The organism is Chryseolinea soli, assembly GCF_003589925.1.
Lineage (GTDB): Bacteria > Bacteroidota > Bacteroidia > Cytophagales > Cyclobacteriaceae > Chryseolinea > Chryseolinea soli.
On the sequence record NZ_CP032382.1, the window covers coordinates 2016735 to 2073673 of the forward strand.

A 56939-nucleotide genomic window follows, 5' to 3' on the forward strand; every position below is an offset into this window, starting at 1 on the left:
CCCTGGTGAACGGGAAATGGCGTGTGAAAAATCACGTCCATTTGCAGCAAGAGAGCATCCGCGCTCCCTTTCGCGAAGCCATGAAAAACCTTTCTTTTTAGTTCAACACCGTACTTTTTCATCCTGGCGCGCGATACGGTAAATGCGACGGTTGGTTTTCCCGGAAGTCTTCCCGGCACACCCGCATATTGTTATATTTGCCACCCACACGAAACGACGGAGAATGCTTTTTGACGATGCGTTTGATCAACCCAAACCAGCGGTGCGCCCGGCGCTCCCCGCGGGCACGGTGATCGACTACGAGATTGGTTTTTTATTCAACTTTGCTTCCGGAAAATCCACGCGCTTTGATCTGGAGCCGGTGCTCCTTTTTAAAAGGGGACCCTACACCGAATACAAAAGAATTTCCCTGCAATCGGAACGCGCGCTTGCCTACTTGCAACCGCTGGAGGACACGCTATACAAAGACTTCCTGGCTTTTTCGGATGACCGCCTCCTGGATTGGATGACCAACACAGGCAACCGTTTCATCCGGAATCATTCAGGCACGTGGGCCCATGTTTCGGCCAAAGAGCTGGTGAACCTGCGCAAACACTACCGCGATTTGCTGGAAAAACTTTGGCCGGCGCTAAATGCCTGGCCGAATCTATTTGTTCTGAAAGCCGGACGCTTCAACAACAATCAGCAACAGTTTGTCAAGCTTGGCAACGATGTGGCTATACGGTTCACGGCCGATCGCAAAGGCGACACCATCGTCTTGAACCTCGTGTTGGCTTTGGATGGTCGCGTATCGCCTCTCAACCTGTTGGGTGGCTTTTTGTTGGAAAAGGAAGGCTTGCTCTACCTGCCTCCCGATGCGCAAACGCTGGCGTGGATCGACACGTTCAAGAAAGGAGCGCTTTCATTCCCGTTGTCTATTAAAAAGGAAGTGGTCTCCAAATACATTATCCCGTGGCTGGATAAATATCCCGTGGCCATCGACGATAAATTGAACATCGCGATCACCACCCCGGAACAGCAACCGGGTGTTTTTCTCAGCGAATTGAACGAGAGCAACCTGATGATCCGCCCGCAATTCCTCTATGCCGAAACGCCTATTGACTATAGCGAAGAACGTTTCGTGGTGACCGAAGAGGGCGAGGCCATCAAGATCATTCGCCGCAACAAGGAACAGGAGAAGACGCTCTATGAATATTTGCGCACGCTTCACAACTCTTTCAAGAACCAGCGCAACAACCTTTACTACTATCTTCCTTTTGATGAAGTGATGAAACGCGGGTGGTTCATCACCATGATGCGCAAAGTGCAGGACCAAGGCTATGGCGTCCATGGCTTGCATGAGCTGCAGAAATTCAGATACACCACGCATATTCCGAAGTTTACCATTTCGGCATCTTCACAGCCCGACGGTTTCGATTTGAAAGTGACCATCCAGTGGGGAGAGCATATGGTGAGCCTGAAAGAGATCCGTCACGCCATCCTAAACCGGCAGGACACGATCATGCTGGAAGACGGAACGTTGGGGCATATTCCGGAAGAATGGATCAGTCAATACAGCCTGCTGTTGCGCACGGGAACAGAAGAAAACGGCACGCTGAAGGTGAGCAAGCTCCACTACACGCTGCTGGAAGACATCCTGGATAAAATAGACGACAACACCGTTCAACAGGACATCGAAGCCCGCAAGGAGAAACTCCTGAAATACGACGACATTCAAAAAGTGGCGTTGTCCACAGAAATAAAAGCGTCGTTGCGACCCTACCAGCAATCGGGCTTTCACTGGTTGCAGGCGCTCGACGAGTTGGGTTGGGGCGGCTGTCTGGCCGACGACATGGGGTTGGGGAAAACGCTGCAGACCATTTCCTTTTTGCAGTTTGTAAAAGAAAAATATCCCGGCAGCACCCAACTGGTCGTGTGTCCCACATCGTTGATCTTTAACTGGGAAAATGAATTGCAAAAATTTTGTCCCAGCATAAAATTTCACACGCACTACGGTTTGCAGCGGAGTTTCACCGAAACACATTTTGCCGACTACGACGTGGTGCTGACCACCTACGGTGTCGTGCGCAACGACCTCGAGGATCTGACCGGGTTCTTATGGCAATACATCATCCTGGACGAAAGCCAGGCCATAAAAAATCCGGATGCCCGCGTCACAAAAGCCGTGATCCAGTTGCAGGCCGTGAACCGCGTTATTTTGAGTGGAACGCCCATTCAAAACAACACGTCGGATCTCTTTGCTCAATTCAATTTTCTAAACCCTGGCCTGTTGGGCACACGCGAATTCTTTAACCGTGAGTTTGCCATTCCCATCGACAAACTGGGCAGCAAAGAAAAAACAGCTTACTTAAGAAAACTCATCAACCCGTTCACCCTCCGTCGCACCAAAGAACAAGTGGCGAAGGACTTGCCCGACAAAACCGTGATGGTGCTCTGGTGCACCATGGAAGCCGAGCAACGCCGCACCTACAACGACTATCGCGATCGCTACAAGAGCACCCTCATGAAGCGAATTGATGAGGATGGATTGGGTAAATCGGGCGTATATGTTTTGGAAGGTTTGCTGAGACTCCGGCAGATCTGCGATCACCCCGCATTGGTTGAAAAATCGGAAGAGCCGGTGAAGCCCTCCGTGAAGATCGAAGAACTGACGCGCGAAATGCGAGAGAACGCCGGAGATCATAAATTCCTGGTCTTCTCGCAGTTCACCGAAATGCTCCACCTGATCCGCGACGAATTTGAAGCGGCGGGCATTTCTTATTGCTACCTGGATGGAAGCACCTCGCTAAACAACCGCAGAGAACAAGTGGAGAAATTTCAGTCCGACAGCACGATCAAAGCGTTCCTCATCTCGCTTAAGGCCGGTGGTGTTGGTCTTAACCTCACCGTGGCCGACTACGTCTATCTCGTTGATCCCTGGTGGAATCCCGCGTCTGAACAACAAGCCATCGACCGCGCACACCGCATTGGGCAAACACGGAAAGTGTTTGCTTACAAAATGATCTGCAAGGACACCGTGGAGGAAAAAATTCTTCAGCTCCAGGAACGCAAGAAAATGTTGGCCGACGATCTGATCCAGGAAGATTCCGGCTTTGTAAAAAATCTCTCCCGCGAGGATGTGGAATTCTTGTTCGGCTAAGGCAGGATAAAAAAAAGAGATGAGACATCGAATCTCATCTCTTTCTTATGATGTAAAGGCGGATTTACTTCGCCTTCAAATTCTTCTCGAACAATTTCAAAATACGCTTGTACTCATCGGTCCAACTGCTGGCTTCCACAAACCCATGATCTTCCATGGGATAAACGGCGAGTTCCCAATTGTCTTTCCCTAGTTCGATAAGACGCTGCGACAAACGCACGGCATCCTGGAAATGAACGTTCACATCGACCATGCCGTGGCAGATCAGCAACGCGCCCTTCAGCCCCTGCGCATGATACAGCGGCGAACTTTTTGCATAGGCGATGCTATCGCTTTGCGGGATGTTGAGAATGCTGCCGGTGTAGGGATGATTGTAGTGCGCCCAGTCGGTGACGGGCCGCAATGCCGCGCCGGCGGCAAACACATCGGGCGTGGTGAACATGGCCATGAGCGTGATGAAGCCACCATAGGAGCCTCCATAGATACCTATTCGCTTGGGATCGATCTGGTGTTGATCAACCAGGTACCTCGCGCCATCGAGGTTGTCGGTCAGATCTTTTCCACCCATGTGGCGATAGATGCCGGTCCGCCAGTCGCGTCCATAACCGGCACTGGCGCGGTAGTCCATATCCAACACCGTGTAGCCCAGATCGGCCAGTAAATTGTGGAACATGTATTCACGGTAATAGCTGCTCCACCACCTGTGGGCATTTTGAAGATAGCCCGCGCCGTGCACAAAGATGACGGCCGCGCCGTTGGGGGTTTTTGGCTTATACAGGCGCGCATAAATGTCTTTGGAGTCGCGCGCTTTGACGGTGATCAACTCAGGCTCGCGCCACGGATAAGATTTAAATTCGCTCGAAAGGGACTGGGTGATCTGTCGCTGTTTTGCACCCGGCTTGTTCTCCATGATGAAAAGCTCCCACGGTTTGTTGCTGTAGGAATAGCGGAAGGCAATGTTCTTCTCGTCGGGTGAAAGAAAAATTTCATGTGAGCCGGTGAGGGTTGTCAGTCGCTCGGTTTTTCCACCAGTCACGGGCAAGCGATAGAGTTGTTTTTCACCGGGATGTACTTCATTCGTTACGACGTAAAACAATTTCTTACTGGCCGAGAGCCACACTTGTTGCACTTCGAAGGCACCACTGGTGAGTGCCTTTTTGGTGCCCGTGGCAACGTCGATCGTGTAGAGGTGTAGAAAGCCGGTCTCTTCAGAGGTGTACCACAGTTGCTTGTTGTCGGCCAGCCAGCCCATGCCGAGGTTGCCAAAGCCGTTGCCACTGATCCAGGCTTCGTCGTGTTGATGACTCAAGGTGGTCAGCTTTTGGGTGGCAGGATCAAGCAAAGTGATCCAACGATCTTTGAAGTCGAGGGAGTTTATGGTCACCACACAATATTTTCCATCCTCCGACCACAGGGCGTTGCCCACAGTGACCGGCCGTGGCATAGCCTTGGCTTTTTTGTCAGCGTCGGATGTCTTTTTGGAAGGATAATCTTTTGTGTACTCCAGCGTGTCCGCTATCCCCGGCAGCGCATCCATTTTCACAAGTTGCGTGGTATCATGGGCGATGTCGTATATATAAAACTCACTGCTGCTCACCGGCGCACCCACTTTGGGGCGCGAGAAAATTTCTTCCGTAAAGCCGGACACCGTCACGTAGTTCGGTACGATCGTGCTTTTGGGACCGGATGTTTTTGACACGCGATAGGTGATAAATTTTTCATCCGGGCTCAACATCAATAGATCCGCAGACTTGTCGTCGAGGTAGATCTTCTTGGGTCGCTTCGGCTGTGTGGCCTTTTGATTTTTTTGAGTGAGCTGTTGCTTGCGGTCGCGTTCCCTCAGCACATCGAAGTAGGCGAGTTGATCTTGATGCAACCACTTATCTTGGTCGGTATAGGATGGGGTGCTTTTCTTGCCTTCCTTGAAGTCAGTGAGCTGGGCAAATTCACCAGTGGCGATCGTCCAGCTAAAGAGGTTGGGGCCTGCATTGAACAGGATCTTTTTTTCATCGCCCGAAAAAGCAGGAGACGATTCCCGCTGCACGGTATTGGAGATCTGCGCGATCTTGGCGGTGGCGACAGTATAGAGAAAAACATCGCCGTTCTTTTCATAGACATAAACGGTGTAGGCCTTGTTGAAGATCCCATTGCGCGAGGGCAGGGTCATCTGCGCCTTGGCAGGAACCATCACCGGTGTAGGGTTTTGGAGGGTTACTGAATACAGGGAGTCGGCGATCGCGTTTTCCGGGTTCCAGTTAAAGTAAACGGTCTTGCTGTCGGGCGACCAGGAAACGTTACTGGGCGACACCCCGATCCACTTGGGATCACGCATTATTTTTTCAACGGTTAGTTTGTCCAGCACGGATTGGGCATGCGTGCAGAGTGCACTCCAGAGGAGCAAGGTCAGGCAGGTTAGGCGGTACATGAAGAAAAATATTTTTGACAAGATACTGTAAAGGAATATTTTCAAGTCTAATTTTTACAGGAATGTCACACGTCATCATCCGCCCCATTACCCCGAAAGACAACCAAGCCATGGCTTCTGTTATACGAACGGTCATGCCCGAGTTTGGCGCGGGCGGCGCAGGCTTTGCCATCCACGACAACGAGGTGGACAACATGGCCGCCGCCTATTCGCAGCTGCGAACGGCTTACTTTGTTTGTGAAGTGGATGGGGTCGTTGTTGGCGGGGGAGGCATCGCGCCCCTGGCCGGTGGCGAGGAAGATACCTGCGAATTAAAGAAGATGTATTTCCTTTCTTCAGGCCGCGGACTTGGGTTGGGCCAGCGGGTGTTGGAAGCGTGTTTGCTGGCGGCGGGACGATCGGATTTCCGATACTGTTATCTGGAGACCTTCAACACCATGAAGAGCGCCATGAAACTCTATGAAAGGAATGGGTTTGTTAAAATTCCGGGGCCCTTGGGGAATACGGGACACTTTGCTTGCGATACGTTTTATCAACTGGATTTGAAGGCCAGGCAGATCGCTTGACGGGTAACAAATAAAAAAGTCGGACGCAAGGAATGTACTGCGTCCGACTTTTTATGTTATGGTTTAATTATTTTTTAGACGACACGCTGGCGGGCATGTACATATAATCCAACGTAACATCCAGCATGGCTTTCAACCCGGTGAGCATGCCGCGTTCGTCGATCATGAAATCGGGTGTGTGGTGAGCAGGCACTTTGCTGGGATCCTGATCCGGAGGCATAGCCCCGACGAAGAAAAAGAATCCGGGCACTTTCTTTTGATAGAATGCAAAATCTTCCGCTCCGGTCACGGCATTGATACGCGCCACATTTTCGGCACCGGCCGCCTTTTGCAAGCTGGCCACCATGCGCTCGGTGAGCGGAATGTCATTGTAGGTAACCGGCGTTTTGTTTTCGATCGTCACCTCGGCTGTAGCGCCTGCGCTCTCGGCAATTTTGGTGGCGGTCAGTCTGATTTTTTCGTGGATCTTTTTCTGCATGTCTTCATCCAAGGTGCGGATGGTGCCGGCCAGTTGGGCTTCTTCGGGAATGATATTTTCGCGAACACCCGCTTGAAATTTTCCCACCGTGATCACCGCGGCTTCTTTCGTCAATTCGGTTTGACGGCTGACGATGGTTTGCAGCCCTAAAATAATCTGCGATCCCACCACGATGGGATCGATACCCATCCAGGGTGCTGCACCGTGTGATTGTCTGCCTTTAATATTGATATAAAACCAATCCGACGCTGCCATCATCCCGGCGGGGCGATATGTGATTCTTCCCAGGGGAGAGATCGATTGAATGTGCATCCCGAACACCACATCCACTTTCGGATTTTCGAGCACACCTTCCTGGACCATCAGGTTGGCACCGCCCGTGAGACCCGGCAGCGAACCTTCTTCGGCAGGCTGGAAAATAAATTTGACGGTACCTTTCAGATCATTTTTGTTTTTGGCAAGGATCTCGGCCACGGCCATGAGTATGGCCACATGCGTATCGTGTCCGCAAGCATGCATCACGCCGACTTCGGTGCCGTTGAGCATGGCTTTTTCTTTGGAGGCAAAGGGAAGGCTATTGCGTTCAATGACCGGCAATGCGTCCATGTCCGCCCGCAAGGCAATGACCGGCCCAGGTTTACCGCCCTTCAACAGGCCCACTACGCCGGTCTTGGCCACACCGGTTTGTACTTCGATGCCCAGCTTTTTCAGGTGCTCGGCTACATAAGCGGCGGTCTTCACTTCCTGGTCCGACAGCTCCGGGTATTGGTGAAAGTGGCGGCGCCACTCAATAACTTTGGGCTCAAGTTGTTTGGCTTGTTCATCTATTTTAGCTTGCAGCTTAGGGTTTACCTGCGCAATCGATGCAAACACGATGAGGCTGCCCATGAGGCAGAAAAAAACTTTCTTCATAGGTTTTTGTATGATTAACGAAGGAAACAATATAGAGATTAAAGCCAACCAGACAAACCGATAATGTATGGAGTGGATCAAAATATTTGCTGGAGAAGACATCGCCCGGGAGCAGTTAAAAGAAGATAAGCCGCGCCTGCTGGTGGTGAATGGTCGCCGCATTTGCCTGGCGCGACACGGCGGAAAATTCTTTGCCGTTCAGGACGCCTGCACCCACAACGGCGAATCGCTCAGCAAAGGACAAGTGAACTACCTGGGTGAGATCGTCTGCCCCTGGCACAACTACCGTTTTGCCCTCGACAACGGCAAAGCCTGTGACTCGTCTTGCCGCGATCTGGCCACCTATCCGTTGAAATGGGATGAGGGTGGTTTTTTTATCGGTATGTGAAAATAGATTAATCCGTATTTTCGTTTCCAAATACATTGACTGGCCAACCGAACATGCATCGACCCACAAGGATACTTTTTTTTAGCCTCATCACTTTCCTGCTTTCCGCGCCCGCTATTGCCCAACGCGTGGTGACGCCAAAAGAATGGATCGAGCAAATGAACCTGAAAGCGGGTTTGCCCGCAAAACTGTTGAGCACCCGGAGCGTTGTTTTCTATGATTACTCCCTGACGGAAAAAAATCTCCTCGATGTACAGCAAATGCTGCAGCGTACCGGTGTTGACGGCGTTGCCTATTTTGAGCTGGACATGCTCATGGCCAGCAAAGACATCACAAAGGCTTTCGCCGATTATTTCACGAAACGCGAAATGACCAACATCGTGTTTGTGGAACGCGACGAAACCAACTACCGCGTCACCGTGACGGCCTTCAACGAGAAAGAAACCGTCGTCGACCCTGGTCAAGCCGCATGGTCGGAATCCAACAGTGTCTTGCTGGAAGCTTTGAAAGCCCTCTATCGGACGGCGGCCACTCAACAGAAAAAACAAAACCTGCTCATCAACGACACGCCCGAAACGGGCCTCGCCATCAATCCCATCCTGGGCAAGCGAAATGAATTCTATGCCCCCGATCTCAAGGTCGACCCCCTCTCCGTACAAAAAACGGGCGATGCAGCCATCGATGCAGAACTGGAGGCCATCTTCACGGCTAACTACCCGTTAAAATTTAAAATGACCGAGCCCAATCTCACGGAAAAAGAGATGCGCAAACAGGGACTGCTCTATGTGCTCTGCGTGGTGCACGCCCGCGGCTCCGTGGCCAAAGAGCTTCTGGGCTATGACATGAGCAAATCCGAAAGCGCCCTGGTTTCCGTGACGTACCCCGAAACAACGCAACAGCTAAAGAATATCCCCTCCAACACCACCATCTTCAAATTCTACTTCAAACACATCGACTCTGGAAACGCCTTCTTTGGCACCAAATGGGACGCGGACATCACCTGGCAACAAGCCCTCCTCAACCAGATCCGCGGCATGAAAGCCGAGCTCCGCATCAACAATTGATCGTCGCGTTTTCCGGGGACTTTACGAAACCGAAAATTTTCTTTTTCCTCCTGACATAGGGCTGACACGGGTGGATCGTTACTTCACACCAAAGCAACGCATCACCCTAACCCAAAAGGAAAATGTACACCCCCGAATTCTTTGACCGCCTCTGCCGTGTGCTCCACGAAGTGATCCCCCAGTTCAACGAGCGCCGCTTCATCTTCCGCATCTTCAACACCGAGTGGCCGGACCTCGCCCTAAAGCAACGCACGCACCAGGTGACCATGGCCTTGCACGAGGCTCTCCCCAAAGAATTTCCCGCCGCCGCAAAAATGATCGATGCCATTGCCCTGCGCTTGCGCCAACAAAAAGAAAATGAACGCTACTATCCCTTCATGTTTCTGGTGGAATACCTGGAACGCTATGGCCAACACCATCTCGAAGAGGTGTCGCGGAAGGCAATATCTTTCAAAACAAAAGAGGCTGCCCCACAAAGAGCAGCCTCGGCTTAGTTTAGGATAATTGTTTTTTAGTTAAGATGAAAAGCCGCACCCACAGCATACACCCCACCGATCTGATCGGTGCCATAATATTCCCGCGCATGGCTATTCAGAATGTTGCGTCCATTCACAAACACGTTGAACTTCTGCGTGATGTTATAGGCTGCCTTCAAGTTCACCAACACCTTACCGGAAATGTTCCCCACCGCACTGTTGTCTAAAGGACTGTCGCCGCCATACTGGCGTTGCGAAGAGAAGCAATAACCATTCAAATTGAAATTGAATTTATTGTTCGGCCTGAAGTTCACGAAATATCCACCGTATACCGCAGGCGTGCTCTTGTGGTCGCTGTCGCTATACGTAGTGGTCGCTGTGTAGCTGGCCGGCAAGTCTTCTGTTGTTGTCTTTTGATAGGTGACAAAGGGTTTGATTTGCCATTTTGCAGTCGGAACAACATTGAGCGACAGCGTGGCACCGGTTTGCTTTGCCACCGTGGGCACATTCGCGAAGCCCGATGTGATGGCGCTCGTAGTGATGATGGCCGAAAAGTTCTCTGCTTTTTGCTGGAACACATCAATGTCGAGTTGCAGGGTCTTCGAGAATTGCGTGCGATAGCCCAACTCGATCATGCTGATGCGGAAAAGATTAAGATCCTGGTTACCCACGCGCGAAGCATTAACCGTTACGCCGGGAGCAACCTGTACAGGTATCTGTATGTTCAAATAGTTGTTACCAATAAAAGAGCCGCTGTTGGACCGGGTCACGGCCGCACGGATCAGGTTGTTTGCGTTCAGACTATACGTGGCGGCAAATTCATAGGCCAAATAAGCGTCGTTGGGCACGGAGAATTTGTCGACGCGAACAGCGGCGATCACGCGAAGGTCCTTCACAGGCTTGATATCGGTGCGCAAGTAACCCGACGTGGTGTTGATGATCACCGTCTCGCCGTTCAGGTAAGCGCCGGTTTGTGCGTTGAAGTAATCCTTGTCGTTGTAGTTTGCATTCTGGTAGTTGATACCGGGAACGATCGTGGCCACGCTGCCAATCTTGAATTCATACTCCGCTTCTGCGTTGGTGGTAACATAGTCGTATTTGCCGGGTGACGTGCCATAATTCAGGTCATCGGTACCTTTGATGACCGACGTGCGCACATGCAAGCCGTAAAGATGAGCTGCAAGATTGGCGTACTGGCTTTGTGACGTATTGAAAGTGAACGGCGTGTTGTTACCACCGATAAAGTTCTTTTGAACGTCGGATTCCTGCAAGCCAAGCGTGAGGTCGAACGAAACTTTCTCGCTGGTCTTGTAGTTCAGGAAAGCGTTTGCTCCCCATTTGTTCAGGGCGCGATCGGGGTGAGGATATTGTTTTTCAGAATTGCTGGTGAGCGTTTGAATGGGAACGAACTCCTGCGTGTTGTCATTGTAATACAGGTCATCGAAGCGCTTGCGATTTTGATAATTCGTCGAAAGCGTATAATTGAACTTTTCGCTTACCTTTTTTCCAAACGAACCATTGGCAATGAATGTAGAGGGCGTTGCTGCCTGAACAGAGGCGTTAGCATACGTCTTGGCATCCTTGTTCGCTCTTTTGGTAATGATGTTGATCACACCTGTTACGGCATTGGGACCAAACAACGGCGAAGAAGGACCACGAACGACTTCGATGCGATCGACGTCGTTGATGTCTACCGGCAGCGCTTCCCAGGACGTTCCTCCCAGGTTGTTGTTGAACACCGGGCGGTTGTCGATCATGACCAGCGTGGCCAGGTTTGATTTTTGGTATTCGGTATTGTGACGAAGAACGTTGTCAAATCCACGGATGTGAATGTCATAGACACCGTTGGTTTCTTCGCGCACGATCACACCAGGAGCCAGACGCAGCGCCTCCATGATGCTGGTGGAACCCGCCTTGTCGATATCGGCGCGGGTGATGGTATAGCTGGAGAGGGGAGCATCAAACAACGTTTCGTTTTTCTTGGAGGCTGAGTTGATCGGAACATTCATCAGGTCCTCCAACGACATTTCATAAAGGTCTTCTTCTGTGGGTTCCTGCTCCTGGGCATAGGACGGAACGTACACACCAAGCAGGAGCATGCCTGCGAGTGGCAAGGTAAACTTAAGGGACATAAAAGAGTTTTTTGTTTAATTAAGGGCGGACAAAAGTAGGGCGGCGCGCGGCGGCAGTTTGTCAAAAAGGTCAGCCAACCTTACACTCACTTGATTATCAGCAGGGTTGTACAAACAACCCAATAAAATTTGGTGATCCCAAGCGACTAAAAAGTAGGTTAAAAGGCCCTCGCAAACGAGATAATTAAGCGAACGCGAAAAATCCATCCGGGGATCGTCTGGGATGAACGGTGCGTTATAAAGCGGATTTTATTTAGATTTTTTATTGAAAATAGGTTGTGCAGCGACATTTTCGGGGGTCAATGTCATCTAACAGAAAAATTCACGATAGCATGAAAAAGATAAAGACCATCCCCTTCGACTTTGTTTTAGACGAGCTCTTTCCGGTCGACCCCGTCACGCGGCCCATGTTTGGCGGTTACGCGATCTACGTGAAAGATAAGATCGTGATGATGCTGCGCAAAAAAGACACGCTGGTCCACGACAACGGTGTTTGGCTGGCCACCACGTTCGAACATCACGAGAGCCTCAGAAAAGAACTTCCTTCTATGCGCACGATCCGTTTGTTTGGTGGCAAAGAAAGCGGCTGGCAAAATTTGCCGGAAGACGCGCCTGATTTTGAGGAAGAGGTCAGTCATGCCTGTCGTCTTATTTTGAAGGGCGATGTTCGCCTGGGGAAAGTGCCCGCATCAAAAAAGAAGGCAACTCCTGCAAAAAAGAGTGCGTTGAAAAAGAAGAAGGTTCCGAAAAAGGCCACACCCGAAAAGAAACGACCCATCGGAGCGAAAAAGACCCTGAAAAAGAAGAAGTCGTGATTATTTTACGACGGTGCTGAAAACGACGTTCACCCGCGTGTAGTACACCGTAGTGACGCCCTCAAACCCTGAGTCCGTTCCCACAAACAACCAAATCTCGCCATCGCCATTGCTGCGCGCGATAAACGGGGCGGCATTGGCAGATGCATTGGTGCGGGTGATCAGTGCATATTCTGTAGACTGCTCTGGGGTGGCAATGTTGCCCAGCACGGTGGCCATCAGGCCGGAGTTGCTTTGATTGCCCTTGTCGAGGTTGAAAGTATATTGATTGCTTTCGATCACTTTTTTGGGTTCCATACCCGATGCGCCGGCCTTCAGAAACACGCCTTCACCCGGCGAGCCGCCCACGCCAGAGTATCCGCTGGGGGCATTCGAGGCCAGCTCCACCTCAAACACTACCGTGTAGTCCGTGTTGGGGGAGAGACCGGTGAGTTTCTTCTTCATGAACATGAACAGGTCATCGCTATGATTGAAGCCCGACAGCATGACAGATTTCCCGGTGCCCGTACTCGCGGGGCGGTCGGTGTAGGCAAATTTTAATTCATAAAAGGTGGAATCGCCTTCGCCGGCAGGGAAGTCCGAAAAATCGACTTGCCAATCATCTTGAGAGACGGCGAAGTCGTTGCTATAGGACGACACCAAAATGCTGCCTTCGTCTTTCGACAGGCTGCACGACGCCAATACAATCGATAACATGACACCAAAAAGCTTACCGCACGTTTTCATATTCTGTTTTTCATACCCATAGACACGGCCCCTTGTGCAAAGGTTGGAACCCGCGATACCGCAAATAAGGTACCATCCCAAACTAAAAATATAAAACTTACGTCACTCATAAGAGAACTCAGATTTCAAAAGTATCGTTCTACCGACTATATTATATTGTTTTTAGCGCCTATGCAACATTCTACACTCCACGGTCAATTTCCCTTTCACTCCAAGCTCAGTCTGAAGCTGCTCATCGAGTATTGGGAGCGCACCATCGCGCAAGGCAACGTACCCGATTTTGCAAAGAACATGATGGCCTACCTGGATGATGCGCCAGAGTTGCGTCAACCCATCGAAGATTTTGCCGTTGTCGAAAAACACCGAACATTCATCAACTTCCTGATGTCGGCAGTATTGCCCCCGGCAAACCAGGACACCGAGCGTGCCGCCGCCATTCTTCCGTTCCAATTCAAATCCATCTATAGCACCCGTGCCTTCGACAAAACGCTCGACATGAAGCGCATCGAAGAAATGGTGGTCACCAATTTCCCGGACAACCACATGACCCTCGGCAAAACCGTGAAAGCCTGTCTGCTGATCCTGGAAAAATTCTACGGCTACAAACTCGACCTGGACAAACCCATTCTGTTCACGATCCCCGACCCGAAGACCAGTCTTGAAAAAGTATATAAGATAGAGATCAGCCACCAGTTCTGCGAGATCATTTGCAAGACCACACCCAAGCCCATCGAAAAACATGTGCTGAAGTTTTTGATGGAAAAGATCTACGACGTTGACCTGTGGTTGCAATACATCCGCCCGGAAGATTACGAATTCTGGGGTTTCATTGAAATGAGACTGATCGATGTGACGGAGCAGGAAATGCTGTCGTCTATAAAATACGATTTGCTGAAAAAGAACGCTGTGGTACGCGAAGAAAGCTTCTCGGCCATTCAGCAGAAATTGCGCTCGCTTTTTGGTATCCCCGAAATGAAGCTGGGCATTGCCTACATGGACCCCAGCAACAACATCATCCTCAACAACGGCTCGTCGCAATGCTGGAAGAGTTTGGCCGATCGCCCCACCGACGATCGCCCCTGCGACGACTATACGGGCTCGGTCTATGAAAGAAGCTGGATCGAGAAACGCTATGTGACCGTAGAGAATTTGAGGGAATATCCGTTCCCGTCCAAGGTAGAGGAATCGTTGCTGGCGAATGGCATCAACAACATTTTGCTTGCGCCGCTCATCGACGAAGGCGAAACCATTGGCATGTTGGAGTTGGCCACGTCTACACCCGGACAGCTCAACCCGATCAGCGCCCACAAAGTGGAGAACGTGTTGCCGATGTTTACCGCCGCCGTGAAGCGGGTCAAAGAAGAAATGTCGACCGAAGTGCGGGCCCTGATCCAGGAAGAGTGCACGGCGATCCACCCCAGCGTGCAATGGCGCTTCTTCGACGCCGGCGTGAAGCTGATGAACCAGCGCCGCCACGACGACAAAGCGATCATGGAGGAAATTGTTTTCAAGGATGTGTATCCGTTGTTCGGTCTGTCGGATGTGCGCAACTCATCGATCGAGCGCAACAACGCGATCCAAAAAGATTTCCAGCAAAACCTGAAGCTGGCCAAAGACCTGCTGCAAAAAATCTACGAACAGAAAAAACTGCCCTTGGTGGAGGAAGTGATCTTCAAAACCGAAGAGCAGCAACAAAAAATAAATCGCGGCCTCGCCTCCGGCGACGAAAGCAACGTGATCGAATTTCTGAAAACGGAGATCCATCCCCTGATCCAGCATTTTGAAGAAGACGGAGAATTAAAGAAGCACATCGTTCGCTACCGCGCACACCTCGATCCTGTGTTTGGTGTGGTTTATAAACGACGCAAGGCGTTTGAAGAAGACCTGGCCCTCATCAACCGCACCATCGGTAACCACCTGGATGAAGCGGAAGTGAGCGCGCAGGAAATGTTTCCGCATTACTTCGAAAAGTATAAGACCGATGGCGTGGAATTCACCCTGTACGTTGGCAGTTCGCTGGTGAAAGGAAAAACATTCGACACGTTCTATCTGAAGAATTTTCACCTGTGGCAGTTGGTCACCATGGTAGAGATCCATCGCAAAATGGAAGCGCTGAAGCCCCGCTTGAAAAATAACCTGGACATCACCCAGTTGATGTTGGTATATGACCAACCGATCTCCATCCGTTTCCGCGCCGACGAAAAACAATTCGACGTCGATGGCGCCTACGATATCCGCTATGAGATCGTGAAAAAGCGTATCGACAAGGCCCATATCAAAAACACAGGCGAACGTCTCACGCAACCCGGCAAGATTGCCGTGGTGTATAACCAGGCAAAAGTGGAGGATGAATATCGCCGCTATTTCCACTACCTGGCCGGTAAAAAGTTGATCACGGGCGAGGTGGAGGAATTGGAGTTGGAAGAGCTTCCTGGCGCCACCGGCCTGCGGGCGTTGCGCATTCACCTGGCCGACCCTGAAAAAGAGCCCGCTACGCATCAAAAAGACGATTTGCTGAAGGATATAGAAGATGCGTTGAGGCTTCATTAAGTGAGCCCTGTTTGCTACCTTCGGAGAGTCTATGAAAAGGCTCCCACTTCTTTGCGGCTTGTTGCTAGCGATCTTTTCCTGTAAGGAGATCTCGTACAAAGAGCCTCAGCCACGGGGCAAAGCTATCCTCACCACCGTGCCGGCAGAGCTTCACGGCATGTATGTGCTGTCGGACGACAAGGAAACATCAAAAGACACCCTCATCATTACTTCCAGCGGTTACCGCGTGGTGAGCGACCGCAAGGAAAGTCCATTGGGGGATAGCCTGGTTTTGAAATACTACAAAGGCTATTATTTCTTGAGCATTAATGAAAATCCCGAATGGCTTTTGCGTGTGGTGAAACGGCAACCCAATGGTGACCTGGCGTATTTTTCGATGGATACCGACGAAAAAAATTTCAACCAGTTGTTGAGGAATCTCACCAAGGAAACAACCGTCGATTCCGTTGTCATAAAAGGCGAGAAGCTTTATCAGATCAATCCCTCTGCGAGCAAACTCATGAAGCTGATCAAGAAAGGTTATTTCAAGCAGGCCCTCATCATGAAAAAGATGAATCCGTAGCGCATCGACGCACCATCTTCATTTTCAGGATAAAAAAAAGACGACCCGCCATCGGGTCGTCAGTATCAGTAAACCTATTAAAAAGTCTTATTCCAGAACAGCTTCCACGTCATCCATTTTTGCCGTTGTAAATTTTCCGGAGGTTGCGTGAATAATTTTTCCGTCGGCATCCAGCACGAAGAAATAGGGGATGTCCTTCTTTTCAAAGTCGAGCGCTTCCTTGTAAGGTTTTAGCTCGCCGCGATAGAAAAGAATGTAGGGGAGGAGTTGCGGATCGACATTTTTTATGGCTTTGCGTTTGGCGGTGCCCGTGGCGGCGGCGTTCACACCGGTGAACATGGGAACGAAATAAACATTCACATCATAGGCAAAGCTGGACATAAGCCCTTTGTTCTTTTGGATGAATTTTTCAAATACGGGTTGGAACCAGGAGTTCAGTTCATCTTCCGATTTTTTTGAATACGCCAATCCCAACAAGGTGTATTTGCCTTTTACATCTTGCGGGAGTTTAACTTTTTTATCTTCAACGGTTTCAGCTTCCATGTCGGGGAACAGTTTACCTGTTACCTGCGAAAAGGAAGAAAGGGACAAAAGAAGCCCCATAAACAACAAGCCTAATTTTTTCATAACGTAGTTTTGGTTTGAAGTTGAAGGTACGAAAACCGCGCCAGAAGAACGGTTGTCTTCCTTTGGTCAACGCTTTTTGCGAGACGTAAAGCAAAAGACGCAGTTGGATGGCGTTGCGAAGCTTTCGTGTTTTTCACCGCAAAGACGCAGACGCGCAAAGTTTGGCGCAAAGACGTTGCATTTACTTTGCGTCTTAGCGCCATTGCGGTGAAATCTATTTTAGTGCACCCATTTTATTTTCTCCGCAACGGGTTTTCGCTTTCCTTCGGGGAGAGGTCCTTTGGGGACACCCACGTGAAAAAATCCGATCAGCTTATCGGCGTCGCTCCAGCCGAAGAATGTTTTTGCTTCTTCAAAATACGTAACCCCTCCCGTACTAAGATATCCACCCACGCCATAGGCGGTGGCGGTGAGATACATGTTTTCGATGGCGCAAAAGACGGCGCCGATTTCCTCGATCTCGGGCACGGCTCTCTTTTCATCGCGCTTCATGCCGATGGCAATGATGTGCGATGAAAGCAAAGGCTTGCTGAGCAGGCCTTGGTATTTATCTTCATTAAAAGTACCGTTGGCGGTGGTTACCTTTTTGTAGAGCTCGGCTTGAAACACCGCAAGTTGCAGAATGCCTTGGCCGGTGAAAACCACAAAGCGCCAAGGCTCCGTGAACTTGTGTGTGGGCGCCCAGTTGGCGTTGTAAAGCATTTGCTCAACGATGGCGTCGTTCACGCGAGCGCCGCTATATTGGGCCTGGAACACGGAACGGCGTTTTTTGATCAGCGCGTTGACAATATCGGGATCAATATTCATTTGTTTTCTTTTTCATAAATTTACAAGAATCAAAACGTTTTATAGCATGAAAAAATGTCTACTCTTCATCACGATAACGATCGCCATAAGCGCCTGTGCTCCGACCTACGTGCCCAACATGCGCAACTCTCCCTTGTTTCGAAAGGCGGGAGAGTTCCAAGGCTCGGTGCAATTTGGTAACGGCCTCGATGCGCAAGCCGCCATTGCGGTGACCAACCACATCGGCGTAATCGGCAATTACTCCTATGCGGACCACACTTCGTATACAAGCAACGACGACGACTATCATCGCCACAAGCTTCTCGAAGCAGGCCTGGGCTATTATGAAAACGAAGGCAACTGGTGCTACGAAGTATATGCCGGCTATGGAAAGGGAGAAGGCTCCAGCTATGACAACTACGAATTCTGGGGAACACAATCGGCACGGTCCACCGGAAAATTTGAACGCTATTTTATTCAGCCCGGCTTCGGATATAACAAGAAGGTTTTTCACTTTTCCATTATCCCGCGGATCTCGGTGGTCAACTTCACGGAATTTACGACGGACGCCACCATCACACAGCCCATTCACCTGGGCAACAATTACAAAGTTTTTGTCGAACCCGCCTTCATGGGCCGCGTGAACCTGATGGACAATCACATGTTCTTTTGCTTTCAAGCCGGAGTTTCGATGGCTACCACCTCGGTATATTACGACTACCGATGGTTTCAGATGTCGACGGGAATCGGTTTTCGCATCGGCGGATGGAAGAAAGATTCCGCTACGGACGCGACGAAATAAAAAAAATCGCCGCCTCGAAAGGGGCGGCGATTTTTTTTAACACAAATTTCTTAACACCCACTATTTCGGGAACAAGCTGGCGTCGATGTTGGGAACGACTTTTATGGCGTTCTTGTAGTAGATCTTTTTCAACACATCATCGGGAAGATCAAGGCCATACATTCGCCAGAAGGCGTGGTAGCGCTTGTGATATGGAAAATAATCGTCGGCGGTTTCGAGCACGCGGAAATAGGTGGAGTATTCTTCGGGTACCCACGAATCTTTGCCAAACATGACACGATCCTGGTATTTGATGAGGAACGCGCGGCCTGCACGCGGTTGACGGCCCAACTCGGCGATCACGGCACCGAGCTCGCAATACATGTTGGGCATCTGATCCAACAACTCGCCAAGCTTTTTCAGATCGTTGGCATACCATCCCATATGGGCATTGATGAATTTTGTCTTCGGATGTTTTTTAAACATGCGGTGCTGTTCGGCGATCACGGTTTCCCACGATGTGGTGTCGGCGTCGTGTCTTCTGCCCGGATGAAGTTTCAGCTCCAGCCAGCGTTCGTTATTCTTATCGATCGGTTGCCAGAATTGTTTGGGGTCGGCGCTGTGGATGAACACGGGGATACCCAGTTGACCGCATTTGTCCCAGATGGGATCGATGCGCGGGTCGTCGATGTGGATGCGGCGGCCTTTGCTGTCCACGGCAAATAGCCCGAGCGTTTTATAGATCTTCAAGCCGTTGGCGCCTTTTTTCACATCGTCTTCCAGTTGTTTGAGCATGCGGCCCTGCCACTCGGGATCATCGATCGCGGCAAAATCCATGTTGGTGAAAACGATAAGGCGCTTGGGGTTGGTCTTCTTCACGTTCTCCAACGACTTATCCAGGTGCTCGGTGCTGCCCCGGCCGCGGCCGCTCAGGTTCACCATCACGGCCATGTTGAGTTGGTCCATTTCTTTGAGCAGGGCGTTGAGGTCCTGCGTGGGCATGTTGAACTGATGGTTGTGCACATCGACGAAGGGATATTTGGCGCGGGTGAGCACATGTTCCGGAACCACCAGCGTCGACGGCGGATCGTAGTCTTCAAAATCCATTTTCATGTCTAACGGTCTTTCCTGCGCACAGGCCTGGATCACGCTCAGGAAGGCCAGGGTGCCGATGTAGATTCTTTTCATGTTCATGCTAAAAAAGTTGCCCTGAAGATAACGGGAATCGCGAAAGCGTGGATAAAAATTTTTCAGACGGACCAAACCGTATTTAAGGTATAGGGCCACCGATTTCGCCGTGTGATGCGGGAGGGGCCGGATTTTATTTTTACCTTGGGGGTTGATTCATCCTAATCCAGCGACATGAAAAAGTTCGCCTTCATTTTTTTAGCACTCCTTATTTTTTGTGCCGCTCCCGCGCAAGATCCGCAGCTCGACCCGGCCAAAAAGAAGCTCCAGGCAAACGACTTTGCCGGCGCCAAAACGGAGCTCACCAAGATCATCGACGCCAACCCAAAGAACAAGGCAGCCTTCAACCTGCGGGGCCAGGCCAAGGCAGGGCTCGACGACTTTTATGGAGCCATCGGTGACTACAATTTTGCCCTGGAAACGGATTCCACCTATGCCGAAGCGCTCAACAACCGCGGCGAAGCCAAAATGGCCCTGGGTGACGACGAAGGCGCTATTCTGGATTTTGGAAAAGCTTTAAAATTCAACCCCAAGTTCGCGGAAGCCTATACCAACCGTGGCCTGGCAAAATATAATGTGGAAGACCTGCAAGGTGCTTACTTCGATTTCTCGAAGGCCCTGGAACTGGGACCCGTGGACGCCGACAAATATTTTAACCGCGGCGTGGCGAAGGCCGAACTCGGCGAATTTGTAAGCGCCATCGACGACTACACCAAAGCCATCGAATTGGATAAAACGGACCCGGCCCTTTACAACTTCCGGGGTGTGGCACATTACAATGTGGGCAATCTCGACCAGGCCATTGCCGACTATGACGAGGCCATAAAACTGGAGAGTAAGGACCCCCAGATGTACGAAAACCGGGCCCTGGCCAAAGGAGCGAAGCAGGACTTTAAGGGCGCCGTGGAGGACTATACCAAAGCGATCCAGCTAGACCCCGACGAACCCGAGACATATAACCTGCGGGGTGTAACAAAATATAGCCTCGAAGACCAGGACGGCGCCATTGCCGACTACACCAAAGCCATCTCCCTGGATGCCACAAACCCCGTTTACTTCGACAACCGGGCCCTGAGCAAGACCGAAAAAGAAGACTATGCCGGCGCCGTGGAGGACTACTCGGCGTCCATCGAATTATATCCCAACGACCCCGAAACTTTCTACCAACGCGGATTAGTGAAATTGAGCATGAACAACAAATATGATGCATGCCTCGATTTTAAACGGGCCGAAGATCTCGGCTCGGCCGATGCCAAAACCGCGATCAAGAAAAATTGCAAGTGAAAGTCGCAGTTGTGCTCAACGGAATCTCATTGGAGAAAGATAATTTCTACAGAAATTATTTTCCGGCCATTTCTATTGTCTGCCCGCCGCAGATTTTTGAAACCCGTTCGGCCAACGACGCCGTAGCCCTTGCCTCAAAGGCGGTGGATAAACGCTTCGACATTATTTTTGCTGCCGGTGGCGACGGCACCCTGAACCAGGTTGTAAACGGGGTACTGCAGGGAAGAGAAGATGCTTCGAATTTGCCAGCCATCGGGGTCATTCCCATCGGGATCGGGAACGATTTTGCGCGCGGCATGGAAATAAAAAACGAACCCGCCGAGCTGACACAGCTTATAAAAAATTTCAAACCCACCTTCATCGACGCCGGCATCGTGCGGTTCACCACCAAGGAAGGAAAAGAGGAGCAACAGTATTTTGTGAACATTGCCGAGCTGGGCATGGGGCCGGAGGTGGTCCGGAAGGTGCTGGCGAGCGACCGGATCTTTGGCTTGGCCATGTCCTATTTCCAGGCCATCGTGGCCACCTTTTTTACGCACAGTGCTGTGGAGGTGAAACTGGTTGCCGACCAATGGCAATGGCAAGGCAAGCTGCGCACGTTGGCCATTGCCAACAGTAAGTATCTTGGACACGGCCTTTGCATAGCGCCGCATGCCATACCCGACGATGGCATTTTTGAGGCGGTGGTCTATGGCAAGGTTTCCTTGTTCGATTTTCTCCGCCATTCCAGCACGCTGAAACAGGGAAAGAAAGTAGAACACCCCGAGGTGACCTACCGGCAGGTGCGGCGTATAGCCATGACGTCGACAACGGAATGTCCTATTGAGGCGGACGGCGAACTTTTGGGGTGGCTGCCCGCCAGCGTGGAAATGCTGCCGCGGAAATTGAAATTCCTGATATAAAAAAAGCCGGAACATTCGCCCCGGCTTTCGCTTCAAGCAGATTAAAGTCTATTTTCTTACAACCAGCGTGCTGGCGATCATGTCGTGAAGGGCCTGCTTTTTTTCCGTGAAAGCGGCCATGATATACCCGATGAACGCTATATAGTGCGATACGATCTTGCTAAGATTTCTGACCAAGGCTTTTCCAAATTCCAGTTTGTTGCCGTCCACGTCAGTGACTTTTATGCTCAACGCCAACTTGCCAACGGATCCTTGAAATTTGGAAGATTCCATGAACGAATGATAAAGCGTTTGAAGAACAAAGAAAACGATTTGATAGAGCACGATAAAGGCCATGAAGGTGGCAACGAAACTCATCGCCGCCGCTTCATCGGCAGATTCGAGTTCTTGGGCCTTGGCGGCGATGCCAATGCCAAAGATGGCGAGTACAGGCATAACGAGTATGAATTGGACACAGCTCAAAATGATTCCATCAATAACGTAAGCCACGAACCGCAGCCAGAAGCCAGCATAATTTGTATTCATAGGTAAAAGGGATTGGTTTATTAAAGCTAATGATAAAAATCATGCCCACAAATGCCTGACGTTACCTGATCTCTGTTAATTTTAAGGACTCACCGAAAGCGGTCATGAATAAAAAACTTCAAAAACGATTTGACCGGCTTGAACTGGACCAGCAAAAGCTTCTACAAAAGCTGTCGACCCTTTCCGAGAAACAATTGAACGCAAGCCCGCCCGGCAAATGGCCGATAAGTTACATCGCAGCACACCTCATCACGTCCGAGCGTTTGTCGCTGTTGTACATGAAAAAAAAGTCGCAGGGAATATCCGGCCTGCGGAATTCGGGGATGGTGGAGGAAATCAAAATAGCGCTTTTAAAGCTGTCGCAACGGTTCCCCTTTAAATTCAAAGCCCCCAGCTACCTGGTGGAGCATACACCCACCAGCGAGCCATTGACCGACCTATCTCAACGTTGGAATGCCGAGCGCGGCAAGCTCCGGAAATTCCTGGAGGAGGTAAAAGACGAAGATTTATATAAACTGGTCTACAAACATCCCGTTGCCGGCCGCCTGAACGTGCTGCAAGCGCTGGATTTTATGATCGAACATTTTCACCACCATTTACCACAGATCAATCGCCTCCTGTAAGAATTCGCGCGGGGCCATCGATCGCTTTGAACATCTTTCCACGTCAAATGCATTTCTATGAAGAAAATTTACTTGCTCTTTTTTCTGCTGATCACCGGGTCGTTCCTCCACGCCCAAAAACTGCTGAGTCCAAAAGAATTTTTAGGATACGAATTGGGCGACCGGTTCACCCGTCACTATAAAGTGATGGAATATTTCAAACACGTGGCCGATGTCATGCCCAACGTGGAGTTGATCACCTATGGCGAAACCTACGAACACCGCCCCCTGGTTTATGCCGTTGTGGCCTCGGCCGAAAACTTTGCCAACCGCGAGCAGATCCGTCAGGACAATCTGAAACGGGCCGGCCTGCTGGACGGCTCGCCCAGCGCCGACAAGAAAGCCATCGTGTGGATGAGCTACAACGTGCACGGCAACGAGGCCAGCTCCCTGGAAGCTTCTATGTGGACGCTCTACGACCTGGCCAACCCGGCCAACGCAAAATCACAAGAATGGCTGAAGAACACCGTAGTGGTACTCGACCCTTGTATCAACCCCGACGGCCGCGATCGCTATGCCAACTTCTACAATCAATATTTCAATTCACCCGCCAACAGCAGCGGCGACGCCAAAGAGCACCGCGAGCCCTGGCCCGGCGGCCGGGCCAACCATTATCTCTTCGACTTGAACCGCGACTGGGCGTGGGAAACGCAAATCGAATCGCAACAACGCCTCAAAGTATATCAACAATGGATGCCCCACGTGCACATCGACTTTCACGAGCAGGGGTACAATGAGCCTTATTATTTTGCGCCGGCCGCAGAGCCTTTTCACGAAGTGATCACCCCCTGGCAGCGCGAGTTTCAGACGACGATCGGCAAGAACAACGCTAAGCATTTCGATGAACACGGATGGCTGTACTTTACAAAAGAGCGTTTCGATTTATACTATCCCAGCTATGGCGACACGTACCCGACGTACAACGGCGCGATCGGCATGACCTACGAACAAGGCGGTGGCGGCTATGGCGGCCTCAGCATCATCGGCGAGGAAGGCGACCCGCTGACGTTGAAAGACCGCATCGCACACCATTACACCTCCGGACTGTCGACGGTGGAGATCACGTCGTTGAATGCGACGCGTGTGGTGGATGAGTTTGAGAAATATTTTCGCGAAAACAACACCGCACCCACGGCACCCTACAAGACCTATGTCATCAAAGGCGACAACAACATCGACAAGCTGAACAAGATCACGCGGTGGATGGATACCCACGCCATCAAATACGGTCACCCTTCCGCCGGAAAGGCCAGCCGCGGATACGACTACCAAACGCAAACCACCGCAGCCTTCAACCTCACCACCGACGATATCGTGGTGAATGTTTATCAACCCAAATCAAGATTCATCACCACCGTGTTCGAGCCGCAGTCAAAACTTTCGGATTCGGTCACCTACGACATCACGGCGTGGAACCTCATGTACGCCTATAACCTGAAAGCCTACGCCCTAAACGAACGCATCAATCCCGGCAAAGCCTATCAGCCAAAGACGGCCGACAATGCCACGGTGGCGGCAGCGCCGTACTCCTACATTTTTAAATATCAAAGCCTGAACGATGTGGAGTTGCTTGCAGGGTTGTTGAAAGCCGGTGTCCGCGTGCGTTTTGCGGAAAAGTCGTTTACCGTCGGCGGGCAACTGTTCGACCCGGGCACGCTGATCATCACGCGACGCAACAACGAGAGCACGAGCGACTTTGATAACACGGTCGTGAACCTGGCCAAGTCGCTGGACCGTAAGATCTATACCTCCACCACGGGTTTTGTGGACAAAGGCTATGATGCCGGTTCGCCCGAAATAAAATTCATGAAAGCACCGAAAATCGCGGTGTTGTTTGGCGAACAAACCTATTCGCTGTCGTCGGGTGAGATCTGGCATTTCTTCGAACAGCAAATCCATTATCCCATCACCCAACTCGGCACGGAATATTTCAAGAATGTGGACTTGAGAAAATACGACGTGCTCATCGTGCCCGAAGGAAACTACCGGCTCTTCGATGAAATGGTGTTGGAGCAGGTGTCTACCTGGGTCTCCGGCGGCGGCAGGCTCATTGTCATTGCCAACGCCCTGAATGCGTTCAGCGAAAAGAAAGGATTCTCCCTGAAGCCCTACACGTCCGACAATGAAAAGACCGACGTGGAGAAAAAGGAGAAAGACTGGAAAGAAAAAGAAGCTCTCATCCGCTACGAAAACAACGAGCGCAACCAACTCTCCGATGCCATCTCAGGCGCTATTTATAAAGTGACGCTGGATAGCTCACACCCGCTGGCGTTTGGCTTAAAGGATACCTATTACACACTGAAAACCAATGAGCTTCGCTTTGGCTATCTAGAACACGGAGGCAATGTAGGCATCATCAAAGGCAAAGCGAAGCCGGTGCAAGGCTTTGCCGGAACGCGCATCAACAAAAAACTGGACAACAGCCTGGTGTTTGGGGTGGAACAGAAAGGACAGGGCTCGGTGGTGTATCTTGCAGACAACCCGCTGTTCCGTTGCTTCTGGGAGAACGGAAAATTGTTGTTCTCCAACGCCGTATTTATGGTAGGAAACCGCTAAGAGAACGCTTTATAAAAAGAGAAATGCGTTGCCGTGCAGAATCCATGCAAGGCAACGCATTTTGTTTTTATGTTATTGGATAGCCTTTAATGCCCCATTGTAATCGGGCTCCTGGCCAATGGTCGGCACGAGTTCGGTATACTTCACCAATCCATTTTTGTCGATCACCACAATCGCCCGCGCCAGCAGACCGACCATGGCACCGTCCACCATCTCCACGCCATAGGCCGTGGCAAAACCAAGGTGACGGAAATCCGACAAGGTTATCACATTACTGATGCCCTCCGCCGCGCAAAAGCGTTTGAACGCAAACGGCAAGTCCTTCGCGATGCAAAGCACAACGGTGTTGGTGAGCCCCGCCGCACGTTTGTTGAATTCACGCACAGACATGGCACAGACACCCGTGTCGATGCTGGGGAAAATGTTCATCACGATGTTCTTGCCTGCAAAATCTCTGAGGGTCACTTCTTTCAGGTCGTTTCCAACGAGGGTAAAGTCGGGTGCAACGGTGCCCGTGGCGGGCAGCATGCTGATGGTGTTCACGGCGGTCGCGCCAAGTTTTGTTTGTGCCATGCGGTATATAAAATTTAAAAGGTTCGGGAGAAGAGATTAACAGTGACGAAATTTAATTGTTTTTAAAATGGATGATCCAGGTCAGGACTTTTCCTTCACCAGCAGCTTCACAAATCGCCACACCAACTCCGGTTCGTATCCCTTCTGAATAACATATTGCGCCACTTTGTCACGCTTTACAAAAGCATTTTCCTCATGCAGGCCAGCCGATTTTTTCTCCACCAGCGATCGCAAGGTAGTTTCATAATCGGAATCGTTGATCTCCTTTAATCCTGACCGGATACAGTTTTGCGTGAGCCCCTTGGCTTCCAGCTCGTGCACGATCTTGACCTTGCCCCATTGTTTCATCCGGAACTTGCCTCCGGCAAAGGCTTTTGCAAAACGCTCTTCGTTCAAATAACCTTCGGTGATGAGGTGTGAGAGCAGTTCGTCCACTTCGCTTCCATACAGCCCGTAGCCATACAGTTTGTCCTTTACTTCCTGGTGGGACCGCTCCTGGTAAGCACAGTAGTGATAGATTTTTTGCCGGGCCTCGGCAACGGAAAGTCTTTTAACGGGCTTCTGCACAACCTAAAATTAAAGTACGCCGGGCCCTAAAGCAAAAAGGCCCGAGGGCCTTTTTTAAACTTGAAAGCGACAGCGCGCTGGTCGTCTTCTTTATGCTTTCGATTTCTCTTTTTCTACGGGTTTATCTTTCTCGATCTCCTTCACCAGTCCTTTGCTTCTCAAAACGCTGCCCACAAACTTGCGCTCGTTGTCGCTGTTAAAGATCTTGAAAGGCCAATAGATCAACTGCGCCTTGTTCACAAAAAGGACATAATGATCAGGGCCTACTTGCGCGCTCTGGATCTGGTCCCATTTCAGCGGCATGCCCTCGCGCGGATTGAGCTTCATCAAGATCTGCTGGCTGCTGATCTCATACGAGAATTTTTCAAACAACATCTTGCCCTGTTCTAATTGGGTGACGCCATAGAATTGGATCCACCAGAAAAGCAAATAGAGGCCCACGCCTACAAACGCGCCGATAAACCACCAGATGGATTGCGCCCCCGGTATGGCATAGCCCAGGCAAATGACCAGCGCACCCACGGCGGCCATCCAGCCTTGTTTCTTCAACACTCTTTTCAGGGCCAGGCTGATGTACAACTTCTTTTCCAGTTTGTAATTCTTCGTTTTAACTATCATAACATTAATTCACAAAAAATTTATTTCTCAATACTCCTGTTCGACCCTCGCATCAATAGGCCTTCAGACTCAGGTCCAGGCTTTGGATGGAGTGTGTTAGCGCACCCACCGAAATAAAATCCACGCCGCATTCGGCGATGCTGCGAATCGTTTTTTCGGTGACGCCTCCGCTGGCCTCAACCTTGCAGCGGCCGCCAATAAGCTGCACGGCCTCACGCATCTGCTCTACGGTCATGTTGTCGAGCATGATGACGTCGACGCCCCCGATCTGGAGCACTTTTTCAACCTCCTGCAGATTGCGGGTCTCGACCTCGATCCTCAGGTTTTTATGCGAGGCGCGAAGATAGTCTTTTGTTCGAAGGATTGCCGCTTCTATGCCGCCGGCCATGTCAATATGATTGTCTTTGAGCATGATCATATCGAAAAGCCCGATCCGGAGGTTCAAACCGCCCCCGATCAGCACCGCCCATTTCTCCAAAAGCCGGAAGTTGGGTGTCGTTTTGCGGGTATCCAGCACCCTGGCGCCCGTGCCCGCCACCAGCGACGTGAGGAAACGGGTTTTTGTGGCAATGCCGCTCATGCGTTGCATGCAGTTGAGCACCAGCCGCTCGGTGGTGAGAATAGAGCGTGCCGAACCCTCTACGGTAAACGCTACGTCGCCTTTTTTAATGGAAGCGCCGTCGGTGAGGTTTATCTGGAGGGAAAGCGAGGGGTCAAAAGCGCGGAAGATCTCCTGGGCAATCTCTACGCCGGCCAAAATGCCGTCGTCTTTCACCAGCAGGCGGGCTCTTTTGGTGGCTCCTTCGGCGATGGCCGCCAGGGTGGAATGGTCGCCGTCGCCCACGTCTTCCGCCATGGCAGAGGAAATGAAGTGGTCAATAAATGCAGGGGTGATGTAAGGTGGTCGCATCGTGCAAAAATAGAAGAGAGATATTTAGGAACACCCCCCGGAGACGAATTTTTGATGCGACGGTGTGGATCCGACTTTTATTCCTTGGCAAACGAGATCTCGTGTACCAGTTGCTGGTTGTTCACCGGCTTGATCTTCATAAAAACACGGTAGGTCTCCGCACCGCTCTTATACTGGCCGATGGCAAACGGCTGTCCACCCCGGGAAGATCCCTGGTGGATGATGTTGAATTCCTCGGGCGGATGTTGCTTGAAAAAATCGCGGAACACAAACTCGGCCTGGGCCTTGCTATAGGACTGAACGGTGCCTTCCAGGGTCACATCAACCGTTTGATTGAGGTATTTGGATAGCTCTTTGGCACTGCCGGCCTGGATGGTTTCTTTCACCTGGTTGATCACATCCGCCTGGGCCATTACGGAAACGGCCTGGAAACTCAAAACAACGAAAACTATGGATGAAAAAAATCTGTTCAATTTCATAGTGATGGGATGAGGCTAAAATTATGCCATTGTCGAAAGATAAGGAATTCTGTTTAATCGCATGGTGAAGGCGAAATCGTCCGGGAGAACCTAACAACTGTAATCTTGCAATCCTGATTATATTTACGCCCTGATTTTAAGTCACCCGGCACACAAAAAATAATTCCCATGAGTAAGAAAGTTTTATTGATGATCCTGGACGGATGGGGCATCGCGACCAACAAAAAAGTATCGGCCATCGACAACGCCAAAACGCCATTTATCTCTTCTTTATACGGCAAGTACCCTCATAGTAAGCTCGAAGCCTCTGGCCTGGCCGTGGGGCTGCCAGCCGGTCAAATGGGCAATTCGGAAGTGGGTCACATGAATATCGGTGCCGGCCGGGTGGTTTACCAGGATCTGGTGCGCGTAAACAAGGCGATCGAAGAGAAAGAACTGGACAAGAACCCCGTTTTGCTCGACGCATTTGCCTACGCAAAAAAGAATAACAAAAACATACATTTCATGGGCCTCGTGTCCGATGGCGGCGTGCACTCCCACATCGACCACTTGAAAGGCCTGGTCACCATTGCTCAAAATAACGGCATCAAAAACCTCTTTGTCCACGCCTTTACCGATGGCCGCGACACCGACCCGAAAGGCGGCCTGGATTATCTCAAAAACCTGACGGACCATCTCGCCAAAACTACCGGCAAACTTGCCAGTATCGTAGGGCGCTACTATGCCATGGACCGCGACAAACGCTGGGAACGCGTGAAGCTGGCCTATGATGTGATGGTCAATGGCGTTGGCGAAAAAACTACGGACCCCCTGAAGGCCGTACAGCAGTCGTACGACAACAACGTGACCGACGAATTCATCAAACCCATCGTGGTGGTGGATCAGCAGCAAAAACCCGTGGCCACTATTCAGCAGGGCGATGTGGTGCTTTGCTTCAACTTCCGCACCGACCGCGGTCGCGAGATCACCGAAGTGCTCACACAACAGGATTTCCCCGACCACGGCATGAAAAAATTGCCGCTCTACTACATCACGCTCACCAACTACGACGAATCTTTTAAAGATGTGAAGGTGATCTTCCACAAAGACAACCTGGAAAAAACCCTGGGTGAAGTGGTGGCCGACGCCGGCAAAAAACAGATCCGCATCGCGGAGACCGAAAAATATCCCCACGTAACGTTCTTCTTCTCCGGTGGCCGTGAAGTAGCCTTTGCCGGAGAGTCGCGCATTCTTTGCCCGTCGCCTAAAGTGGCCACCTACGACCTGGCGCCCGAAATGAGCGCCAACGACATCAAGGACAAGATCATCCCCGAACTGGAAAAGAAAGCCCCCGATTTCATTTGCCTCAACTTTGCCAACCCCGACATGGTGGGACACACGGGCGTATTTTCCGCTGCCGTGAAAGCCGTGGAAACCGTTGACGCCTGTGCTCAAAAAGTGACGGAAGCCGCCCTGAAGAACGGCTACTCCACCATCATCATCGCCGACCACGGAAACGCCGACATGATGATCAACGAAGACGGCACGCCAAACACCGCTCACACCACCAACCTGGTGCCCTGCATTTTGGTAGACGACACCTACAAGGGAAAACTGAAGGACGGCAAACTCGGCGACCTGGCCCCGACCATTCTCGCGCTGATGGGCATTCCCATTCCGCCACAGATGACCGGCACCGTACTTGTCGACAAATAAACCTTTCGGCGGAACGGTTCGTACTACAGCACGTCCACCATCGCGATGTATAGGAAAATAGATTTGAGACCGATCGTTTGTGTTTTGCTTGTGACCACGCTCTTTTCTTGCCAGACCGGCAAAAACAAGACCGTTGCGCTCTACAATGCCGACAGCCTCATCACCACCCAGGTGGCCTATCTCAGCCAGCACAAAGCAAGGCTCCACAAGATCACAAAGCTGGGCGACATAGAAAGCGAGGCCGCCACAATCCCCAATAGCGTGAAGGACTGGGAAAACGAACTGGACATTTTCAGACAACTGGAAAGCGTCAATAAACCCGTGAACCGCCGCTTGTATGCCGTGGAAAGATCGTCGGATGTCAAAAGCAACCTCGAGGTGAAATCGTTTATCGGACAACCGGAACTGGGCAAAAAAGAGGTGGAGATGCCCGTCAAATATTTGAAAGTATTTTATCAAAACACACCGGATAACATCCGGAAAATTGAAGCACAGTACGATGAATCGAACACGCTGTATACCGGCAGCCGTTTTTTAAAGATGGAATTTCAGCAGGTATACAATAAAACGGTGCTCACATCCTACTCTATAACCGGGGGACAGAAAATGTTCATGGGCGATTCCGTGAGCTATAACATCAGTGCCTTCGTGACAATACCAAATTAAAATTTTATCATGGCGAAACGAGAAAGAGGAGGAGTGCCGCTGAGCGCAGAGGAGAAGAGGCCGATCAATAAAAAAAGCATTCGCCAGTTGGCGGGTGTCTTCAAGTACGTCTTGCCCTACAAAGGCGTGTTCATGGTGGGCCTTTTGTGTCTGGCGTTGTCCAGCGGCACGATGCTCGCCTTTCCCTATATGGCGGGGCAATTGCTCGACGTGGCCAGCGGAAAATCGAACCCGTATTTTTCTTCCATCAACGAAGTAGCCCTGGCGCTGATCGGCATCTTATTTTTTCAAGGCATATTTTCCTTCACCAGGGTGTATACATTTTCGCTGGTGAGCGAAAAATCGCTGGCCGACTTGCGCAAATCGGTATACCAGAAAATCATCTGGTTGCCCACAACGTTTTTTGATTCGCGGAGAGTGGGAGAACTGATGAGCCGTATCACATCCGATGTGGGTACGCTGGCCGAGATGCTTTCGTTCACCCTGGCCGAGATGATGCGCCAGGTGCTGACACTCGTTTTGGGCACGCTGGTGATCTTCTACCTCACGCCCAAGCTCACGGGTTTTATGTTGCTCACGTTTCCTTTCCTGGTGATACTGGCCCTGTTTTTTGGAAAATACATCCGCGGACTCTCCAAAAAAACACAAGACAAATTGGCCGACGCCAACGTGGTGGTGGAGGAATCGCTTCAATCCATCTCTGTCGTGAAGTCGTTTACGAACGAAGCGTTCGAGATCAACCGCTATACGCGGGCGTTGAATGAAGTGGTGAGTGTTGCCATTCGCACAGCGCGTTTTCGCGGCTTGTTCATTTCCTTTGTCATCTTTGCTTTGTTCGGGGGCATTGTGGCCGTAGGATGGTATGGCGCTTCGCTGGTGCAGAACAATGCCATTTCGGTGGGAGAATTATTTTCTTTTGTATTGTACACCTCCTTCATCGGTGCCTCCATCGCCGGTTTGGGGGATATCTATACCCAGCTCCAGCGTTGCATTGGAGCGTCGGAAAGACTGTTGGAGATCCTCGACGAAAAGGATGAGGCAGAGGCCGGTCTCCCCGCACAGCCCCTTAAACTTCACGGCGAGATCGAATTTGAAAACGTTTCTTTCTCATACCCCACCCGCCAGGATTTCCGCGTGCTGAAAAACCTCGATTTCAAAATCGAGCCCGGCGAAAAGATCGCGCTCATCGGCCAGAGCGGTTCAGGGAAATCAACCATCATAAATCTGCTCATGCGATTTTATGGTGTGAAGGAAGGCTCCATCAAAGTGGACGGAAACGACATCGATCAATTCCACCTCACCGCCTATCGCAAAAATATCGGCATCGTGCCGCAGGAGGTCATCCTCTTTGGGGGGACCATTCAGGAGAATATCGCCTATGGCAAACCCGGCGCCACGTTCGACGAGATCCGGGAAGCCGCGCGCAAGGCCAATGCCCTGGAATTCGTTGAAAGCTTCCCCGAAAAATTTGAGACCGTCGTCGGCGAACGGGGTGTAAAGCTCTCCGGCGGCCAACGCCAACGCATCGCCATTGCCCGGGCCATCCTGAAAGACCCGGCCATCCTCATCCTGGACGAGGCCACGAGCTCGCTCGATGCCCATGCCGAGGTGCTGGTACAGGAAGCCCTGGAGAAATTGATGGAAGGGCGAACCTCCATAATTATCGCCCACCGGTTAAGCACCATTAAGAAAGTAGACCGTATCTTTGTGATCAAGGAAGGGACGTTGGCCGAAGTAGGCTCGCACGCCGAGCTGACCCGCATCAATAACGGGAACGGCATCTACAGTAACTTGCTGAAACTACAGCTTCAATAAACGGCGGGGCACGCTATGAACAGTGCGATATCCGATACCTTGCTGAAGGACTTTAACCTTCGCTCCACCCCGAACCGGCAGGAGATCCTCCACCTGTTCCTGCAAAAAAACTATGCCCTCTCCCACGGGGACATTGAAAAGGAAATCGACAATTCCCTCGACCGCGTAACGGTCTATCGCACCCTAAAAACATTCCTCGACAAAGGCCTCATCCATAAAGTGCTCGACGACGAGGGAAGCCTAAAATATGCCCTTTGTAACGAGGCCTGCACCACGGCCGGCCACCACCACGACCACGTGCATTTCAAATGCACCAAATGCGGACAGACCAACTGCCTGAACATTGAGGTTCCGGTCGTCAAATTGCCAAAGGGGTACCGTGCCAGCGAGGTCAATTTGTTGATCCAGGGTGTGTGCGAACGTTGTATGTGAAAAAGGGTGTCCGGGTCCCGGTTCCTTTTCTAAATCCTTCCGGATAAATCAGCCGTGTATGTTTTCCGAGATGAAAATATATTTGTAGTTTTGACGTCCATGGTTTCTACCGACCATGATTTTTTTATGTTTTTTGGCTTGAATAACCGGAATAACTCTCTTTGCTGTCATTGGTGAACATACTTCTATTTTCCCTCTTTAGAAACCAAAGTGAAAGGGAGACGATCCTATTTGGCCTTTTTGCGCTGATCATCCTGGTTTTCCTGGTGTTGGATCTGGGGTTATTTCATAAAAAGGCGCATAAGGTTTCGACAAAATCGGCCCTCTACCAATCCATTTTTTGGGTAATTATCTCCACACTTTTTGGATTTTTCATTTATAAATACGACGAAAGCGGGGCCGATGGCGCCGTGGAATACTTCTCCGCCTACCTCACCGAATACGCACTTTCCGTAGATAACATCTTCGTGATCCTCCTTATCCTGAAATATTTCCAGGTAAAGGAAGAATACTATCACAAAACACTTTTCTGGGGTATCCTCGGAGCCCTGGTTTTCCGCGGCGTGTTCATTTTCGTGGGCGCCATGCTCATCCATAAATTCCACTGGCTGCTGTATGGCTTTGGCGTGTTCCTGATCTACTCGGGTATCCGGATCTATTTTGAGGACGGCGACGAAAAGATCGAGCCCGAAAAGAATCCCATCATGCGCATCTGCCGCCGCTACCTGCCCATGACCCAAGGCGACTACGGGGGGAGCTTTGTGGTGAGAGAAGCCGGGCGGCTCATGTTCACCCCGTTGTTCCTGGTTATTGTACTCATCGAAACCACTGACCTCATCTTCGCTGTCGATTCCATTCCCGCAGCTTTTGCCATCACCCAAAACGAATTCCTGGTCTACACGTCAAACATCTTTGCCGTGATGGGTCTGCGGGCGATGTTCTTCCTGCTGGCAGGCGTGATCGATAAATTCTACCTGCTCCAAAAAGGATTGTCCATTATCCTCTTCTTCATCGGTGCAAAAATGTTGCTGGAGATATTCGAATTCAACGTCGGGGTATACACCTCGTTCTCGGTCATCATCGCCACGCTCACCCTTTCCATCATCTTCTCCATCATCGTTCCACGCAAGGACGGTGACGCCGAAGAGGAAAAAAACTAATCCGGAACGCCGTCAGCAAAAAGATTTTTCGGAAGGATCTTCAATAAGATCGGCAGCGTGAGAAAACGCTGCGGCAACGACACGATCACAAACGTGGGAATGGTTTTCAGAATATGGATCAACTGCAGGCGTACCTCTTCCTTTTCTTCTAACGTAAGCTCATTAGAGCGCGCCTTGCGCATGAGGTTGAGCACGTTGTCGTTCTCTTTGATCTCTTTAAAAATGCGGCTCTTATTCTTTTCCGCCACCCGCGCTACACGCCGGACGAACTGTTCGCTCACCTGTTGATAGTCTTGTTTGTCTTGCAGGTGTTCCAACTGTTCCCAGTGCTCCAGGACAAAACCTTCAATGGCAATCATGCTGTTCTCCAGATCTTCGTCGGACACGCCCAGGTAGTGCGTGAAGCGTTTCAGAAAATCAAGCTCGGCCTGTTCTACTTTCTTGTCGGCCCAGATGGTGAGGATGGCAATTTCTAGGAAGAACTTTTTCAGCAGCCACGAATTTTCTGTGGGCAGGTTGATGTCCTCCATGGCAAAACCGTCTTCAAATATTTTCAGCGCTTCCCTGCGGCGCTCCGACGACAGGTCGGTGCTTTGAAGAAAGTGCTCATACAATTTGCGCTCTTCATACACCACTTCCTTGTTGGCGTGCGCGGCGGCGGCGATGACTTTTGTGACGGAGAACCGCAGCTCCTCGCGTTCATATCGAAAGAAGTCCACGACAATACGGTCGGCATTGGTGTGCATCCATTGCCCGTAGATAAATACATCCAGAAAGAGCAGGCTGTTGTGAAAAAAGAAAGACCAGAAATTGCCTTCGAACCGCGCCGTATGTTCAATGCGCTTGTCAAGAATTTTCTCCGCCAATTCCAACGGCGATTTCTTCCGGCCCAACAATGTTTTAGTGGGCGTGGATAGTTCCGGGAAGATGTTGTTGTAGAAATTGCCGATGCTCTCTAAGGTCTTCAGGATAACGACAGACAAATCCTCGGGGGTTTTCACAGGCTTGTCGTAGTTGAGGAGCGAACTGCTGATGAGACTTTCGGCCAGCAGCACTTTCATGCGCTCCTTCTCATCCCACTCATCGTAATTCGGCAACGGCACTTCACCCACCGACTGGCCATACATCAGGCCTGTAGGTTGAAGGATGCGATAAAGCGAATGTTCGGGATGGGACGACTTTCGGCTGTTTTCAGACGAAATGTTTTTCAGCAGTTCTTTACGGAACTCAAGATAGTCCTTAAGCCATCCTTTGTTGTGAGGGTTCATGCCGGGTTTTCTGCAATTTCAAGTTACAGATTTTCGGCAAAACCAACGAATAGGGTTTACACGCTCGCTTTCCAGCCCTTTTTCTCCAGATTTTTGGCAGCAGCCTCCACCTTGGTTTTTAGCGATTTTTTGAAGGCATCCAGGCGTTTTCCGACCGCTCTATCGGATGCACCCAGGATTTGGGCGGCCAAAATGCCCGCGTTTCGGGCTCCGTCCAGGGCCACGGTGGCCACGGGTACGCCGGCGGGCATCTGCAAAATGGAAAGCACGGAATCCCAGCCGTCGATGGAGTTGGAAGATTTCACGGGTACGCCAATCACCGGCAGGGAGGTGACGGAGGCGACCATGCCGGGCAAATGGGCGGCACCGCCTGCACCGGCGATGATCACTTTCAGACCCTTGCTGCGCGCCTGGGTGGCGTATTCGATCATGCGCAGCGGCGTGCGGTGGGCCGAGACAACGGTAAGCTCATACGCAATGCCCAGCTCTTCCAACACTTCGGCAGCGTCTTTCATGATCCGCAGATCCGATTGACTGCCCATGATAATACCGACAAATGGTTTGCTCATATCAGGCGACGACTTTTAAGGTTTGCTTTACAAAAGATACTTTCTTTTTCAGACGCTCCACATCGCCATCCATGATGGTGACGTGGCCCATTTTACGAAAAGGCTTTGTGAAACGTTTTCCATATAAATGAACATGCACACCCGGCAGCTTCAGTACGTCTTCCAGGCCCGCATATTTTGCCAGGCCGGTGTGCCCGGCTTCTCCCAGCAGGTTCACCATGGCACTCGGCTGAATGAGCGTGGTGTCGCCCAGCGGCAGGTTCAGGATCGCCCGGAGATGTTGCTCATATTGTGAGGTGATGTTCGCTTCAATGGTCTGGTGCCCGCTGTTGTGCGGACGCGGGGCCACTTCGTTCACCAACACCTTTCCTTTTTTGGTCACGAACATTTCGACGGCGAGCAAGCCCACCATCTTCAATTCGTGCACGATTTTCCGCGCAATGGTCTCTGCTTCGTGCACAATGGTTTTGTTCAATTGGGCAGGAGCAAAGAGATATTCCACGAGGTTGTGCACGGGGTGAAAAACCATCTCCACCACGGGAAATGTGGTGATCTCGCCACGCTCATTGCGGGCAACGATGACCGAGATCTCTTTTTCAAAATCGACAAGTTCCTCCAGGAGCCCCGGAGCGTCGAAGGCTTTGTCGAGGTCATCCAACGTGCGGAGTATCTGCACGCCCCGGCCGTCGTAGCCTTCGCGGCCCAATTTGTTTACCGCAGGGAGAAAGTTTTTATTCTTTTTGACATCGGCGGCGTTCTCCACGAGAATGAACGGCGCCGTGGGAATGTCGTAGTCGCGGTAGAATATTTTTTGGGTGCGCTTGTCCTGGATCAGCTCGATCACATCGGGCTGGGGAAACACTTTTTTGCCGGCCCGGGCCAGGGCTTTCAACGCCGCGGTGTTCACGTTCTCGATCTCGATGGTGATCACATCACAGGCCGAGCCGAACTTCATCACCGTGTCGTAGTCGGTGAGCTTGCCGTGGTGAAATTCCGCGAGCGAAGCGCACGGTGCATGTTCGTCGGGGTCGAGCGTGGCAAAGGGAATGTTGAAATCGATGCCCGACTGGATGAGCATGCGCCCCAACTGGCCGCCGCCGAGAATGCCTAGTTTAAAATTTTGCTCGAAAGAAAGGCTCAAGGGTTTGTGAATTTGGCGAGAAAGTTAAGAAGGATCACGGGATAAACAGAACGGCGAAATGAATTTGTGGATCGGGCCGGTAGTGTAAATCCTTTTCAAAGGGTAGGAAGACCGCCTGTTTTTCGCGAGCTTAATTCGCACATATCCAGAGAACGTAAACCCCACAGCCATGAACCGCAGACTAAGCCTGAAAAAATTATTTGCCGGCGCCACCGCGGGCAGTCTCTTGTCCCTGTCGCCACAGCTGGCCGCCGCGCACGAAAAACCAAAATCCCCGGCGGGATTGCCACCCCTCAAGATCACCGACGTCAAGACCATACTCACCGCCCCCAACGGCATCCGCCTCGTCGTGGTAAAGATCATGACCAGCGAGCCAGGCTTGTATGGCCTGGGTTGTGCCACCTTCACCCAACGCGCCTACGTGGTGCAAACCGCCATCGAAAAATATCTGAAGCCCTTCCTTCTCGGCCGCAACGTAGACGAGATCGAAGACATCTGGCAATCCTCTTATGTAAGCTCCTACTGGCGCAACGGCCCCGTGCTGTTCAATGCCATGAGCGGCGTGGACATCGCCCTGTGGGACATCAAAGGCAAGCGCGCCAATATGCCGGTGTATCAACTGTTGGGCGGCAAGGTGCGCAAGGGAGTGGATCTATATTATCATGCCCAAGGCACCGAACTTTCCGAGTTAGAGAACGCCGTGCAGGCTGCCACAGAAAAAGGCTACCGCTACGTGCGCATACAACTGGGCCAAAAAGGCAACGCCAACTATGGCGCCAAGGGCCCTTCGGGCACACCCGCCAGTTCCCTGAACGTACCCCCACAGCAGGCCGGGCCAACCGATCCAAAAGTTATTTTTGATCCCGCCCTGTACGCCCGCTCGGTGCCGAAGATGTTTGAAGCGATCCGGGCAAAATTCGGAGAAGAGTTGGAATTGCTGCACGACGTGCACGAGCGCATCTCGTTGCCGCAGGCCATCACCCTCTGTAAAGCACTGGAAGAGTATCGTCCGTTCTTTATCGAAGACCCCTTTGCACCCGAAGACAACGAGCACTTCCGCCTGCTGCGGCAGCAAACCAGCGTGCCCCTCGCCATGGGAGAACTGTTCAACACGCAGCACGAATACGTGCCGCTCATCAAAGACCGCCTCATCGACTTCATCAGAATACACATTTCGCAGATCGGTGGATTGAGCCCCGCTCGAAAAGTGCAAGCGCTAAGCGAGTTCTTTGGCGTGCGCACCGCCTGGCACGGCCCGGGCGATGCTTCACCCGTGGCCCACGCCGCCCAGTTGGCACTGGAACTAACAAGCTACAATTGTGGCATCCACGAAGGCTACGTCTTCCCACCCGAAACCCGCGAAGTATTCTCCGGCTGCCCGGACGTAAAAGACGGCTACATGTTCGCCCAGGAAGCCCCGGGATTGGGCATTGACTGCGATGAAAAACTCGCCGCAAAGTTTCCCTTCCCCGAAGGACCAAACTTCGACTACAGCTGGGGCACTACACGCCGCAAAGACGGAACTGTAATCCGCCCATGAGAAGAAACACCTTTCTTACTTGCCGAAGCCTTAGCAAAGGTGAGGCGGTTCAAACTTTGATTTTATCGAATAAGCTCAACACTCAAGATCTCATCCCCAACCTCCATCCGATGCACCACATCCATCCCACTCACCACTTCCGCAAAAACGGAATACTTTCCATCGAGGTGTGGAGTGGGCGAGTGCGTGATGAACCATTGAACGCCTTCCGTGTCCTTGCCCGCAGAAGCCATGCCGACGCTGCCCGTGGTGTAGCGTCGCTCTGAAAACTCCGAGCGGATGGAGTAGTCCTCGCCGCCGTAACCATCGCCGCGCGGACAACCCGCCTGCGCCACGAAATTAGGCACCACGCGGTGGAAGAATTTGTGGTCGAAATATTTTTGTTGCGCCAGGCTGATAAAATTGGAAACCGAACCCGGCGCTTCTTCCACAAAAAAACGGATGGTGATATCGCCGCGCGTGGTTTTTATAACCGCTTTTTGATCGCGCGGAATGCCCTTCACCAACGCCCAGTCTATCGGGTGATTGAAGGGATTTTTAGCAGGGGCTGCATTTGGTCTGCCTTCGAAATAGGCGATCGCTGCCTCGAGGGGTTGCAGATTTTCGTAGTCTTTTGGCAACGAAAGTTTCTTTTTTGCTTCGTATAAAAAGGTGAGATCGCGGATGGCGTGTTTAAATCCCAGCAAGGTATCGGCCAAGGCCTGCGAAAAAATTCCGATCACGGCGGGGTCGCCGGTGCGGATGCCCGTTGCATAGATCGATGCAAAGGCCTCCGCCACTGTCGGATCGTATCGCTTTTGAAAGTTCATAGCCACCAACGCTGTCGCTGCAGCACTGCGAATGACCGGTGGATTTTTCAGGGATATTTTTTCAGCGATGAAATCGCGACTGGCAGGCGCGTGTTGAAGGCTGCCCAACAATGCTGATTTTTGATAGACGTTGGTGGCTGATGTGTATGCTTTTTCAATTTCCCGGGCAAGCCCCGCATCGCCCCGTGATGCACCGAGTGCTGTTTCATATAGATTGGCCTGCACCCGCCAGTTCGTGCTGCTCCGTGCTTCGGCGGCGATTTCTTTCCACGGTGCTTCCGAAATCCAGCCTTTGATGGCTTCGGATGCTGCAATACAAACTTGTGCATTTTTGTCGTGGAGGGCGTCGATCAGTGCTGATTTTGCGGTTTCGAAAGGCTTTGCCTGGAGTGCCCGGGTGGCATTTGCGCGCACGCGATAATCCTCATCGGTTTGTAGGATATGTTGTGCGATGATGCGCGCCGAATCTTTTGATATTCTTCGCAGCGCTAACGTTGTGGCCATGCGCACGTTGACAAGGGCGTCGTGCTGGGTAGCTGCGAAAATGCTATCGCTGAGCGGATCAAATTGCTTTGCGGCCCTCCCAAAAAAATGAGCGGCTGCCAGGCGGGTCGAGTCAGGGAAAACGGGGTTGAGTAAATGGATAGCTTTCTGATTCACCGCACTGTCGGCAGCGCCGTTCACGCCGGCCCTGTAAAAAGACCAGCCCAGTCCTTCGCTGAGCGTGGCGTCGGTAGGGATGTTGGCGAGGTTCCAGTGTTTTGTTGTTTTTCCATACCCTTCTAGAATGGTAGAAAGGACTTTCGGATCTTTCTCCCGGTCAAAAGCTTGTGCCAATATGCGCGCACTTTGCGCACACGCCGTCTGCCCAATGGCAAAGGCGGCTGCGCGGCGTACGTCTTTCTCGCCATCATTCAACAAAAGTTTGGAAAGTCGTTCCACCGCTAGCGAATCCTGAATGGACGCAAAAGCGAGCGCGGCGTCCCTCCGGTAGTTTGGATTTTCGTGATCCAAAAATGGGTAGAGGCTGTCCGAAAGTCGCTGGTCCTGGAATTGGGCGATCTGTATGAAGACCGTATCGGCAAATTTATTCACGCCGGAAACGGAAGGCTTGCCGCAGGACATGACACCGGCCCCAATGACCACGGCGGCGATGGTCTTGCTAAGAAAAGAAGAACACTTCATGAGAGTGCACTGGGATTCATTTTGGCGTAGTTCACCACATCGTTGAAACCGATACCCGCGGAGTTGATGGAATACAATAACAGCCGTATTTCTTTTACGTGAACGCGTCCATCGATCTCCGACAGACAATAGAGGAGGGCGAAGATCTTCAGCTTCTCCTGGTCGGAGCAACGCTGAAGATGCTCCAGGCCACTGTCGTAGATCTCTTTTTCGGATTTGTTTGACTTGGTTTCGTCAAAATAACGGAGCACCTCGTCGGTGATCTTTTCGTCGGCCGTGATCTTACACAAGGCTTCCAGTTCGCGAATGTCGATAATGCCGTCGGCTCCGATCAGCAAGTGCACCAGGTGCAGCAATCCCAGTTGGTAGTTTCGATTCATGGGTTAAGGATTCCTAAAGATAGGAATTCTAACCTATATCATGACAGGAGATGAAATACGGCGAAAGCCGAAACGTAGGCCAACGTGGTCATATAGGCCAGTTGAATGAGGGGCCACTTCCATCCTTTGGTTTCGCGGTACACCACGGCGATGGTGCTCATGCATTGCATGGCGAATGTATAGAAAACCAGTAGTGAAAATCCCGTAGCCGGTGTGAAACGCGGTCCTCCGGTTTCGGGATTCACTTCTTCTTTCATGCGGTCTTTTATGGTGGCCGCGTCATCCTCGTTCACGCTGCCGATACTGTAAATCGTGGCCATCGTGCCCACAAATACTTCGCGTGCGGCAAAAGAAGTGATGAGTGCGATGCCGATCTTCCAATCATAGCCCAGCGGCCGGATGATCGGCTCAATACCCTTACCGATAACACCGGCATAAGAATGCTCAAGCTTGTAGGCCGCCACACGGTCTTCCAAACCCTGCTCGGTAAGCCGTAGATTTTTTGATTCCTCGAGTACATTTTCCCGCGCCTTGCTCATGGCATCGCCGGGACCGTAGCTGGCCAGCACCCACAGAATAACGGAAATGGCCATGATCACTTTCCCGGCCTCCAACACGAACGCCTTTGTTTTCTCCAGGATCGTATAGCCCACGTTCGACCACTTGGGGATGCGATAGGTGGGGAGTTCCATGATGAGATAGCTGCGTTCTTTTACGCGGATCAAGAGCTTCATCACATAAGCAGAAGTGAGGGCCGCGACAAATCCCAGCAAATACAAGCCCATCAAGGCCAGGCCTTGCAGATTGAAAAAGCCCCAGGCCTTTTCGTCGGGCACAATGAGGGCTACGAGGATCGTGAACACCGGCAAGCGCGCCGAGCAGCTCATGAGCGGTGTCACAAAAATGGTGATGGTGCGTTCCTTCCAGTTCTCGATCGTGCGTGTAGCCATGATGGCAGGAATCGCACAGGCCACACCCGACATGAGCGGAACAACGCTCTTGCCGTTGAGCCCGAACTTGCGCATCACTTTGTCCATGAGGAAGACAACGCGCGCCATGTAGCCGGATTCTTCCAGCACAGAAATGAAAGCAAACAGGATGGCGATCTGCGGAATGAAGATCATGATGCCGCCAATGCCGGGGATCAACCCTTCGGCTACCAAACTGCTGAGCGGTCCTGCGGGAAGCACGGAGCCCAAAAAAGAACTGAGCTTGGCAAAGCCCAAGTCGATGAGGTCCATCGGCACCTGCGCCCAGGCAAAAATGGATTGAAAGATAAGAAAGAGCAGGGCGAAGAAAATGAGATATCCCCACACCTTATGCGTGACAATCCGGTCGAGACGCGAAGAATTCTTTTTCCACGAATGATCCGATGCCTTCAGGGTAACGTCATTGAGCAGATCCTGGATGAAGCTATACCGCTGAATGGTTTCTGCGCCTTGAAATTTGCCCGGGAAAAAGGAATATTTATTTCTGATGTTCGTGACTGTCCCCTGGCCTGCCGCTCCTAAAAACTTCAGCGAATTTGGTTGTTCTAGGAATTGGTACGCTTCATAGTCGTTGTCGACATTCAACGTGGCGCGAAGTTCTTTCACGGCACTTTCGGCTTCCGGCCAAATGGAAAAGACAGGCTTCTCGGTTGGCGTCAGCGGCTTTACCATCAGCTTTTTCAGCTCGTCAAGGCCAACGCCTTTGCGGGCGTTGATGGCCACCACCGGCACGCCTATTTTTTTTGACAGGGCATTGAAATCGTAGCTGATGCCCGCCTTGGCGGCCAGGTCCATCATGTTCAACGCCAAAATCGTGGGAAGGCCCATGTCGATGATCTGCGTGAGCAACAGGAACCCGCGCTTCAGGTTGGTGCCGTCTACGATGACAACAATTTTGTCGGGAGCAGAAGGAGAATGATGGTCCAGCAGCACCTCGGCCACAATTTGTTCGTCGAGGCTGCGCGGATAAATGCTATAGATGCCGGGAAGATCGATGATATCGGCTGTGGTGCCGTCGGGAAGCTGCGAATGGCCGGTCCGTTTTTCGACGGTCACACCCGGGAAATTGCCGATCTTTTGGTTAAGGCCGGTGAGGTGATTGAAAAGCGAAGATTTCCCCGAGTTCGGGTTGCCCACTAAGGCAATCTTAGGCTTCCGCGAAGAGGTCATTAATCGAGAATTGAGATCGTGGCGGCTTCTTCCAGCCGTAGGGAAAGTTCATAGCCCGAAACGCTGATGCACACCGGGTCGCCAAACGGGGCCGTAAAATTAAAGCGAACGGCAGCGCCGGGAAGACATCCCATTTCCATGAGCTTCACCGACAGATGGTCATCCGTAAAACCAGAAACAATGCCCACCTCACCCGGATGCATTTCTGCCACATTTTTTGAACCGCCGGCCATTTCCTCTTATTTAGATTAAATTTAAACAAGGCAAATATAAAGGCGGTTCCCCTCTCAAACAATGATTTATGACAGATTAAAACCTGCGGAAAGGCTTCTTTCCAGTGGGTATTTTCAAATAAGCAAGGAACAGCGACCAGCGATCCATTAATCCCGATTTTCGGAGAGCGATTCGCCGTAATTTTGTGTTAGACCAGAAAACGTCCATCCCGAATCAAAATGGAAACCCCAAACACCGATCCGAAGCCTCCCAAAGAAAAGCCGGAAACAAAGCCTCAGCCTAAACCAGGAGAAGAAATTTCTAAGGACAAAGGGCCTGAGGAAGCCGAAGATCCATTTGATTTTGGAGGTCTCCCCAAACGCGATCTCAAAAAGAACCTCGGCTGCGGCTAATGGCTAGCCCTGACTTTCCAACGGCAGGCGTTCTCATCCAACCCCGGCAAGCGACGACGGCGTCACCCCAAAAAATTGCTTGAACGCGTATGAAAAGTGCGACAAGCTCTCAAACCCCACCTCCAGATACGCCTCCGAAGGCTTCACCTTATTTCTGCTGATCAGATAATGCGCCTGTTTAAGCCGCTGCTGTTGGATCCACCGGTTAGGAGGGCAATTGAAAATTTTTTTAAAGTCGCGTTTAAACGTTGCCAAACTCCGGCCCGTCAAAAAAGCCATCTCATCCAGAGTCACATTGTACCTGAAGTTTCGATTCATAAAAGCCTCCAAATCGATTTTCCCAGGCTCGCCAAAATCAAACAGCACGCTTCGTAGTTCCGGATGTTTTCGTAACAACAGCATGACGGCTTCCTGCTTTTTGTATTGCACCAGGTCGCTATCCACGCGTTCGTTAAAATAGGGAATCAAGGCATGGAAGTAGTTCGTCAACAAAGCATCCGGACCAATAGAAAGGACAGCATCGTGTGGCGTGTTGGCATAGCCCACGGGTTGCTGTCCTTTTGCATTTAACAAGGTCTCTTTGTCGAGGAGGACTGTGACGGCAATGAATTGACCTCCCGGTGGAGGTTGTTTGATAAATTTGGCCAAATGATTTTTTCGCAACAACCCGATATCACCTGCTTTAAACGTATGGATTTTGTCGCCGTCAATAATGCTGAGGCTTCCGGAAATGATAAGGGCTAAGTGATGTGCCTTGATCAAATGTTCGCCCGCCCTGTTCTCGTTGTCGTAAACAGAGTAGATGATGCCGCCAATGTCTTTTCCCTCCAATTCCATTTTGCAAAGGTATTTATAACTAACCCAACAATAGCGTTGCCACGCCCTGCCGGAAAGTTTCGCTGCCTTGTGCATGGCGTTGTGCGTACATGACGTTGGCGTCGGGTCCGGCAATGTATCGAACTTGATTCTTGCCGTCGGTGGCTGCTTCATAAACGACGCTGGCGATGGCGTCGGCCGTGGAAAATTTGAACATGGATTCCGGGCCCATTAAAACCTTCATCATGTGTGCAATGGGTTCGTTGTAGGCGTCGTGCGAGCCTACGTCCATGGATCTTCCCGCGAAATCGGTTTCAATGCCACCGGGAGCGACAGTCTTCACGCTAACCCCAAATGGCTCAAGCTCGAACGCCAGGCTTTCGCTGAAGCCTTCCAAAGCCCATTTTGTTGCGTGATAGAGAGAGGAAAAGGGAACCGTGATCAGACCACCGATAGATGTAGTGGTAATGAACATGCCTTTTCGCTTTTCGCGAAAATAGGGGATGAACTGCTTGGTGACCCGGATAACGCCCAGTAGGTTGGTGTTGAGTTGCCGCGCGATCTGATCTTCTGAAGTTCCCTCCAGCGGCCCCATCAAACCATATCCGGCATTGTTAAAAACCACATCGATATCTCCCAACGAAAGTGCTGTCGCCACCGTCGCTTCGATTTGTGTGGTGTTGGTAACATCCAAGGGTAAGAGCGTTACATGGTTCAGTTGTTTAAGTTCGATCTCTTTTTCTGGTGCACGCATCGTGGCAATAACTTTCCAGCCGTTTGTTGAGAACAGTTTAACCGCTGCCCTTCCGAGGCCGCTGGAGGCCCCCGTAATAAATATTGTTTTCATTTTTTTGATTTTGAATGAATGTCGTTAAGGAATGATCTCTCTGCGCAAAGTGATGTAAAGGTAGGCCGGAAGATCACACAGCTGTTTTCGTGAGAAGCTCAAAGTGCTTTCATGATTGGCTCAAACGAGGATTCGCCCTGGGCTTTTGTAATTTTTTCGGAGGGATCTAAAAGCAAAAACCTCGAACACGTTTGCCCGAGGTTTCAAAGGAAAAAATCCGCCCTTATGTTGATTCGCAAACTTCCCAGGATCGACGGACTTGCCACAAAGAAATTAAATTCCTTCCGACACAAACACCCGCTTCACCCGCTCGCTGGTGCTGGTTAAGATCTCATAAGATATGGTGTTGATAGAAGCCGCCACCTCCTGGATGGGCAGTTCCTTTCCAAACACGATCACCTCGTCGCCTTCGCGCGCATCGATGCCGGTGATGTCCACCATGGTCATGTCCATGCACACATTGCCAATCACTTTGGCGGGTGCGCCATGCACAAGCACACGCCCCGCGCCACGGCTAAAGGCGCGGCTAAATCCGTCGGCATAGCCAATGGCGATGGTGCCGATGGTGAGGTCTTTTTCGGCCACACTACGCCTTCCGTAGCCAATGCTTTCGCCTTTGTGGATCTTTTTTATTTGGGAGATGATGGTCTTTAAGGTGGCCACGGGTTTTAGGGGATGCACTTCGCTGGTCGGATCCACGCCATACAACCCAATGCCTAGCCGCACCATGTCGAATTGCAACTCGGGCAGGCGAAGAATGCCGGGCGAATTCAAAATGTGATAGAGCGGCCGGTAGCCCAGGGCCTTCGAAATTTGATTTGCCCACGTCTCAAAAGTCTTGCCTTGCGCTCTTGAAAAGTCATCGTGTGTGGCTTCGTCGGCGCCGGCCAGATGACTAAAAATGGAGGCGACGCGAATTTGCGGGTTGGCCAGCAACAAAGCGATGACCTCGCTCAAATGCGCGGATTCAAAACCCAGGCGGTGCATTCCCGTGTCCAGTTTCAAATGGATCTTGCAGGGTTTGCCCTGCAGATAATTTAACAAGGCATGAAAGATCTTGAAGCTATAGATCTCCGGCTCCAGGTTCTGGCTGAACAAAATGTCAAAACTTTCTTCGGAGGGATTCATCACCATGATGGGCAGGGTGATGTTGTTCTTTCGCAAGGCCACGCCTTCGTCGGCGTAGGCCACGCCGAGATAGTCGGCCTGGTGGTACTGTAGTAAATTGGCGATCTCGGTGCTCCCGCTGCCATAGGCGAACGCTTTCACCATCACCATGATCTTGGTTGAAGGCCGCAAAGTGGATTTGAAATAATTGAAATTGTGCACCAACGCATTCAGGTCCACTTCCATCACCGTGCCGTGCACCTGACGTTGCAAACGCCCCACAATTTTTTCAAAAGCAAAAACGCGCGCCCCTTTCACCAGCACCACTTCCTGCTGGAGCAAATCAAAATCGAATTGCGCCAAAAAATCTTCCGTCGAAGCATAGAATAATGATCCCGCGGGAAACACGTTTTTATAGCGACTCAGCACAGGCCCCACACCCACAAAAGCGGGAGACCCATTTTTGGTCAGCAAGCCGGCGATCTTCTTCACCAGCGCCTCATCTTCCAATCCCGATTCCAGAATGTCGGAAAGGATGACGCGTTTCTTTTTTTTCTGGTGCTGATGCGCCAGAAATTGCAGCGCGATCTCCAGGCCACCCAGGTCGTTGTTGTAGGTGTCGTCTATGATTTGACTTTGATAAATACCTTCTTTCAACTCCATGCGCATGGGCACGCCGCGCAGGCTTTGCACGCTTTCGCGGATAAAAGAAAAGGAATAGCCCATCGTCAACAGCAAGGCCACACAATGCAGGCAATTTTCGACCGACGCCGTGTCGGTGAAGGGAAGCCGGAGGATCTCGGTCTGTTGCTTATAACGGATGGCCCAGGCATTGTCGTGGGGGGTGACCTGCAGGTCGGACTCCGGCGACGCGCCCCAGGTGAATGAAGGCAGGCCGCGTCTTAAAAAAATGTCGTGCAGGGTCTTGTGATCGCGGCAATAAATGACGGTTTGGGCATGGTCGAACAACCTCAATTTCTCCCGGATTTTTTCCTCCCGGTCTTTAAACCCTTCGTCGTGCGCCGAGCCAATGTTGGTGAAGATCCCGATGGTGGGCTGCATCACCTGGGCAATTTTTTCCATTTCGCCCGGGCGCGAAATCCCCGCCTCAAAAATCCCCAGTTGATGATGCGCCTGCATCTGCCAAACCGACAACGGCACACCTATCTGCGAATTATAGCTACCGGGGTTTTTAACCACCACGCGGTCTTTCGACAACATCTGGAACAACCATTCTTTAATAATGGTCTTGCCGTTGCTGCCGGTTATGCCAACCACCGGTGTGGAAAATGTGCTGCGGTGAAACGCCGCCAACCGCTGCAGGGCGGTGATGGCCGAATCCACCAAAATGACATTGGCCTCTCGAAAGACCTCCGGCGACGACAGCGGCCGCTCCACCACAAACTGGCGGATGCCTTGTGCATAAAGGTTCTGCAAATAGTCATGACCGTCGTGACGCTCGCCGCGGATGGCAAAAAAAATCGTGCCCTCGGCGGCCGAGGCCTTGCGGCTGTCGAGGCTGATGGTGGCGACGGGCGCATCGGAAGAAAATAGAATGTTCTTCCCCCCGGTAATGGATTCAAGCTGTGAAAAGCGGATCATGGATCAGAAAAGGCGCGCCCCGTTGGGCACTTTTTTATCGATACTACTCAGCACCACAAAATTCTCCTCGTCGGGAAAACCCGTCACCAACACCTCAGAAACGAAGGTGGCAATTTGGCGCGGTGCAAAATTAACTACACATATTACCTGCCTTCCCACGAGCGTCTCGGGCGAATAATGCTTCGCGATTTGGGCGCTGGATTTTTTTATACCCAGCTCGCCCAGGTCAACCCACAGTTTGATAGCAGGTTTTTTGGCCTCGGGGAAGGGTTCGGCCTTCACAATGGTGCCGGCGCGCAGGTCTACCTTCGTAAAATCATCCCACTGTATGGTTGGTGAAAGCATGCGTTTAGGGGTTAAAAAGTGTACAAAAACATAAAATTGCTTACATCAAGCCAAATTCCATACTGTTGCAATACCAAAGAACTGGGAATGACCGTTTAATTTTGTACTTTTCAGAAACAAAAAATTAAATTCTGGTGTTCCTGCATTAGTTTTGCAAAACCATGAAGATAAAACTTCATTATATCTTGTTTGCGATAAGCCTAAGCCTGGTATCCCTACTGGGTACGAATACGGCGCACGCCCAAGATAACACCTTCCCCGCCCTGGACGCCGGCACCTACGACGCAGAAGCTGCCGAAAAAGAAAGAGACAAGGTCATCTACTCTTCCTCCTCCAGCGAGATGGAACCCCAAGCCATCCACAAACTCCAGACACCGGCCGTAAAAGACTCGTTAGCCAACCGCAATAACGCGCATCGCACCGTCAAGAATGCGTCAGAAAGCGGAAAAAACGCCAATAAGCCTTCTTCCCACAGCGACGACTCAGTGCTCTCCTTCAATTTCCTCTATTATCTTTTTGAGAAATATAAACTTCAGGATATAGTAGACTGAGGTTTTTTGCTTTCCATTCGCTTATTTGCAACCTTGTTGCAAAATGAGGACTTCCATTAAAATTTTAATTTTTCTGACCGCTTTGCTCGCCATCCAGGCAAAAGCGCAGCAGCCGTGTGACCTTGTGCTTTCGGGGACGATCGCGTCCAAGGAAGGGGAGCCATTGCCGGGGGCCGCTGTTTTTATTTCGGGGTCGGAAAAGGGAGTCGTCACCGATGTGGATGGCCATTATCACATGGCTGGACTTTGCGCCGGGAAATATACCGTCACCATAAAATTTCTGGGCTATAGAGACCAACAGCAATCCATCAATCTAAAAGCTTCACAGGATTTGAAGATCGAACTCGAAGAAGAGGATGAAATGCTGCAAGAGGTGGTGATCGAAGACAAGTTCAAAACCGAGAACGAAACGCAAAGTATCTCTGTGTTAAGCGGCAAAACGCTGGACGAAGCGAAAGGCAGATCTTTTGGCGAGGTGTTGCGCGAAATGCCGGGTGTAAATTCCATTCAAACCGGTCCCACCATTTTCAAACCCGTGATCCACGGCGTGCACAGCCAACGGATATTGATCCTCAACAATGGCATTCGCCACGAAGGCCAACAGTGGGGAGCGGAGCACGCACCGGAAATCGATCCGTTTATTGCTTCCAATATTGTCGTGATCAAGGATGCGGGGGCCATTAAATATGGTACCGATGCCTTGGGCGGTGTGATCCTGGTCAATCCCGCCCCGCTTCCCATAGACGCCACGTTGGGGGGCGAGTGGAACATGATCGCCAATTCCAACGGCCGTTCGGGAACAGCATCAGGCATGTTGCAGGGAGGTTCGAAAAAATGGGATGGCTTTGGGTGGCGAGTGCAGGGCACGGCAAAAAAAGGAGGCGATTTTCATGCACCGGATTACGTGTTGTCGAATACCGGTTTTAATGAGTTGAATTATTCCGCTGCCGCGGGATATCATAAAAAGAAAAATGGGATCGAAGCGTTCTATAGCCACTTCAAAAGTAATCTGGGCATCCTGAGGGGCTCCGTCGTAGGGAGTGTGCAAGATCTGGAAAATGCACTCGAGCGTGAGCCACCTCAAAATACGCAAGACTTCACGTATCAAATCAACAATCCGCGTCAAGAGGTAAGTCACGATCTGCTCAAACTGAACGGTGAGCATGTGGAAGGAAAAAATACATACCGCTTTCAATACGGGTTGCAAATCAACAAACGAAAGGAATTCGATGTGCGCCTGGGCAATTTGAATGATATTCCTTCCATCAACCTAAAATTGTATACGCATACGCTCGACCTCGAATGGCTGCACGCGGGAACGAAGACCGAACGCAGCGTGGGTTTGAATGGCATGTTGCAGGACAACAACAATATCTATGGAACGCAACGCATTCCGTTCATTCCCAATTTCACGAGTACATCAGCGGGTGCCTTCCTCGTTGAAAAATTCCATGCCGGCGCCTGGACGATCGATGCGGGGTGGCGATATGATTTCAAACATTATGATGTGTCAGGGTTTGACTATAAAAATGCTCCGTATCACAGCCAGCTCAATTTTCACAGCATGACGGGTACCCTGGGCGTGAACCGGCGCATAGGCAAATACATGCAATTCGTGACATCGGTAGGGAGCGCATGGCGGCCTCCGCATGTGGCCGAGCTCTATAGTTTTGGGCGGCACCAAAGTGCAGGCGCTGTTGAATACGGATTGCTTTTGGGTGGCAATGAGGGAGTGCTCGATATAAATAAAACGGACTACAGAAACGAGAACGCGTTGAAATGGGTGGCCACCTGGCATTACGATCGCGAAAAAATATCGGTGGAGGCATCGGGGTACTATAACTACATCTTCAACTATATCTATTTAAAACCGTCGGGCATCACGCAAACCTTCACCGGCCCTACGCCCTATTTCAACTACCGACAAACCGACGCCTCGTTTTTAGGTGCTGACCTTTCGGCATTTTACTGGCTGTATACATCGTTAAAACTTACGGCAAGGGCTTCGCTGCTCCGGGCGACCGATGAAACGAATCACGACTACCTGGTTTTCATTCCTTCCAATCGGTACGAACTGGGTCTGCGCTACGAAAAAGCGCAGCACAAAAGCTGGAAAAATTTTTATGCCGACTTGCGTCTGAAATATGTGGCGAGACAAAATCGTGCGCCGCAATATATGTCGTTGCAGCAGATCCAGGCCTTGGAAGATGCGGGCCAGCCCATTCCGAATTTCGACTTTATGGCGGCACCGGATGGCTATTTTCTCTGTGGTTTCTCCACGGGCATCTCGCATGCTTTTGGTGCTTCGCGCATGGATCTGAAAATTGGCGTCGACAATATGTTGAAAACCAGCTACCGCGAATACACCAACCGCATGAAATATTATGCCGACGACCTGGGCCGGAATTTTACGGTAGGAGTGAAATATATCTTTTAGGAGAGCGGCCTACGATTCCTTTTTCACCAGGAATTGCTCCAGGTCTTTCAGGTTGAGGAATCCTTCATAGTAGGCCTTGCCAAAAATAACGGCAAAGATGCCCATGTCATTCAAGCGCTTGATATCGTCCACGCCGCGCACGCCGCCGCTGGCGAGAACACATATTTCAGGAAATTTTTGGATGATCTCTTCGTAGAATTCGAAGGCCGGTCCTTCCAACACGCCGTCGTGCGACACGTCGGTGGATTTTACATATTTCAATCCGCGGGAATAAAAATATTCGAGGTGTTCGAAGAGCGTGAGTTGGGAACGGTTTTGCCAGCCGCGGAACAGCAGTTGCTTGGTGGTGCGGTCGACCACGTCGGCACCCAGTGTCATTTTTTCGCGGCCGTAGGAAATGATCCAGGAAGCGAAAAGTTCGGGGTCGGTCACAGCTATACTGGCGGCCGTGATGTAGTCTGCGCCAAATTCGTAGGCCTTGCTGATGTCGCCGTCGGTAGAGATGCCGCCGGTGAAATCTACTTTGAGGTCGGTGTAGCCGGCCACGGCTTCCAGCACATGCCAGTTGACGGGGCTTCCTTTTTCGGCGCCATCGAGGTCGACCAGGTGAACCACTTCAATGCCATGGTCTTCGAAACGCTTGGCCAGGTCCAGCGGATTTTCGTTGTACGCTTTTTCGCTCGACGGATCGCCTTTTCGCATCTTCACTACTTTACCTTTGCGGATGGCTATGGACGGAATTACCTGTATCATGGGCCGGAATTAGAACTTGAATTATGCAACTACCAAGGTACGGTGCAAATCCGAAAAACCTTTTGGGGCTGCTGAAAATCTGAAAATATTTCAGGTCCGTCGTGCGAACCCGCGCCCTTGGTAAAGAATTCGCTACTTTTAATTGTCCATACTGCGACCCTATGAAAAAATTGATCGGCATGCTTTTGCTTCTGGCCCTTCCCGCGGCCACACTCTGGGCCCAGGCCAAAACACGGCGACTTCCCGGAATTATCAACCACCCTTCGCTGAACCTGTTCGATCCCTACATCAGCCACGACGGCAATGCGCTCCTGTTTATTTCCGACAACGGCGAAGACGGCGCGCTCACGCTTTCCTACACCTCGCGCGAAAACGACTGGACAGAACCCGTGACCATTCCAAAAAACATAAATCACCGCCTTGTCTACCTGCGCGGATTCGGGCTCAATGCCGATGGAAAAAAACTATTCTACACCTCCACGAAGTCGCCTGTCGTGGGTGGCTACGACATCATGGTCAGCGAACTGAAAGGCACCACGTGGGCCGAGCCTCAAAACCTGATGCTGCCCGTGAACACAAAATCCAACGAAGGCTGTCCCTCCATCAGCGCCGACGAGACCACGTTGTATTTTATGCGGTGCGAAAAAATGGACCAAAGCAAAGCCGATGGCTGCAAACTTTTTTATTCGAAGAAAATCAATGGACAGTGGGGCGAACCCGTAGAGCTCCCCGCCAACATCAACACCGGCAACTCCCAAACGCCGCGCATCATGGCCGACGGTGAAACCCTGATCTTTTCGTCCAACAAAATGGCAAGCTCCAAAGGCGGCATGGACCTTTACCTGACGCGACTCGTCAATGGAAAATGGTCTGACCCTGTGCCGATGGATTTTGTGAACACCGAAAAGGACGATCAGTTTGTGAGCGTCGCTGCCTTGGGAAGATATTTATTGAAAGAAGCACCCGGCCCGCGAAAGAATAGCGAGATCGTAGAATTCCTCATTCCGCAAGAACTTCGGCCAAAAGGCATGATGAAAGTGGAGGGCAAAATAACAGACGCTGCCAACGCACCCACGGCGGCCTACATCGACATCACCGACCTCGATCAAAACAAGCGCGTGTACAGCGGAAGACCGCTTGCCGATGGATCTTATCAAGTATACCTGCGGGAGGGTAGTCACTATGAATTGTCGATCGACCCCGAGCAAAGCAACATCACCTACTTCACCAAACGTTTTGATCTGACGACCGATAAAACACCACAGAAAGAAAAAGTTAACGTGACCCTGAAACAACCTGCGGCCGGCGATGAACTTGTGTTGGATGCCGTCACCTTTAAACCCAACAGCAGCGAATTCGAAGCGTCGTCGATGACGGCCTTGAAAAAATTGACACGTCTCGTAAAGGCAAACCCGTCATTGAAATTTGAGATCCAGGTGATGCTGAAAGGCTATCAGCAAGACACGGTGAAAAGCGACCCGGACCTGACGGAAATGATCATCGACTCGGTAGCTACTCAAGTTACCGCTACTGATAGCCTGGGGCAGCTCTATCAAAAAGAAGTGATGATCGCGCGGACCACGTATCACAACGACCGCACACCGCTGGAGGCCCAGCAGATCACGGACTACCTGATCGCGCAAGGCGCTGATGCCGGAAAGCTCACCATGTTTGTGAACGCCATCCCGGCAGCGCCGGAAGAACCTAAGAAACTTACGGTAAAGGCAGTGGCGAGGGCCAAGTAGAGTTTATTGCCAGAAGGGCACGGCCACCAGGGTCTTGTCCCAGATGAGCACCATTTCGGCCTCCGCGCCGGTTTTTTCGAATGAGATGGTGAATTGCTCAAATTCACGCTCGCTCTGAACGGAGTGAACATCAAGCTTGAGCACGTCTTTTTCCGGGTCGCGGTTGGCTTCGCCGCCGGGGCCAATGCCCCACTGACCGTATTCGGAATTGAAAATGATGGTCCATGTTTCTTCCCCTGGGATGGTCCAAAGGCTGTATTTGCCTTTTTTCAGTTTTTGATTTTCAAATTCAATGTCTTTGTTGGTCTCGAAGGTAGTGGCCTCGTTGGCGCCGGTGCGCCAAACTTTGCCATAGGGCACCAGTGAGCCGAAGATCTGCCGTCCTTTTTTGTAGGGGCGATTATAGAACACCTTGATTTCCAGTGCGTCCTGTTTAAAAACCGTTTCTTCTTCGGGGCTGAACGACTTGGTGTGCTTTTTCAGGAAGTAGTTGGTGACGACTCCCAAAATGATCAAAATGGTCACGGCGATACCAGCTATGACGAGAAACTTTTTCATGGGTCTCAGGGGTTGAGTACGCTTTTTTAAATCGAGGTTAACAAGCTAAACAATTTTATGACGCATTGTTTAAAAATTAATGTCTTTGGGCCTATTTTTACGCTTCTAAAAATAATTGGTTATGGACTTATCATGGTGGCCTTTCTTTGTAGTGATTGCTCTTTTTATCCTCGCCATTATGGCACCTTGGATTTTCCCCAATAAAATGGTGAGCAAGAACAAGCACGACAACAAGTTTTAGTCGGCACAACGTACTCCTCCCCCAAAAGTGTTATGAACATTTGTGTTTTCTGCGGCTCAGCCGTAGGACATGATCCGGTGCATGCAGAGACCGCCTATTCTTTGGGACGGGCTTTTGCCAAGGGCTCGCATGGCCTGGTATACGGAGGGGGAAATATAGGCCTTATGGGTGTTGTTGCCGATGCCGTTCTGGAACACCAGGGCGAAGTGATCGGCATTATTCCTCAATTTTTAATAGACCGCGAAGTAGGGCACCGTTTTTTGACACGATTGGAGATCGTTGGCAGCATGCACGAGCGCAAAAAACGAATGGCCGATCTCTCCGATGCTTTTATAGCCCTGCCCGGTGGCTGGGGCACGTTAGACGAACTGGCCGAAATCCTTACCTGGCGCCAGCTGGGTCTTATCCATCAACCCATCGCCGTGCTGAATATCGGCGGCTTTTTCAACCCCTTGCTCGACCAAATGCGTACAATGGTTAGCGGGGGATTTCTGAAACAGGGGAATCTTGATTTTCTGATCGTCGAAAACGATGTAGAAAAGATTTTGTCCCGATTATTCCCGTAAGGGGGGTTATATCACACTCTCTGAAATTTGTCCTATATTGACCATTATGGGTGTTGATTTTTTATGATCCGGAGTATCCTGTTTGTCTTATTTCTATTCGGAATTGGCATTCATCTTCATGGCCAGAATGTAGTTCAGAACCAGAATCTGGGGTTTTCGCTTGCCGACGGCAAAAAGAAAGTTCGCATCCCCATCGAGGTCTTTAACAACCTGGTGGTGGTGCCCGTGGTGCTGAACGACGCCCTGCCGCTAAAATTCATTTTGGACACGGGGGTGCGCACGACCATCCTCACCCAAAAAACATTTACCGACATCCTCAATCTGCCCTACTCCCGCAAGTACACCATTTCCGGTCCCGGCGGTGTGAAGCTGGTAGATGCCTATGTGACCAACAATGTTTCCATCGATTTGCCCGGCGTGAACGGGCGGGGGCATGCCATGCTGGTTTTGGAGGAGGACTATCTGGAGTTGAGAAATTATTTGGGCACCGACGTGCACGGCATCCTGGGCTATGAACTGTTTAGTCGCTTCATCATCGAAATCGACTACGAAAAAAAGATCCTGACCCTGATGATGCCGGAGAAGTTTCACAAAGGCCGGCGTTTTCAGGCCATCCCCATCATGATCGAGGACACTAAGCCCTACATGATCGCGCCCGTGACGCTCGAAAATGGCAGCACGCTCAATGCAAAGATGTTGATGGACTCCGGTGCCAGCCACGGCCTGATGCTGGAACCCTCGTCGGACACGGTCATCAAAGTGCCCGAGCACACCGTAAGCAGCTTGATCGGCCGTGGATTGGGAGGCGAGATCTTTGGCAAAGTGGGACGGATAAAGTCGCTCTCGTTGGGCACCTATACATTAGATAGAGTGATCTGCAATTTTCCCGACCCCAACAGTTACAACGACAGCATAAAGGTGGGCAACGTGTTTCGAAATGGTGCCATCGGCGGCGAAGTGTTGAGCCGTTTCACGGTGATCTTCAATTTCCCGCGCGAACGCGTGTACTTAAAAAAGAACAGCGCTTTTAAAAAGAACTTCTACTACAACCTCAGCGGGCTTACACTAAAAGCAAAAGGCTCGCAGCTCAACATCTTCGAGGTAACGGAAGTGCGCGATCAATCGGCCTCACAACGCGGCGGCATTTTGGCAGGCGATATCATTGTGAGCGTGAACGGGATTGCCACACGCGATCTGAATCTGAACATGATCAACGGATTTTTCAACAGCAAGCC

General features: G+C 51.1%; 52 protein-coding genes (2 of these 52 cut by a window edge). 26 read left to right on the forward strand and 26 right to left on the reverse strand.

Going from position 1 to position 56939, the window contains the following annotated elements; translation table 11 throughout:
* A protein-coding gene (gene hutF / locus D4L85_RS08700) for a formimidoylglutamate deiminase (protein ID WP_119753955.1) crosses the window boundary here: on the forward strand, window positions 1-101 show its final stretch. 1261 nt of this gene lie to the left of the window's left edge; the window shows 101 of its 1362 coding nt (coding positions 1262-1362); the start codon falls outside the window, past its left edge; it ends in the stop codon at window positions 99-101.
* 122 nt (window positions 102-223) lie between these two features.
* The gene (locus D4L85_RS08705) at window positions 224-3139 is read left to right on the forward strand and encodes a DEAD/DEAH box helicase (protein ID WP_160143614.1); all 2916 of its coding nucleotides are present in this window, start codon (window positions 224-226) and stop codon (window positions 3137-3139) included.
* Window positions 3140-3203: 64 nt separating this feature from the next.
* Here the strand turns inward: D4L85_RS08705 and D4L85_RS08710 are convergent, their stop codons facing one another.
* Window positions 3204-5564 carry a S9 family peptidase gene (locus D4L85_RS08710; protein ID WP_119753957.1) on the reverse strand — a complete coding sequence of 787 codons (2361 nt, stop codon included), beginning with the start codon at window positions 5562-5564 and terminating at the stop codon, window positions 3204-3206.
* Window positions 5565-5626: 62 nt separating this feature from the next.
* On the opposite strand from D4L85_RS08710, the gene D4L85_RS08715 reads away from it, so the two are divergent.
* Window positions 5627-6130 (forward strand): GNAT family N-acetyltransferase, encoded by a 504-nt coding sequence (locus tag D4L85_RS08715; RefSeq protein WP_119753958.1) that lies wholly within the window; start codon window positions 5627-5629, stop codon window positions 6128-6130.
* Between the two features lie 67 nt (window positions 6131-6197).
* Here D4L85_RS08715 and D4L85_RS08720 read toward each other — a convergent pair whose 3' ends face one another.
* The gene (locus D4L85_RS08720; RefSeq protein ID WP_119753959.1) at window positions 6198-7520 is read right to left on the reverse strand and encodes an amidohydrolase; all 1323 of its coding nucleotides are present in this window, start codon (window positions 7518-7520) and stop codon (window positions 6198-6200) included.
* Window positions 7521-7587: 67 nt separating this feature from the next.
* Here D4L85_RS08720 and D4L85_RS08725 point away from each other — a divergent pair, with 67 nt between their 5' ends.
* The 3 genes from D4L85_RS08725 to D4L85_RS08735 all read left to right on the forward strand — a co-directional run bounded on the left by D4L85_RS08725 (window position 7588) and on the right by D4L85_RS08735 (window position 9466).
* Window positions 7588-7908 (forward strand): Rieske (2Fe-2S) protein, encoded by a 321-nt coding sequence (locus D4L85_RS08725; RefSeq protein WP_119753960.1) that lies wholly within the window; start codon window positions 7588-7590, stop codon window positions 7906-7908.
* 53 nt (window positions 7909-7961) lie between these two features.
* Window positions 7962-8972 (forward strand): hypothetical protein, encoded by a 1011-nt coding sequence (locus tag D4L85_RS08730; protein ID WP_119753961.1) that lies wholly within the window; start codon window positions 7962-7964, stop codon window positions 8970-8972.
* A gap of 122 nt (window positions 8973-9094) precedes the next feature.
* Complete coding sequence (locus D4L85_RS08735; RefSeq protein ID WP_160143615.1) at window positions 9095-9466, forward strand: hypothetical protein; 372 nt, start codon at window positions 9095-9097, stop codon at window positions 9464-9466.
* A 17-nt stretch (window positions 9467-9483) separates the two neighbouring features.
* Here D4L85_RS08735 and D4L85_RS08740 read toward each other — a convergent pair whose 3' ends face one another.
* On the reverse strand, window positions 9484-11580 hold the full coding sequence (locus D4L85_RS08740; protein WP_119753963.1) for a TonB-dependent receptor plug domain-containing protein: 2097 nt from the start codon (window positions 11578-11580) through the stop codon (window positions 9484-9486).
* A 332-nt stretch (window positions 11581-11912) separates the two neighbouring features.
* On the opposite strand from D4L85_RS08740, the gene D4L85_RS08745 reads away from it, so the two are divergent.
* Window positions 11913-12395 carry a TfoX/Sxy family protein gene (locus D4L85_RS08745; RefSeq protein ID WP_228450827.1) on the forward strand — a complete coding sequence of 161 codons (483 nt, stop codon included), beginning with the start codon at window positions 11913-11915 and terminating at the stop codon, window positions 12393-12395.
* Here D4L85_RS08745 and D4L85_RS08750 read toward each other — a convergent pair whose 3' ends face one another.
* Window positions 12396-13121 (reverse strand): hypothetical protein, encoded by a 726-nt coding sequence (locus tag D4L85_RS08750; RefSeq protein ID WP_160143616.1) that lies wholly within the window; start codon window positions 13119-13121, stop codon window positions 12396-12398. It lies immediately after the preceding gene.
* Window positions 13122-13292: 171 nt separating this feature from the next.
* Here D4L85_RS08750 and D4L85_RS08755 point away from each other — a divergent pair, with 171 nt between their 5' ends.
* Together D4L85_RS08755 and D4L85_RS08760 are read left to right on the forward strand one after the other, a co-directional pair.
* Entirely contained in the window at window positions 13293-15671 is a 2379-nt protein-coding gene (locus D4L85_RS08755; protein WP_119753966.1) for a GAF domain-containing protein, read from the forward strand.
* Between the two features lie 31 nt (window positions 15672-15702).
* Complete coding sequence (locus D4L85_RS08760; protein ID WP_160143617.1) at window positions 15703-16233, forward strand: hypothetical protein; 531 nt, start codon at window positions 15703-15705, stop codon at window positions 16231-16233.
* 87 nt (window positions 16234-16320) lie between these two features.
* On the opposite strand, the gene D4L85_RS08765 is transcribed toward D4L85_RS08760, so the two are convergent.
* Together D4L85_RS08765 and D4L85_RS08770 are read right to left on the reverse strand one after the other, a co-directional pair.
* Window positions 16321-16860 carry a TlpA family protein disulfide reductase gene (locus D4L85_RS08765; protein ID WP_119753968.1) on the reverse strand — a complete coding sequence of 180 codons (540 nt, stop codon included), beginning with the start codon at window positions 16858-16860 and terminating at the stop codon, window positions 16321-16323.
* Between the two features lie 219 nt (window positions 16861-17079).
* Complete coding sequence (locus tag D4L85_RS08770; protein WP_119753969.1) at window positions 17080-17667, reverse strand: nitroreductase family protein; 588 nt, start codon at window positions 17665-17667, stop codon at window positions 17080-17082.
* A gap of 46 nt (window positions 17668-17713) precedes the next feature.
* Between D4L85_RS08770 and D4L85_RS08775 the strand changes: the two genes are divergently transcribed.
* Complete coding sequence (locus D4L85_RS08775) at window positions 17714-18448, forward strand: hypothetical protein (RefSeq protein ID WP_119753970.1); 735 nt, start codon at window positions 17714-17716, stop codon at window positions 18446-18448.
* Between the two features lie 60 nt (window positions 18449-18508).
* Here the strand turns inward: D4L85_RS08775 and D4L85_RS08780 are convergent, their stop codons facing one another.
* Complete coding sequence (locus D4L85_RS08780) at window positions 18509-19615, reverse strand: amidohydrolase family protein (RefSeq protein WP_119758712.1); 1107 nt, start codon at window positions 19613-19615, stop codon at window positions 18509-18511.
* Window positions 19616-19789: 174 nt separating this feature from the next.
* On the opposite strand from D4L85_RS08780, the gene D4L85_RS08785 reads away from it, so the two are divergent.
* Window positions 19790-20899 (forward strand): tetratricopeptide repeat protein, encoded by a 1110-nt coding sequence (locus D4L85_RS08785; protein ID WP_119753971.1) that lies wholly within the window; start codon window positions 19790-19792, stop codon window positions 20897-20899.
* Window positions 20896-21801 (forward strand): diacylglycerol/lipid kinase family protein, encoded by a 906-nt coding sequence (locus D4L85_RS08790; RefSeq protein ID WP_160143618.1) that lies wholly within the window; start codon window positions 20896-20898, stop codon window positions 21799-21801. Before D4L85_RS08785 ends, D4L85_RS08790 begins: the two co-directional genes overlap by 4 nt.
* A 48-nt stretch (window positions 21802-21849) precedes the next feature.
* Here the strand turns inward: D4L85_RS08790 and D4L85_RS08795 are convergent, their stop codons facing one another.
* Entirely contained in the window at window positions 21850-22326 is a 477-nt protein-coding gene (locus D4L85_RS08795) for an RDD family protein (protein ID WP_119753973.1), read from the reverse strand.
* A 104-nt stretch (window positions 22327-22430) separates the two neighbouring features.
* Between D4L85_RS08795 and D4L85_RS08800 the strand changes: the two genes are divergently transcribed.
* Both D4L85_RS08800 and D4L85_RS08805 read left to right on the forward strand, forming a co-directional pair.
* Window positions 22431-22949 carry a DinB family protein gene (locus D4L85_RS08800; RefSeq protein ID WP_119753974.1) on the forward strand — a complete coding sequence of 173 codons (519 nt, stop codon included), beginning with the start codon at window positions 22431-22433 and terminating at the stop codon, window positions 22947-22949.
* A 57-nt stretch (window positions 22950-23006) separates the two neighbouring features.
* The gene (locus D4L85_RS08805; RefSeq protein WP_119753975.1) at window positions 23007-25544 is read left to right on the forward strand and encodes a M14 metallopeptidase family protein; all 2538 of its coding nucleotides are present in this window, start codon (window positions 23007-23009) and stop codon (window positions 25542-25544) included.
* A 72-nt stretch (window positions 25545-25616) separates the two neighbouring features.
* On the opposite strand, the gene tpx is transcribed toward D4L85_RS08805, so the two are convergent.
* The 5 genes from tpx to D4L85_RS08830 form a co-directional block, all read right to left on the reverse strand.
* Entirely contained in the window at window positions 25617-26117 is a 501-nt protein-coding gene (gene tpx / locus D4L85_RS08810; protein WP_119753976.1) for a thiol peroxidase, read from the reverse strand.
* Between the two features lie 81 nt (window positions 26118-26198).
* Window positions 26199-26684, reverse strand: coding sequence for a regulatory protein RecX (locus tag D4L85_RS08815; RefSeq protein ID WP_119753977.1), 486 nt, complete (start codon window positions 26682-26684; stop codon window positions 26199-26201).
* Between the two features lie 90 nt (window positions 26685-26774).
* On the reverse strand, window positions 26775-27302 hold the full coding sequence (locus tag D4L85_RS08820) for a YcxB family protein (RefSeq protein ID WP_119753978.1): 528 nt from the start codon (window positions 27300-27302) through the stop codon (window positions 26775-26777).
* 52 nt (window positions 27303-27354) lie between these two features.
* Complete coding sequence (gene nadC / locus D4L85_RS08825; RefSeq protein ID WP_119753979.1) at window positions 27355-28212, reverse strand: carboxylating nicotinate-nucleotide diphosphorylase; 858 nt, start codon at window positions 28210-28212, stop codon at window positions 27355-27357.
* A gap of 77 nt (window positions 28213-28289) precedes the next feature.
* Entirely contained in the window at window positions 28290-28691 is a 402-nt protein-coding gene (locus D4L85_RS08830) for a DUF4783 domain-containing protein (protein ID WP_073143165.1), read from the reverse strand.
* A gap of 168 nt (window positions 28692-28859) precedes the next feature.
* Here D4L85_RS08830 and gpmI point away from each other — a divergent pair, with 168 nt between their 5' ends.
* The 5 genes from gpmI (at window position 28860) to D4L85_RS08855 (ending at window position 34459) form a co-directional block, all read left to right on the forward strand.
* Window positions 28860-30386: a 2,3-bisphosphoglycerate-independent phosphoglycerate mutase gene (gene gpmI, locus D4L85_RS08835; RefSeq protein WP_119753980.1), complete on the forward strand. Its 1527-nt coding sequence runs from the start codon at window positions 28860-28862 to the stop codon at window positions 30384-30386.
* 63 nt (window positions 30387-30449) lie between these two features.
* A complete protein-coding gene (locus D4L85_RS08840; protein WP_160143619.1) occupies window positions 30450-31052 on the forward strand; it encodes a hypothetical protein in 603 nt (200 codons plus the stop codon).
* 9 nt (window positions 31053-31061) lie between these two features.
* Window positions 31062-32867 (forward strand): ABC transporter ATP-binding protein, encoded by a 1806-nt coding sequence (locus D4L85_RS08845; protein WP_119753982.1) that lies wholly within the window; start codon window positions 31062-31064, stop codon window positions 32865-32867.
* Window positions 32868-32882: 15 nt separating this feature from the next.
* Complete coding sequence (locus D4L85_RS08850; protein WP_119753983.1) at window positions 32883-33299, forward strand: Fur family transcriptional regulator; 417 nt, start codon at window positions 32883-32885, stop codon at window positions 33297-33299.
* Between the two features lie 173 nt (window positions 33300-33472).
* A complete protein-coding gene (locus D4L85_RS08855; protein ID WP_228450828.1) occupies window positions 33473-34459 on the forward strand; it encodes a TerC family protein in 987 nt (328 codons plus the stop codon).
* On the opposite strand, the gene D4L85_RS08860 is transcribed toward D4L85_RS08855, so the two are convergent.
* Genes D4L85_RS08860 through D4L85_RS08870 form a run of 3 tightly spaced genes read right to left on the reverse strand, consistent with a single transcriptional unit; the run spans window position 34456 to window position 37374 of the window.
* Window positions 34456-35727 (reverse strand): tellurite resistance TerB family protein, encoded by a 1272-nt coding sequence (locus D4L85_RS08860; RefSeq protein ID WP_119753984.1) that lies wholly within the window; start codon window positions 35725-35727, stop codon window positions 34456-34458. The genes D4L85_RS08855 and D4L85_RS08860 overlap by 4 nt on opposite strands.
* Before the next feature lie 56 nt (window positions 35728-35783).
* On the reverse strand, window positions 35784-36296 hold the full coding sequence (gene purE, locus D4L85_RS08865) for a 5-(carboxyamino)imidazole ribonucleotide mutase (protein ID WP_119753985.1): 513 nt from the start codon (window positions 36294-36296) through the stop codon (window positions 35784-35786).
* 1 nt (window position 36297) lies between these two features.
* Complete coding sequence (locus D4L85_RS08870) at window positions 36298-37374, reverse strand: 5-(carboxyamino)imidazole ribonucleotide synthase (RefSeq protein WP_236849107.1); 1077 nt, start codon at window positions 37372-37374, stop codon at window positions 36298-36300.
* A 232-nt stretch (window positions 37375-37606) separates the two neighbouring features.
* Here D4L85_RS08870 and D4L85_RS08875 point away from each other — a divergent pair, with 232 nt between their 5' ends.
* Window positions 37607-38977, forward strand: a complete 1371-nt coding sequence (locus D4L85_RS08875; RefSeq protein ID WP_119753987.1) for an enolase C-terminal domain-like protein — start codon at window positions 37607-37609, stop codon at window positions 38975-38977.
* A gap of 62 nt (window positions 38978-39039) precedes the next feature.
* On the opposite strand, the gene D4L85_RS08880 is transcribed toward D4L85_RS08875, so the two are convergent.
* The 4 genes from D4L85_RS08880 to D4L85_RS08895 are packed head-to-tail and all read right to left on the reverse strand — an operon-like array spanning window position 39040 to window position 43743.
* Entirely contained in the window at window positions 39040-40971 is a 1932-nt protein-coding gene (locus tag D4L85_RS08880; protein ID WP_119753988.1) for a peptidylprolyl isomerase, read from the reverse strand.
* Window positions 40968-41351 (reverse strand): tellurite resistance TerB family protein, encoded by a 384-nt coding sequence (locus D4L85_RS08885; RefSeq protein ID WP_119753989.1) that lies wholly within the window; start codon window positions 41349-41351, stop codon window positions 40968-40970. The genes D4L85_RS08880 and D4L85_RS08885 overlap by 4 nt, the downstream gene beginning before the upstream one ends.
* A 38-nt stretch (window positions 41352-41389) precedes the next feature.
* Window positions 41390-43510, reverse strand: coding sequence for a ferrous iron transport protein B (feoB, locus tag D4L85_RS08890; RefSeq protein ID WP_119753990.1), 2121 nt, complete (start codon window positions 43508-43510; stop codon window positions 41390-41392).
* Entirely contained in the window at window positions 43510-43743 is a 234-nt protein-coding gene (locus tag D4L85_RS08895) for a FeoA family protein (protein WP_119753991.1), read from the reverse strand. The genes feoB and D4L85_RS08895 overlap by 1 nt, the downstream gene beginning before the upstream one ends.
* Before the next feature lie 219 nt (window positions 43744-43962).
* On the opposite strand from D4L85_RS08895, the gene D4L85_RS34385 reads away from it, so the two are divergent.
* Entirely contained in the window at window positions 43963-44136 is a 174-nt protein-coding gene (locus D4L85_RS34385) for a hypothetical protein (RefSeq protein ID WP_160143620.1), read from the forward strand.
* A gap of 33 nt (window positions 44137-44169) precedes the next feature.
* Here the strand turns inward: D4L85_RS34385 and D4L85_RS08900 are convergent, their stop codons facing one another.
* From D4L85_RS08900 to D4L85_RS08915, 4 genes are all read right to left on the reverse strand, one after another.
* Entirely contained in the window at window positions 44170-44973 is an 804-nt protein-coding gene (locus tag D4L85_RS08900; RefSeq protein WP_119753992.1) for a helix-turn-helix domain-containing protein, read from the reverse strand.
* Between the two features lie 19 nt (window positions 44974-44992).
* A complete protein-coding gene (locus D4L85_RS08905) occupies window positions 44993-45799 on the reverse strand; it encodes an SDR family oxidoreductase (RefSeq protein WP_119753993.1) in 807 nt (268 codons plus the stop codon).
* A gap of 273 nt (window positions 45800-46072) precedes the next feature.
* Window positions 46073-48508 carry a bifunctional UDP-N-acetylmuramoyl-tripeptide:D-alanyl-D-alanine ligase/alanine racemase gene (locus D4L85_RS08910; protein WP_119753994.1) on the reverse strand — a complete coding sequence of 812 codons (2436 nt, stop codon included), beginning with the start codon at window positions 48506-48508 and terminating at the stop codon, window positions 46073-46075.
* A 3-nt stretch (window positions 48509-48511) separates the two neighbouring features.
* Window positions 48512-48853 (reverse strand): tRNA-binding protein, encoded by a 342-nt coding sequence (locus D4L85_RS08915; protein ID WP_119753995.1) that lies wholly within the window; start codon window positions 48851-48853, stop codon window positions 48512-48514.
* 161 nt (window positions 48854-49014) lie between these two features.
* Between D4L85_RS08915 and D4L85_RS08920 the strand changes: the two genes are divergently transcribed.
* Both D4L85_RS08920 and D4L85_RS08925 read left to right on the forward strand, forming a co-directional pair.
* A complete protein-coding gene (locus D4L85_RS08920) occupies window positions 49015-49404 on the forward strand; it encodes a hypothetical protein (protein WP_119753996.1) in 390 nt (129 codons plus the stop codon).
* Window positions 49405-49447: 43 nt separating this feature from the next.
* Window positions 49448-51841, forward strand: coding sequence for a TonB-dependent receptor (locus D4L85_RS08925; RefSeq protein WP_119753997.1), 2394 nt, complete (start codon window positions 49448-49450; stop codon window positions 51839-51841).
* A 9-nt stretch (window positions 51842-51850) separates the two neighbouring features.
* Here D4L85_RS08925 and D4L85_RS08930 read toward each other — a convergent pair whose 3' ends face one another.
* On the reverse strand, window positions 51851-52594 hold the full coding sequence (locus D4L85_RS08930) for a 1-(5-phosphoribosyl)-5-[(5-phosphoribosylamino)methylideneamino]imidazole-4-carboxamide isomerase (RefSeq protein ID WP_119753998.1): 744 nt from the start codon (window positions 52592-52594) through the stop codon (window positions 51851-51853).
* A 161-nt stretch (window positions 52595-52755) separates the two neighbouring features.
* Here D4L85_RS08930 and D4L85_RS08935 point away from each other — a divergent pair, with 161 nt between their 5' ends.
* Window positions 52756-54339 (forward strand): PD40 domain-containing protein, encoded by a 1584-nt coding sequence (locus D4L85_RS08935; RefSeq protein WP_119753999.1) that lies wholly within the window; start codon window positions 52756-52758, stop codon window positions 54337-54339.
* A 3-nt stretch (window positions 54340-54342) separates the two neighbouring features.
* Here the strand turns inward: D4L85_RS08935 and D4L85_RS08940 are convergent, their stop codons facing one another.
* Window positions 54343-54897: a DUF2911 domain-containing protein gene (locus D4L85_RS08940; RefSeq protein ID WP_119754000.1), complete on the reverse strand. Its 555-nt coding sequence runs from the start codon at window positions 54895-54897 to the stop codon at window positions 54343-54345.
* A gap of 273 nt (window positions 54898-55170) precedes the next feature.
* Here D4L85_RS08940 and D4L85_RS08945 point away from each other — a divergent pair, with 273 nt between their 5' ends.
* Window positions 55171-55704 (forward strand): LOG family protein, encoded by a 534-nt coding sequence (locus tag D4L85_RS08945; protein ID WP_119754001.1) that lies wholly within the window; start codon window positions 55171-55173, stop codon window positions 55702-55704.
* 63 nt (window positions 55705-55767) lie between these two features.
* Window positions 55768-56939, forward strand: partial view of a pepsin/retropepsin-like aspartic protease family protein gene (locus D4L85_RS08950; protein ID WP_119754002.1) — the 5' portion only. 79 nt of this gene lie beyond the right edge of the window; the window shows 1172 of its 1251 coding nt (coding positions 1-1172); its start codon is at window positions 55768-55770; its stop codon lies beyond the right edge, outside the window.

What these genes read in the sequence shown, in the direction of transcription:
- D4L85_RS08885 (WP_119753989.1), bottom strand. Translation starts at nt 41,351, where the DNA reads ATGAATCGAAACTACCAACTGGGATTGCTGCACCTGGTGCACTTGCTG.
- D4L85_RS08710 (WP_119753957.1), bottom strand. Translation starts at nt 5,564, where the DNA reads ATGTACCGCCTAACCTGCCTGACCTTGCTCCTCTGGAGTGCACTCTGC.
- D4L85_RS08735 (WP_160143615.1), top strand. Translation starts at nt 9,095, where the DNA reads ATGTACACCCCCGAATTCTTTGACCGCCTCTGCCGTGTGCTCCACGAA.
- D4L85_RS08770 (WP_119753969.1), bottom strand. Translation starts at nt 17,667, where the DNA reads ATGAATATTGATCCCGATATTGTCAACGCGCTGATCAAAAAACGCCGT.
- D4L85_RS08805 (WP_119753975.1), top strand. Translation starts at nt 23,007, where the DNA reads ATGAAGAAAATTTACTTGCTCTTTTTTCTGCTGATCACCGGGTCGTTC.
- D4L85_RS08720 (WP_119753959.1), bottom strand. Translation starts at nt 7,520, where the DNA reads ATGAAGAAAGTTTTTTTCTGCCTCATGGGCAGCCTCATCGTGTTTGCA.
- D4L85_RS08945 (WP_119754001.1), top strand. Translation starts at nt 55,171, where the DNA reads ATGAACATTTGTGTTTTCTGCGGCTCAGCCGTAGGACATGATCCGGTG.
- D4L85_RS08745 (WP_228450827.1), top strand. Translation starts at nt 11,913, where the DNA reads ATGAAAAAGATAAAGACCATCCCCTTCGACTTTGTTTTAGACGAGCTC.
- D4L85_RS34385 (WP_160143620.1), top strand. Translation starts at nt 43,963, where the DNA reads ATGGAAACCCCAAACACCGATCCGAAGCCTCCCAAAGAAAAGCCGGAA.
- D4L85_RS08915 (WP_119753995.1), bottom strand. Translation starts at nt 48,853, where the DNA reads ATGCTTTCACCAACCATACAGTGGGATGATTTTACGAAGGTAGACCTG.
- D4L85_RS08850 (WP_119753983.1), top strand. Translation starts at nt 32,883, where the DNA reads ATGAACAGTGCGATATCCGATACCTTGCTGAAGGACTTTAACCTTCGC.
- D4L85_RS08785 (WP_119753971.1), top strand. Translation starts at nt 19,790, where the DNA reads ATGAAAAAGTTCGCCTTCATTTTTTTAGCACTCCTTATTTTTTGTGCC.
- D4L85_RS08925 (WP_119753997.1), top strand. Translation starts at nt 49,448, where the DNA reads ATGAGGACTTCCATTAAAATTTTAATTTTTCTGACCGCTTTGCTCGCC.
- D4L85_RS08910 (WP_119753994.1), bottom strand. Translation starts at nt 48,508, where the DNA reads ATGATCCGCTTTTCACAGCTTGAATCCATTACCGGGGGGAAGAACATT.
- D4L85_RS08750 (WP_160143616.1), bottom strand. Translation starts at nt 13,121, where the DNA reads ATGAAAACGTGCGGTAAGCTTTTTGGTGTCATGTTATCGATTGTATTG.
- D4L85_RS08760 (WP_160143617.1), top strand. Translation starts at nt 15,703, where the DNA reads ATGAAAAGGCTCCCACTTCTTTGCGGCTTGTTGCTAGCGATCTTTTCC.
- D4L85_RS08880 (WP_119753988.1), bottom strand. Translation starts at nt 40,971, where the DNA reads ATGAAGTGTTCTTCTTTTCTTAGCAAGACCATCGCCGCCGTGGTCATT.
- nadC (WP_119753979.1), bottom strand. Translation starts at nt 28,212, where the DNA reads ATGCGACCACCTTACATCACCCCTGCATTTATTGACCACTTCATTTCC.
- D4L85_RS08860 (WP_119753984.1), bottom strand. Translation starts at nt 35,727, where the DNA reads ATGAACCCTCACAACAAAGGATGGCTTAAGGACTATCTTGAGTTCCGT.
- D4L85_RS08830 (WP_073143165.1), bottom strand. Translation starts at nt 28,691, where the DNA reads ATGAAATTGAACAGATTTTTTTCATCCATAGTTTTCGTTGTTTTGAGT.
- D4L85_RS08715 (WP_119753958.1), top strand. Translation starts at nt 5,627, where the DNA reads ATGTCACACGTCATCATCCGCCCCATTACCCCGAAAGACAACCAAGCC.
- feoB (WP_119753990.1), bottom strand. Translation starts at nt 43,510, where the DNA reads ATGACCTCTTCGCGGAAGCCTAAGATTGCCTTAGTGGGCAACCCGAAC.
- D4L85_RS08740 (WP_119753963.1), bottom strand. Translation starts at nt 11,580, where the DNA reads ATGTCCCTTAAGTTTACCTTGCCACTCGCAGGCATGCTCCTGCTTGGT.
- purE (WP_119753985.1), bottom strand. Translation starts at nt 36,296, where the DNA reads ATGAGCAAACCATTTGTCGGTATTATCATGGGCAGTCAATCGGATCTG.
- tpx (WP_119753976.1), bottom strand. Translation starts at nt 26,117, where the DNA reads ATGGCACAAACAAAACTTGGCGCGACCGCCGTGAACACCATCAGCATG.
- D4L85_RS08900 (WP_119753992.1), bottom strand. Translation starts at nt 44,973, where the DNA reads ATGGAATTGGAGGGAAAAGACATTGGCGGCATCATCTACTCTGTTTAC.
- D4L85_RS08920 (WP_119753996.1), top strand. Translation starts at nt 49,015, where the DNA reads ATGAAGATAAAACTTCATTATATCTTGTTTGCGATAAGCCTAAGCCTG.
- D4L85_RS08895 (WP_119753991.1), bottom strand. Translation starts at nt 43,743, where the DNA reads ATGGCCGGCGGTTCAAAAAATGTGGCAGAAATGCATCCGGGTGAGGTG.
- D4L85_RS08875 (WP_119753987.1), top strand. Translation starts at nt 37,607, where the DNA reads ATGAACCGCAGACTAAGCCTGAAAAAATTATTTGCCGGCGCCACCGCG.
- D4L85_RS08705 (WP_160143614.1), top strand. Translation starts at nt 224, where the DNA reads ATGCTTTTTGACGATGCGTTTGATCAACCCAAACCAGCGGTGCGCCCG.
- D4L85_RS08730 (WP_119753961.1), top strand. Translation starts at nt 7,962, where the DNA reads ATGCATCGACCCACAAGGATACTTTTTTTTAGCCTCATCACTTTCCTG.
- D4L85_RS08775 (WP_119753970.1), top strand. Translation starts at nt 17,714, where the DNA reads ATGAAAAAATGTCTACTCTTCATCACGATAACGATCGCCATAAGCGCC.
- D4L85_RS08820 (WP_119753978.1), bottom strand. Translation starts at nt 27,302, where the DNA reads ATGATAGTTAAAACGAAGAATTACAAACTGGAAAAGAAGTTGTACATC.
- D4L85_RS08930 (WP_119753998.1), bottom strand. Translation starts at nt 52,594, where the DNA reads ATGATACAGGTAATTCCGTCCATAGCCATCCGCAAAGGTAAAGTAGTG.
- D4L85_RS08725 (WP_119753960.1), top strand. Translation starts at nt 7,588, where the DNA reads ATGGAGTGGATCAAAATATTTGCTGGAGAAGACATCGCCCGGGAGCAG.
- D4L85_RS08935 (WP_119753999.1), top strand. Translation starts at nt 52,756, where the DNA reads ATGAAAAAATTGATCGGCATGCTTTTGCTTCTGGCCCTTCCCGCGGCC.
- D4L85_RS08795 (WP_119753973.1), bottom strand. Translation starts at nt 22,326, where the DNA reads ATGAATACAAATTATGCTGGCTTCTGGCTGCGGTTCGTGGCTTACGTT.
- D4L85_RS08800 (WP_119753974.1), top strand. Translation starts at nt 22,431, where the DNA reads ATGAATAAAAAACTTCAAAAACGATTTGACCGGCTTGAACTGGACCAG.
- D4L85_RS08870 (WP_236849107.1), bottom strand. Translation starts at nt 37,374, where the DNA reads ATGCTCATCCAGTCGGGCATCGATTTCAACATTCCCTTTGCCACGCTC.
- D4L85_RS08905 (WP_119753993.1), bottom strand. Translation starts at nt 45,799, where the DNA reads ATGAAAACAATATTTATTACGGGGGCCTCCAGCGGCCTCGGAAGGGCA.
- D4L85_RS08845 (WP_119753982.1), top strand. Translation starts at nt 31,062, where the DNA reads ATGGCGAAACGAGAAAGAGGAGGAGTGCCGCTGAGCGCAGAGGAGAAG.
- D4L85_RS08940 (WP_119754000.1), bottom strand. Translation starts at nt 54,897, where the DNA reads ATGAAAAAGTTTCTCGTCATAGCTGGTATCGCCGTGACCATTTTGATC.
- gpmI (WP_119753980.1), top strand. Translation starts at nt 28,860, where the DNA reads ATGAGTAAGAAAGTTTTATTGATGATCCTGGACGGATGGGGCATCGCG.
- D4L85_RS08765 (WP_119753968.1), bottom strand. Translation starts at nt 16,860, where the DNA reads ATGAAAAAATTAGGCTTGTTGTTTATGGGGCTTCTTTTGTCCCTTTCT.
- D4L85_RS08755 (WP_119753966.1), top strand. Translation starts at nt 13,293, where the DNA reads ATGCAACATTCTACACTCCACGGTCAATTTCCCTTTCACTCCAAGCTC.
- D4L85_RS08780 (WP_119758712.1), bottom strand. Translation starts at nt 19,615, where the DNA reads ATGAAAAGAATCTACATCGGCACCCTGGCCTTCCTGAGCGTGATCCAG.